The organism is Ramlibacter cellulosilyticus, from assembly GCF_014297465.1.
Lineage (GTDB): Bacteria > Pseudomonadota > Gammaproteobacteria > Burkholderiales > Burkholderiaceae_C > Ramlibacter > Ramlibacter cellulosilyticus.
In genome coordinates, this window is record NZ_JACORT010000001.1 from 773,162 (window position 1) to 826,136 (window position 52,975).

At 70.7% G+C, this 52,975-nt stretch carries 61 protein-coding genes (2 of these 61 cut by a window edge); 31 read left to right on the forward strand and 30 right to left on the reverse strand.

Features of this window, described 5'->3' with window-relative positions; all coding sequences use genetic code 11:
* Together kynB and H8N03_RS03805 are read right to left on the reverse strand one after the other, a co-directional pair.
* Positions 1–254 carry the start of an arylformamidase gene (gene kynB, locus H8N03_RS03800; protein WP_187074774.1) on the reverse strand. The gene continues 376 nt to the left of window position 1, outside the view, so the window shows 254 of its 630 coding nt (coding positions 1–254); its start codon is at positions 252–254; the stop codon falls past the left edge of the window.
* Between the two features lie 73 nt (positions 255–327).
* Entirely contained in the window at positions 328–663 is a 336-nt protein-coding gene (locus tag H8N03_RS03805; protein WP_187074775.1) for a YkgJ family cysteine cluster protein, read from the reverse strand.
* 84 nt (positions 664–747) lie between these two features.
* Between H8N03_RS03805 and H8N03_RS03810 the strand changes: the two genes are divergently transcribed.
* Positions 748–1,164 carry a hypothetical protein gene (locus H8N03_RS03810; protein ID WP_187074776.1) on the forward strand — a complete coding sequence of 139 codons (417 nt, stop codon included), beginning with the start codon at positions 748–750 and terminating at the stop codon, positions 1,162–1,164.
* Here H8N03_RS03810 and argF read toward each other — a convergent pair.
* Together argF and H8N03_RS03820 are read right to left on the reverse strand one after the other, a co-directional pair.
* A complete protein-coding gene (gene argF / locus H8N03_RS03815; protein ID WP_187075213.1) occupies positions 1,161–2,081 on the reverse strand; it encodes an ornithine carbamoyltransferase in 921 nt (306 codons plus the stop codon). The two genes, H8N03_RS03810 and argF, sit on opposite strands and share 4 nt — an antisense overlap.
* A 5-nt stretch (positions 2,082–2,086) precedes the next feature.
* Positions 2,087–3,280, reverse strand: a complete 1,194-nt coding sequence (locus H8N03_RS03820) for an aspartate aminotransferase family protein (RefSeq protein WP_187074777.1) — start codon at positions 3,278–3,280, stop codon at positions 2,087–2,089.
* A 239-nt stretch (positions 3,281–3,519) separates the two neighbouring features.
* On the opposite strand from H8N03_RS03820, the gene H8N03_RS03825 reads away from it, so the two are divergent.
* Positions 3,520–3,822, forward strand: a complete 303-nt coding sequence (locus tag H8N03_RS03825; RefSeq protein ID WP_187074778.1) for a DUF3579 domain-containing protein — start codon at positions 3,520–3,522, stop codon at positions 3,820–3,822.
* A 256-nt stretch (positions 3,823–4,078) separates the two neighbouring features.
* Here H8N03_RS03825 and rpsT read toward each other — a convergent pair whose 3' ends face one another.
* Complete coding sequence (gene rpsT, locus H8N03_RS03830; RefSeq protein WP_187074779.1) at positions 4,079–4,378, reverse strand: 30S ribosomal protein S20; 300 nt, start codon at positions 4,376–4,378, stop codon at positions 4,079–4,081.
* 387 nt (positions 4,379–4,765) lie between these two features.
* Here rpsT and murJ point away from each other — a divergent pair, with 387 nt between their 5' ends.
* Together murJ and H8N03_RS03840 are read left to right on the forward strand one after the other, a co-directional pair.
* Complete coding sequence (murJ, locus tag H8N03_RS03835) at positions 4,766–6,331, forward strand: murein biosynthesis integral membrane protein MurJ (RefSeq protein WP_187074780.1); 1,566 nt, start codon at positions 4,766–4,768, stop codon at positions 6,329–6,331.
* Between the two features lie 66 nt (positions 6,332–6,397).
* Entirely contained in the window at positions 6,398–7,252 is an 855-nt protein-coding gene (locus tag H8N03_RS03840; RefSeq protein ID WP_187074781.1) for a SirB1 family protein, read from the forward strand.
* Between the two features lie 91 nt (positions 7,253–7,343).
* Here the strand turns inward: H8N03_RS03840 and H8N03_RS03845 are convergent, their stop codons facing one another.
* The 3 genes from H8N03_RS03845 to purM form a co-directional block, all read right to left on the reverse strand.
* Positions 7,344–8,162 (reverse strand): ParA family protein, encoded by an 819-nt coding sequence (locus tag H8N03_RS03845; RefSeq protein WP_187074782.1) that lies wholly within the window; start codon positions 8,160–8,162, stop codon positions 7,344–7,346.
* 120 nt (positions 8,163–8,282) lie between these two features.
* The gene (locus tag H8N03_RS03850) at positions 8,283–9,449 is read right to left on the reverse strand and encodes an MFS transporter (protein WP_255428026.1); all 1,167 of its coding nucleotides are present in this window, start codon (positions 9,447–9,449) and stop codon (positions 8,283–8,285) included.
* A gap of 28 nt (positions 9,450–9,477) precedes the next feature.
* Positions 9,478–10,512, reverse strand: a complete 1,035-nt coding sequence (purM, locus tag H8N03_RS03855) for a phosphoribosylformylglycinamidine cyclo-ligase (protein WP_187074783.1) — start codon at positions 10,510–10,512, stop codon at positions 9,478–9,480.
* A 120-nt stretch (positions 10,513–10,632) separates the two neighbouring features.
* Between purM and hda the strand changes: the two genes are divergently transcribed.
* The 5 genes from hda to atpE are packed head-to-tail and all read left to right on the forward strand — an operon-like array spanning position 10,633 to position 14,348.
* Positions 10,633–11,307 (forward strand): DnaA regulatory inactivator Hda, encoded by a 675-nt coding sequence (hda, locus tag H8N03_RS03860; RefSeq protein WP_187074784.1) that lies wholly within the window; start codon positions 10,633–10,635, stop codon positions 11,305–11,307.
* A complete protein-coding gene (locus H8N03_RS03865; protein ID WP_354005072.1) occupies positions 11,304–11,984 on the forward strand; it encodes an HAD family hydrolase in 681 nt (226 codons plus the stop codon). Before hda ends, H8N03_RS03865 begins: the two co-directional genes overlap by 4 nt.
* Positions 11,981–13,564, forward strand: a complete 1,584-nt coding sequence (pcnB, locus tag H8N03_RS03870) for a polynucleotide adenylyltransferase PcnB (RefSeq protein ID WP_187074785.1) — start codon at positions 11,981–11,983, stop codon at positions 13,562–13,564. Before H8N03_RS03865 ends, pcnB begins: the two co-directional genes overlap by 4 nt.
* Before the next feature lie 9 nt (positions 13,565–13,573).
* On the forward strand, positions 13,574–14,059 hold the full coding sequence (folK, locus tag H8N03_RS03875) for a 2-amino-4-hydroxy-6-hydroxymethyldihydropteridine diphosphokinase (protein ID WP_187074786.1): 486 nt from the start codon (positions 13,574–13,576) through the stop codon (positions 14,057–14,059).
* Positions 14,060–14,105: 46 nt separating this feature from the next.
* Complete coding sequence (gene atpE / locus H8N03_RS03880; protein ID WP_187074787.1) at positions 14,106–14,348, forward strand: F0F1 ATP synthase subunit C; 243 nt, start codon at positions 14,106–14,108, stop codon at positions 14,346–14,348.
* A gap of 629 nt (positions 14,349–14,977) precedes the next feature.
* On the opposite strand, the gene H8N03_RS03885 is transcribed toward atpE, so the two are convergent.
* The 3 genes from H8N03_RS03885 to H8N03_RS03895 are packed head-to-tail and all read right to left on the reverse strand — an operon-like array spanning position 14,978 to position 17,524.
* Positions 14,978–15,454: a protein-tyrosine phosphatase family protein gene (locus tag H8N03_RS03885; RefSeq protein ID WP_187074788.1), complete on the reverse strand. Its 477-nt coding sequence runs from the start codon at positions 15,452–15,454 to the stop codon at positions 14,978–14,980.
* Positions 15,455–15,470: 16 nt separating this feature from the next.
* Positions 15,471–16,757 (reverse strand): c-type cytochrome, encoded by a 1,287-nt coding sequence (locus H8N03_RS03890; protein ID WP_187074789.1) that lies wholly within the window; start codon positions 16,755–16,757, stop codon positions 15,471–15,473.
* The gene (locus tag H8N03_RS03895) at positions 16,754–17,524 is read right to left on the reverse strand and encodes a c-type cytochrome (protein WP_187074790.1); all 771 of its coding nucleotides are present in this window, start codon (positions 17,522–17,524) and stop codon (positions 16,754–16,756) included. The genes H8N03_RS03890 and H8N03_RS03895 overlap by 4 nt, the downstream gene beginning before the upstream one ends.
* 116 nt (positions 17,525–17,640) lie before the next feature.
* On the opposite strand from H8N03_RS03895, the gene H8N03_RS03900 reads away from it, so the two are divergent.
* Positions 17,641–17,829 carry a hypothetical protein gene (locus H8N03_RS03900; protein WP_187074791.1) on the forward strand — a complete coding sequence of 63 codons (189 nt, stop codon included), beginning with the start codon at positions 17,641–17,643 and terminating at the stop codon, positions 17,827–17,829.
* A gap of 22 nt (positions 17,830–17,851) precedes the next feature.
* Here H8N03_RS03900 and H8N03_RS03905 read toward each other — a convergent pair whose 3' ends face one another.
* Positions 17,852–18,142, reverse strand: a complete 291-nt coding sequence (locus H8N03_RS03905; RefSeq protein WP_187074792.1) for a 2Fe-2S iron-sulfur cluster-binding protein — start codon at positions 18,140–18,142, stop codon at positions 17,852–17,854.
* Positions 18,143–18,183: 41 nt separating this feature from the next.
* Between H8N03_RS03905 and H8N03_RS03910 the strand changes: the two genes are divergently transcribed.
* From H8N03_RS03910 to H8N03_RS03930, 5 genes are all read left to right on the forward strand, one after another.
* The gene (locus tag H8N03_RS03910; protein WP_187074793.1) at positions 18,184–19,101 is read left to right on the forward strand and encodes a DUF808 domain-containing protein; all 918 of its coding nucleotides are present in this window, start codon (positions 18,184–18,186) and stop codon (positions 19,099–19,101) included.
* A 119-nt stretch (positions 19,102–19,220) separates the two neighbouring features.
* Entirely contained in the window at positions 19,221–19,388 is a 168-nt protein-coding gene (locus tag H8N03_RS03915; RefSeq protein ID WP_187074794.1) for a hypothetical protein, read from the forward strand.
* Positions 19,389–19,486: 98 nt separating this feature from the next.
* A complete protein-coding gene (locus H8N03_RS03920; protein ID WP_187074795.1) occupies positions 19,487–20,395 on the forward strand; it encodes a hypothetical protein in 909 nt (302 codons plus the stop codon).
* Between the two features lie 211 nt (positions 20,396–20,606).
* Positions 20,607–21,149, forward strand: a complete 543-nt coding sequence (locus H8N03_RS03925; RefSeq protein WP_222622797.1) for a L,D-transpeptidase — start codon at positions 20,607–20,609, stop codon at positions 21,147–21,149.
* A 129-nt stretch (positions 21,150–21,278) separates the two neighbouring features.
* Complete coding sequence (locus H8N03_RS03930) at positions 21,279–21,647, forward strand: hypothetical protein (protein ID WP_187074797.1); 369 nt, start codon at positions 21,279–21,281, stop codon at positions 21,645–21,647.
* Positions 21,648–21,710: 63 nt separating this feature from the next.
* Here the strand turns inward: H8N03_RS03930 and H8N03_RS03935 are convergent, their stop codons facing one another.
* The 3 genes from H8N03_RS03935 to H8N03_RS03945 all read right to left on the reverse strand — a co-directional run bounded on the left by H8N03_RS03935 (position 21,711) and on the right by H8N03_RS03945 (position 23,602).
* Complete coding sequence (locus H8N03_RS03935) at positions 21,711–22,217, reverse strand: DUF4864 domain-containing protein (protein WP_187074798.1); 507 nt, start codon at positions 22,215–22,217, stop codon at positions 21,711–21,713.
* An 8-nt stretch (positions 22,218–22,225) separates the two neighbouring features.
* On the reverse strand, positions 22,226–22,372 hold the full coding sequence (locus tag H8N03_RS03940; protein ID WP_187074799.1) for a hypothetical protein: 147 nt from the start codon (positions 22,370–22,372) through the stop codon (positions 22,226–22,228).
* Positions 22,373–22,732: 360 nt separating this feature from the next.
* Complete coding sequence (locus tag H8N03_RS03945) at positions 22,733–23,602, reverse strand: NUDIX hydrolase (RefSeq protein WP_187074800.1); 870 nt, start codon at positions 23,600–23,602, stop codon at positions 22,733–22,735.
* 43 nt (positions 23,603–23,645) lie between these two features.
* Between H8N03_RS03945 and H8N03_RS03950 the strand changes: the two genes are divergently transcribed.
* On the forward strand, positions 23,646–24,698 hold the full coding sequence (locus H8N03_RS03950; RefSeq protein WP_187074801.1) for a serine hydrolase domain-containing protein: 1,053 nt from the start codon (positions 23,646–23,648) through the stop codon (positions 24,696–24,698).
* Here the strand turns inward: H8N03_RS03950 and H8N03_RS03955 are convergent.
* Both H8N03_RS03955 and H8N03_RS03960 read right to left on the reverse strand, forming a co-directional pair.
* Positions 24,695–25,672, reverse strand: a complete 978-nt coding sequence (locus tag H8N03_RS03955; RefSeq protein WP_187074802.1) for a PA2778 family cysteine peptidase — start codon at positions 25,670–25,672, stop codon at positions 24,695–24,697. The two genes, H8N03_RS03950 and H8N03_RS03955, sit on opposite strands and share 4 nt — an antisense overlap.
* A gap of 6 nt (positions 25,673–25,678) precedes the next feature.
* Entirely contained in the window at positions 25,679–26,038 is a 360-nt protein-coding gene (locus tag H8N03_RS03960; protein WP_187074803.1) for a PA2779 family protein, read from the reverse strand.
* Positions 26,039–26,157: 119 nt separating this feature from the next.
* On the opposite strand from H8N03_RS03960, the gene H8N03_RS03965 reads away from it, so the two are divergent.
* The gene (locus H8N03_RS03965; protein WP_187074804.1) at positions 26,158–27,057 is read left to right on the forward strand and encodes an aminotransferase class IV; all 900 of its coding nucleotides are present in this window, start codon (positions 26,158–26,160) and stop codon (positions 27,055–27,057) included.
* A gap of 10 nt (positions 27,058–27,067) precedes the next feature.
* Here H8N03_RS03965 and H8N03_RS03970 read toward each other — a convergent pair whose 3' ends face one another.
* Positions 27,068–27,454, reverse strand: a complete 387-nt coding sequence (locus H8N03_RS03970) for an HPF/RaiA family ribosome-associated protein (protein ID WP_187074805.1) — start codon at positions 27,452–27,454, stop codon at positions 27,068–27,070.
* 192 nt (positions 27,455–27,646) lie between these two features.
* On the opposite strand from H8N03_RS03970, the gene H8N03_RS03975 reads away from it, so the two are divergent.
* A complete protein-coding gene (locus tag H8N03_RS03975) occupies positions 27,647–28,435 on the forward strand; it encodes a helix-turn-helix transcriptional regulator (protein ID WP_187074806.1) in 789 nt (262 codons plus the stop codon).
* A gap of 22 nt (positions 28,436–28,457) precedes the next feature.
* Here the strand turns inward: H8N03_RS03975 and H8N03_RS03980 are convergent, their stop codons facing one another.
* The gene (locus H8N03_RS03980) at positions 28,458–30,167 is read right to left on the reverse strand and encodes a tannase/feruloyl esterase family alpha/beta hydrolase (protein WP_187074807.1); all 1,710 of its coding nucleotides are present in this window, start codon (positions 30,165–30,167) and stop codon (positions 28,458–28,460) included.
* 136 nt (positions 30,168–30,303) lie between these two features.
* Between H8N03_RS03980 and H8N03_RS03985 the strand changes: the two genes are divergently transcribed.
* The 3 genes from H8N03_RS03985 (at position 30,304) to H8N03_RS03995 (ending at position 33,322) form a co-directional block, all read left to right on the forward strand.
* Positions 30,304–30,981, forward strand: coding sequence for an alpha/beta hydrolase (locus H8N03_RS03985; RefSeq protein ID WP_187074808.1), 678 nt, complete (start codon positions 30,304–30,306; stop codon positions 30,979–30,981).
* A gap of 75 nt (positions 30,982–31,056) precedes the next feature.
* The gene (locus H8N03_RS03990; RefSeq protein WP_187074809.1) at positions 31,057–31,665 is read left to right on the forward strand and encodes a YidB family protein; all 609 of its coding nucleotides are present in this window, start codon (positions 31,057–31,059) and stop codon (positions 31,663–31,665) included.
* Between the two features lie 58 nt (positions 31,666–31,723).
* A complete protein-coding gene (locus H8N03_RS03995) occupies positions 31,724–33,322 on the forward strand; it encodes a 4-hydroxyphenylacetate 3-hydroxylase family protein (RefSeq protein ID WP_187074810.1) in 1,599 nt (532 codons plus the stop codon).
* 3 nt (positions 33,323–33,325) lie between these two features.
* Here the strand turns inward: H8N03_RS03995 and H8N03_RS04000 are convergent, their stop codons facing one another.
* Both H8N03_RS04000 and H8N03_RS26505 read right to left on the reverse strand, forming a co-directional pair.
* A complete protein-coding gene (locus H8N03_RS04000) occupies positions 33,326–33,799 on the reverse strand; it encodes an SRPBCC family protein (RefSeq protein WP_187074811.1) in 474 nt (157 codons plus the stop codon).
* A gap of 35 nt (positions 33,800–33,834) precedes the next feature.
* Positions 33,835–34,149 (reverse strand): hypothetical protein, encoded by a 315-nt coding sequence (locus tag H8N03_RS26505; RefSeq protein WP_187074812.1) that lies wholly within the window; start codon positions 34,147–34,149, stop codon positions 33,835–33,837.
* 187 nt (positions 34,150–34,336) lie between these two features.
* Between H8N03_RS26505 and H8N03_RS04010 the strand changes: the two genes are divergently transcribed.
* On the forward strand, positions 34,337–35,890 hold the full coding sequence (locus H8N03_RS04010; protein WP_187074813.1) for a glutamate--cysteine ligase: 1,554 nt from the start codon (positions 34,337–34,339) through the stop codon (positions 35,888–35,890).
* Positions 35,891–35,978: 88 nt separating this feature from the next.
* The gene (locus tag H8N03_RS04015) at positions 35,979–36,443 is read left to right on the forward strand and encodes a hypothetical protein (RefSeq protein ID WP_187074814.1); all 465 of its coding nucleotides are present in this window, start codon (positions 35,979–35,981) and stop codon (positions 36,441–36,443) included.
* Positions 36,444–36,494: 51 nt separating this feature from the next.
* Here H8N03_RS04015 and H8N03_RS04020 read toward each other — a convergent pair whose 3' ends face one another.
* Both H8N03_RS04020 and H8N03_RS04025 read right to left on the reverse strand, forming a co-directional pair.
* Positions 36,495–37,997 carry a tripartite tricarboxylate transporter permease gene (locus H8N03_RS04020; RefSeq protein WP_187074815.1) on the reverse strand — a complete coding sequence of 501 codons (1,503 nt, stop codon included), beginning with the start codon at positions 37,995–37,997 and terminating at the stop codon, positions 36,495–36,497.
* 10 nt (positions 37,998–38,007) lie between these two features.
* Positions 38,008–38,472 (reverse strand): tripartite tricarboxylate transporter TctB family protein, encoded by a 465-nt coding sequence (locus H8N03_RS04025; protein WP_187074816.1) that lies wholly within the window; start codon positions 38,470–38,472, stop codon positions 38,008–38,010.
* 123 nt (positions 38,473–38,595) lie between these two features.
* Between H8N03_RS04025 and H8N03_RS04030 the strand changes: the two genes are divergently transcribed.
* Together H8N03_RS04030 and infA are read left to right on the forward strand one after the other, a co-directional pair.
* On the forward strand, positions 38,596–39,021 hold the full coding sequence (locus tag H8N03_RS04030; RefSeq protein ID WP_187074817.1) for a MarR family winged helix-turn-helix transcriptional regulator: 426 nt from the start codon (positions 38,596–38,598) through the stop codon (positions 39,019–39,021).
* A gap of 245 nt (positions 39,022–39,266) precedes the next feature.
* Positions 39,267–39,530, forward strand: a complete 264-nt coding sequence (gene infA / locus H8N03_RS04035) for a translation initiation factor IF-1 (protein WP_187074818.1) — start codon at positions 39,267–39,269, stop codon at positions 39,528–39,530.
* A gap of 51 nt (positions 39,531–39,581) precedes the next feature.
* Here the strand turns inward: infA and H8N03_RS04040 are convergent, their stop codons facing one another.
* Positions 39,582–42,671, reverse strand: coding sequence for a response regulator (locus tag H8N03_RS04040; RefSeq protein WP_187074819.1), 3,090 nt, complete (start codon positions 42,669–42,671; stop codon positions 39,582–39,584).
* 76 nt (positions 42,672–42,747) lie between these two features.
* Positions 42,748–43,389, reverse strand: coding sequence for a hypothetical protein (locus H8N03_RS04045; protein WP_187074820.1), 642 nt, complete (start codon positions 43,387–43,389; stop codon positions 42,748–42,750).
* Between the two features lie 197 nt (positions 43,390–43,586).
* Here H8N03_RS04045 and H8N03_RS04050 point away from each other — a divergent pair, with 197 nt between their 5' ends.
* Entirely contained in the window at positions 43,587–44,501 is a 915-nt protein-coding gene (locus H8N03_RS04050) for an SDR family NAD(P)-dependent oxidoreductase (RefSeq protein WP_187074821.1), read from the forward strand.
* Here the strand turns inward: H8N03_RS04050 and H8N03_RS04055 are convergent.
* Positions 44,495–45,070, reverse strand: a complete 576-nt coding sequence (locus H8N03_RS04055; protein ID WP_187074822.1) for an RcnB family protein — start codon at positions 45,068–45,070, stop codon at positions 44,495–44,497. The two genes, H8N03_RS04050 and H8N03_RS04055, sit on opposite strands and share 7 nt — an antisense overlap.
* A gap of 172 nt (positions 45,071–45,242) precedes the next feature.
* Between H8N03_RS04055 and H8N03_RS04060 the strand changes: the two genes are divergently transcribed.
* From H8N03_RS04060 to H8N03_RS04075, 4 genes are all read left to right on the forward strand, one after another.
* The gene (locus H8N03_RS04060; RefSeq protein WP_187074823.1) at positions 45,243–45,920 is read left to right on the forward strand and encodes a response regulator; all 678 of its coding nucleotides are present in this window, start codon (positions 45,243–45,245) and stop codon (positions 45,918–45,920) included.
* Positions 45,920–47,785, forward strand: a complete 1,866-nt coding sequence (locus H8N03_RS04065) for a sensor histidine kinase (RefSeq protein WP_187074824.1) — start codon at positions 45,920–45,922, stop codon at positions 47,783–47,785. The genes H8N03_RS04060 and H8N03_RS04065 overlap by 1 nt, the downstream gene beginning before the upstream one ends.
* A 120-nt stretch (positions 47,786–47,905) precedes the next feature.
* On the forward strand, positions 47,906–48,160 hold the full coding sequence (locus H8N03_RS04070; RefSeq protein WP_187074825.1) for a hypothetical protein: 255 nt from the start codon (positions 47,906–47,908) through the stop codon (positions 48,158–48,160).
* Complete coding sequence (locus tag H8N03_RS04075) at positions 48,144–48,521, forward strand: hypothetical protein (RefSeq protein ID WP_187074826.1); 378 nt, start codon at positions 48,144–48,146, stop codon at positions 48,519–48,521. Before H8N03_RS04070 ends, H8N03_RS04075 begins: the two co-directional genes overlap by 17 nt.
* 133 nt (positions 48,522–48,654) lie before the next feature.
* Here H8N03_RS04075 and H8N03_RS04080 read toward each other — a convergent pair whose 3' ends face one another.
* The 3 genes from H8N03_RS04080 to H8N03_RS04090 all read right to left on the reverse strand — a co-directional run bounded on the left by H8N03_RS04080 (position 48,655) and on the right by H8N03_RS04090 (position 51,819).
* Positions 48,655–50,073 carry a UdgX family uracil-DNA binding protein gene (locus H8N03_RS04080; protein WP_187074827.1) on the reverse strand — a complete coding sequence of 473 codons (1,419 nt, stop codon included), beginning with the start codon at positions 50,071–50,073 and terminating at the stop codon, positions 48,655–48,657.
* On the reverse strand, positions 50,073–51,374 hold the full coding sequence (locus H8N03_RS04085; RefSeq protein ID WP_187074828.1) for a putative DNA modification/repair radical SAM protein: 1,302 nt from the start codon (positions 51,372–51,374) through the stop codon (positions 50,073–50,075). The genes H8N03_RS04080 and H8N03_RS04085 overlap by 1 nt, the downstream gene beginning before the upstream one ends.
* 76 nt (positions 51,375–51,450) lie before the next feature.
* Positions 51,451–51,819, reverse strand: coding sequence for a DUF4148 domain-containing protein (locus tag H8N03_RS04090; RefSeq protein WP_187074829.1), 369 nt, complete (start codon positions 51,817–51,819; stop codon positions 51,451–51,453).
* A 114-nt stretch (positions 51,820–51,933) separates the two neighbouring features.
* On the opposite strand from H8N03_RS04090, the gene H8N03_RS04095 reads away from it, so the two are divergent.
* Complete coding sequence (locus H8N03_RS04095; RefSeq protein ID WP_187074830.1) at positions 51,934–52,857, forward strand: LysR family transcriptional regulator; 924 nt, start codon at positions 51,934–51,936, stop codon at positions 52,855–52,857.
* A 7-nt stretch (positions 52,858–52,864) separates the two neighbouring features.
* On the opposite strand, the gene H8N03_RS04100 is transcribed toward H8N03_RS04095, so the two are convergent.
* On the reverse strand, positions 52,865–52,975 hold the end of the coding sequence (locus tag H8N03_RS04100; RefSeq protein WP_187074831.1) for a hypothetical protein. 204 nt of this gene lie beyond the right edge of the window; only the last 111 of its 315 coding nucleotides appear in the window; its start codon lies beyond the right edge, outside the window — the gene reads right to left on this strand; the stop codon is at positions 52,865–52,867.

Here is a 52,975-nt window from a genome sequence, read left to right on the forward strand (position 1 = left end):
CCGATCGCGTGGATCACGCGGCAGCGTCCCAGGTAGGGCTCCAGGTCGAGCGCGCCCACCGGCACGCCCTGCGGGTCGTAGTGCAGCGGGGCGTCGGCGTGAGCGCCCACGTGGGGCGAGAGGGTCAGCGTGCTGACGTTGACGGGGCAGCCGGGCGCGATCTGCGCGGCCCACTGCTGGCGGTACGGCGTGTCGCCGGGGAAGACGGGCGCGCCTTCCTGCACCGGCGGAGAGATGTCCCAGAGGCGTGGCATGCGGCGCAGTGTGCGCTGCTGCCGGAGGGCGTGGTGTCGGTTGCTTCCAACAGCCTGCAAAAATTCTTCAGGCTTAAAGCATCCCCGTTTCGACCGGCGCCAGGCCGTGCCGTGCCCGTGCCTGCTCGCACGCGTCGCTGCCGGGCTCGAGCTCGCGGCAGGGGTTGGGTCGCCACTCGTAGATGCCGCAGGAGGCGCGCTCGCCGACCTTGCCGACGAGGGCCGCGCAGCGGACGGGCTGGTGGTCGGTGCCGCGCATGCGCCAGGTGCTGCCCGTCACCTCGACGGCGAGGCCCATGGGAACGGTGCCGCCTTCGTCCAGCAGTTCGCAGGCGGAGAAATCGACGCGGTAGGCGGCGCAGCAGGCGCCGCAGCGCAGGCAAGGGTGCTCGGGATTTTCTTGTGACATTTCAACGTCAACGCGAGAAGCGGCGCGGGCGTTGGGGCAGGGCTGTATGGAGATACAGATCGCCGCACGCCACAGGAGGCCACCATGGAACTGCAGATCGCGCGCCAGATTATCGACACCCTGGCGCAGGGCATCCACCCGGTCACCGGGGAAGCCATGCCGGAAGACAGCCCTTACAACGCCCCGCCGGTCATCCGCGCGCTGCACGCGGTGTCGCGGGCGCTGGAATGCGCGCTCGCGCCGCCCGGGGAGGCGCCGGAGGGCGGCAAGTCGCGCGGCAGTCCGCCGCCCAATGCCGGCAAGAAGTGGACGGAGCAGGAAGACGCCGCGCTGGAAACCGCCTACGACGCGGGCATCCCGCTGAAGCAGGTCGCGCAGGAGCTCGGTCGCACCGCGTTCGCGGTGGAGCAGCGGCTGGTGAAGCTCGGCAAGGTCGAGGCGCCCGCGGGCGGTGGCCGCTACGGCAGCACGGCCCGCGAGCCGCTCGCGGCCTATGCCTAGTCGGTGACGCGCCCGAGCAGGAGGTACTCCATCAGTGCCTTCTGCACGTGCATGCGGTTCTCCGCCTCGTCCCACACCGCGGACTGCGGGCCGTCGATGACCTCGGCTTCCACTTCCTCGCCGCGGTGCGCGGGCAGGCAGTGCATGAAGAGGGCGTCGGGCTTGGCGACCTTCATCATCTCGGTGTCGACGCACCAGTCCGCGAAGGCCTTGCGGCGCTCCTCGTTCTCCGCCTCGAAGCCCATGCTGGTCCACACGTCGGTGGTCACGAGGTCGGCGCCGCGGCAGGCTTCCATCGGGTCCTTGAACACCTTGTAGCTGTTCGGACTGCGGATGCCGGCGATGTCCTGGTCCACCTCGTAGCCGGTGGGCGTGCTCACGTGCACCGTGAAGCCCAGGAGCTCCGCCGCCTGCAGCCAGGTGTTGGCCATGTTGTTGCCGTCGCCGACCCACGCGACCACGCGGCCCCGGATCGAGCCGCGGTGCTCGATGTAGGTGAAGATGTCCGCCAGGATCTGGCAGGGGTGGAACTCGTTGGTCAGGCCGTTGATGACGGGCACGCGCGAGTGCGCGGCGAAGCGCTCGATCTTGTCCTGCCCGAAGGTGCGGATCATCACCAGGTCCACCATGCGGCTGATCACCTTGGCGCTGTCCTCGATGGGCTCGGCGCGACCGAGCTGGCTGTCGCCCGTGGTGAGGTGCACCACCGAGCCGCCCAGCTGGTACATGCCCGCCTCGAAGCTCACGCGCGTGCGCGTCGAGGCCTTCTCGAAGATCATGGCCAGGGTGCGGTCCGCCAGCGGGTGGTACTTCTCGTAGGCCTTGAACTTGCGCTTGATCTCCGCCGCGCGGCGGAACAGCCACTCGTGCTCCTCGGTGCTGAAGTCGCTGAACTGCAGGAAGTGCTGGATCGGCATGGTGCTCACTGCGCGAGGAAGTCCTTCACCAGCGGGGCCAGGATGGAGACCACCTCGTCCGCCTGGCGCTCGGTCATGATCAGCGGCGGCAGCAGGCGGATCACGGTGTCCGCGGTGACGCTGATCAGCAGGCCGGCGTCCGCGGCGCGCTGCGTGAGCACGCCGCAGTTGCGATCGAGCTCGACGCCGAGCATGAGGCCCTGGCCGCGGATCTCGACCACGCCCTTGAGGCCGCCGAGTTCGCGGGCGAGGGCGCCCTTGAGGTGGGCGCCGACGCGCGAGGCGTTCTCCAGCAGGCCGTCCTCTTCCATGATGCGCAGCGTCTCCACGCCGGCCCGCATGGCCAGCGGGTTGCCGCCGAAGGTCGTGCCGTGGTTGCCCGGCTGGAAGATGTTGGCCGCGCGGGGGCCGGCCACCACGGCCGCGATCGGCACGCCGGAGCCCAGGCCCTTGGCGAGCGGCATCACGTCGGGCTGGATGCCCGCCCACTGGTGGGCGAACCACTTGCCCGTGCGGCCCATGCCGCACTGCACCTCGTCGATGACCAGCAGCCAGTCCTTCTGGTCGCAGAGTTCGCGCACCTTCTGCAGGTAGTCGATGCGCATCTGGTTGATGCCGCCTTCGCCCTGGATGGTCTCGAACATCACGGCCACGACGTTGGGGTTGCCCTGCGTGGCCTTCTTCAGCGCGTCGATGTCGTTCATCGGCACGCGGATGAAGCCTTCCACCAGCGGGCCGAAGCCCTGCTGGACCTTCTCGTTGCCGGTGGCCGAGAGCGTGGCGATGCTGCGGCCGTGGAAGGCCTTCTCGTAGACGACGATCTCGGGGCGGGCGATGCCCTTGTCGTGGCCGAACTTGCGCGCGAGCTTGATCGCCGCCTCGTTGGCTTCCAGGCCGGTCGAGCCGAAAAACACGTTGGTGAGGCCCGACAGCTGCACCAGCTTGGCCGCCAGCTTCTCCTGGTTGGGCACGTGGTAGTAGTTGCAGCTGTGGATGATCTTCGCCACCTGGTCCTGCAGGGCGGGGACCAGCTTGGGGTGGTTGTGCCCGAGCGTGTTGACCGCGATGCCGGCCAGCGCGTCGAGGTAGCGCTTCCCGTTCACGTCCCACACGTAGCAGCCGTCGCCGCGCTCCAGCGCGATCGGCAGCCGGCCGTAGGTGTTCATGGTGTGGGGCGACGACGCCTCGATCTGGGCCATGGGTGCGTTTCCTCGAATCACAAATGAAAGCGGCTCAACGTGTGAAGTGAGCCGTTGAGGGCCGATTGTAGGCACACGGCCCGCGCGCCTTGTTTGAGAATTCCGCATCACAGCGATGCCCGCGACAGCCCCCTGACAGGCCCGCGGGCGACCATGGCGGCTGCCAACTCTTATATAAGATAGAATACTTGTGCGCCGCAGCAAGGGCCTTCCCTGCGCGCCCGGCGCCAGGCCACGACATGGATTCCAAGCTCCCCCGCGAAGTGTTCATCCAGGGCGTCACCCGGGACGGACGCACCTTCCGCCCCAGCGACTGGGCGGAACGGCTGGCCGGGGTCATGAGTTCCTTCCGCCCCGGCGGCGCCCAGCCCGGGAGCCACCTCAATTACTCGCCCTGGTGCATCCCCACGGTGATCGAAGGCGTGAAGTGCGTCATCGTGAACCGCGAACTGCGCGACTACGAGCCCATGGCCTGGGACTTCGTCATCAACTTCGCCAGGGACAACAACCTGAAGGTGTCCGAGGGGAAGTTCGAGAGGTAGCTGCGTATCGGGCAGGAGAACGCAGAGGTCGCAGAGATCACGCAGAGGTCGCGGAGAACAGCCTCCAGAAGGGCTTCTCTGCGACCTCTGCGAACCCTCTGCGACCTCTGCGTTCAGGAATGCCTTCCTCCCGCGCCCGCTGAATGGACGCGCCCATGAAAAAACCGCCCGAAGGCGGTTTCTCACTTTGCTGGCAGCGCACCCGGTTCAAACGGCGCGAACCTTGCGGTTCACGGGCTGACCCGACGCTGTGACGTCAGGCGGCGGCCTGGAGGCCCTTGACCTTCGCGGACAGGCGGGACTTGTCGCGAGCGGCCTTGTTCTTGTGGAAGATGCCCTTGTCGGCCACCGTGTCCACGATCGCTTGCGCCTTGGCGAAGAGTTCGGTCGCCTTGGCCTTGTCACCGGCGGCGACGGCCTTCTCGACGTTCTTCACCGCGGTGCGGTACTTGGAGCGCAGCGAGGTGTTCGCTGCGTTGAGCTTGACGTCCTGGCGGGCGCGCTTGCGGCCCGACGCCAGGCGGGGGTTCTTCTTCTTGGGTTTGGCAGAAGCCATGGGAGATCCTTTACGTGTCTGAGGATGTTGCCAGCAAAGCCGACCATTATAGCCCGCGCCCCAGGAGCCTGCGCGGCAGAGAAACGGGCCTGCGTTGGGCCGAGAAGGGGCCGCAGGCTAGGCGCGGGCGCGGGTCAAGGCTCGACGCCTTGACCCGTGACCGTAACGACGCCTGCGGCCCCTTATCGGCCCAACCCGAAGGGCAGGTGCCTGCAAGCCCGCGATGCGTCGTTGCGACCGCCTTGTGTACGGCAAGTACACGGCGTCGGCCGCGCCTAGCCTCGCGGGCTTGCAGGCACCTGCGCAGGCCCGTTTCTCTGCCGCGCAGGCTCCTGTCCTACGCTCCCGCGGGGCGACCGCCCGAACCGCAGGGCTACACTCGCGGCGGTGAGCCTGTTCAAAGCCGCCTCCACCGTCTCCCTCCTCACCCTCGCGTCCCGCGTCACCGGCCTGGTCCGGGACGTCCTGTTCGCCTCCTTCTTCGGCGTCTCGGCGCTCACCGACGCCTTCTACGTCGCCTTCCGCATCCCCAACCTGTTCCGCCGCATCTTCGGCGAAGGGGCCTTCAGCCAGGCGTTCGTTCCGGTGCTGGCCAGCGTCCGCACGACCGAAGGGGACGCCGGCGCGAAGAACCTCGTGGACCACGTGTCCACCGTGCTGCTCTGGACGCTGGTGGTCCTGTGCATCCTGGGCGTGGTCGGCGCGCCGCTGATGGTGTGGGCGCTGGCGAGCGGCCTGCAGAAGGACCCGCACGCCTACGACGCCGCCGTGCTCATGACCCGCTGGATGTTCCCCTACATCGGCTTCATGTCGCTGGTGGCGCTGGCGGGCGGCATCCTCAACACCTGGAAGAAGTTCGCCGTGCCCGCGGCCTCGCCGGTGCTGCTGAACCTCTGCATGATCGCCTCCATCGCGCTCGCGGCGCCCTGGTTCCGCAGCATCGGCATCGAACCGATCTACTCGCAAGCCATCGGCGTGATGGCGGGCGGGGTGCTGCAGCTGGCGATCCAGGTGCCGGCGCTGCGCCGCATCGGCATGTGGCCGCGCATCGGCGTGGCGTTCTCCGGCCTGCGCGCGGCGTGGAACGACCCGTCGACGCGCAAGATCCTCGGCCTGATGCTGCCGGCGCTGCTCGGGGTCAGCGTCGCGCAGATTTCCTTGCTCATCAACACGCAGATCGCCTCCTGGCTGCCCGCGGGCAGCGTGAGCTGGCTGAACAATGCCGACCGCCTGATGGAATTCCCGACGGCGCTGCTCGGAGTCGCGCTCGGGGTCGTGCTCATGCCGCAGCTCGCGGCGGCGCGCGCCAGCCAGGACGAGGAGCGCTACTCCGGCATGCTGGACTGGGGCCTGCGCCTCGTGGTGCTGCTCGCGATCCCGAGCTCGGTGGCGCTGCTGGTCTTCGCCGCGCCGCTGGTGGCGACGCTGTTCCACTACGGCGCCTTCAAGGACAGCGACGTGGGCCAGGTCGCCTTCGCGCTCGCCGGCTACGGCACGGGGCTGCTGGGGCTGGTCGCGATCAAGGTGCTGGCGCCCGGCTACTACGCCAACCACGACATGAAGACGCCGATGAAGATCGCGATCGCGGCGCTCGTCGTCACGCAGCTGCTGAATGCGGTGCTGGTGCCTTTCCTCCAGCACGCGGGGCTCGCCCTGTCGATCGGCATCGGCGCGCTGGTCAACGCGGGCGCGCTGCTCGTGGGGCTGCTGCGCCGGGGCAGCTACAAGCCGCGGCCGGGATGGCTCGTCTTCGCGCTGCAGGTGCTCGCGGCCTCCGCGCTGCTCGCGGTGTTCCTCACCTGGGCCGCGCATGCCTTCCCCTGGACGGCATGGCGCGTGGAGCCGTGGAGGCGCGCCGGCATGATGGCCGCGATGCTCGCCGGCGCGATGGTCCTCTACTTCGGCGCATTGCTCGCGGCGGGCGTGAAGCTGCGCCAGTTTGTCACGCGCTGAGCCGCCTCGTTGCCCCTCACCCGCAGGGCGCTTGACGCTCGCTGGCCCGTCCATTACAAACATCGCATGTCGTCGCTCCAGTTCACTGCGCCCACGCCCCTGGAATATTTCCGGATGCTGGTGCAGAGCGACGAACAGTTCCCGCTGCTGGAGGCCGCCGCCAGCATCGCGCAGGACGAATACCCGGACCTCGACCTGCAGGTCGTGCTGGGCGACGTCGACCAGCTGCTCGCGCGGCTCAAGCGCCGCATCCCCGCGGATGCCGCGGCGCTGCAGCGCCTGCGCACGCTCAACCAGTTCTTCTTCCGCGACCTGAGCTTCGGCGGCAACGTCAACGACTACTGCGACCCGGACAACAGCTACCTCAACGTGGTGCTGCGCACGCGGCGCGGCATCCAGATCTCGCTGGCCGTGCTGTGGATCGAGCTCGCGCAGGGCATCGGCCTGCACGCGCGCGGCGTCTGCTTCCCCGGGCACTTCATGGTGAAGGTCAACCTGCCGAAAGGGCAGGTGGTGATCGACCCCTTCACCGGCCAGTCGCTGTCGCGCGAGGAACTCTCCGAACGCCTGGAGCCGTACAAGCGGCGCAGCGGACTGGTCGACGAGTTCGAGGTGCCGCTGGGCCTGTACCTGCAGGCCGCGCCGCCGCGCGACATCCTCGCGCGCATGCTGCGCAACCTGAAGGAGATCCACCGCGCGCAGGAGGACTGGCAGCGGCTCATCGCCGTGCAGAACCGCCTGCTCGTGCTGCTGCCCGACGCCTGGGCCGAGTACCGCGACCGCGGCCTCGCGCACGCGGAGCAGGGCCACACGGCGCTCGCGGTGGAGGACCTCGAGACCTACCTGGTCCACGCGCAGGACGCGCTGGACATCGACGCGATCGCCGATCGCGTCGCGGACCTTCGCCGTGCCATCCCGTAGGCTGGCTTGCGCGCCAGCGCGCTGCAGGCTGGGTTGCCGCGCCAGCGCACCGTAGGCTGGGTTGCGCGGCAGCGCACCCCAGCGTTCGCGCCTAGCGCTGCGTCCCGCCGACCACCGCGAGGCGCCCCGCCTCGTTGAGCGGCTTCCCCCCGAGGATCGTCGAGCGCGACTCCGTCAGCACCGAATTGCGGTGCGTCTCGTGCAGGGGCCGTGCGCCCAGCACCGAGGGCTTGCGCACCGGCAGGATGGGCTCGCGCTTCACCTCCGGTGCCGGCGCCGGATTCATCACCGGCTGCAGCCACTGCAGGATGGACTCCCACTGGCCCAGGTCGATGGTCGCCTTGTCCTTCGGCACGTCGAACAGGGTCAGCCCGCGTTCGAGGCAGCGCACGTAGTTCTGCGTCTCGCGCAGCACGCCGATCATCTCCACGTTCGCTTCCTTCGCCCAGGCGCGCAGCGTGTCGGCGCCGCTGGTGCGGTTGTCCACGCGCATGCCCACCGCGGCCACCTTGCACTGGCCCTTGGCCACGCGCGGCAGCGTGTGCAGTTCGGCGAGGCAGGCGGCGGCCGATTCGCGGTCGAAGACGGAGGGGCACACCGGCATGACGATCGCGTCGGCGAACATCACGATGCGCGAGAGCTCGAAGCCGTGCAGGCCGCCCGGCGTGTCCAGCACCACGTGGGTGATGCCCGTGGGCACGCGCAGCACGTTCTTCTGGTCGATCACCCAGGGGGCGATGGCGGGGAGGGATGCGTCGCGCCGTCGCAGCCAGCCGCGGCTTGATTGCTGGCGGTCGATGTCGCCCAGCATCACGGCGAGCCCCTGGTGCGCGCACCAGGAAGCCACGTGGGCGGCGAAGGTGCTCTTCCCGCTGCCCCCCTTCCGGTTGACGACTGCGATGACCGGCATGGTTCCTCTCCCGACGGTGAGGGGCCAGTGTCGGGGACGGTCCCGCGGCTGTCCAGCGCCCGCGGGCATTTTCCCGCTCCTCGTTTTGTAGCGGCGCAACGCGCCGCCGCCTGTCCGGCGCTAGCTGCCGTTCGCCGCCGCCGGGGCCTTCCAGGCCAGGACGGCGAGGGCCAGGGCGCTGGTCACGGCCCCCGCCACGAAGGTGCTCGCGCCTCCCAGCCTGTCCCACAGCAGGCCGGCGAGGGCGCTCGCGACCAGCATCGCGATGCCGCTCGCGAGGTTGAACATGCCGAAGGCGGTGCCGCGCAGCGGCGCGGGCGAGGTGTCCGCCACCATCGCGGCGAGCAGGCCCTGCGTGAGCGCCATGTGCAGTCCCCACAGCACGATGCCGGCCCACAGCAGCGGCCCGTGGTCGGCGAGCGCGAGGGCCACGTCGGCGGCGATCAGCACCGCCAGGCCGGCGGCGAGCAGCTTGCGGTGCGACATGGTGTCGGCGAGGCGCCCGAAGGGATACGCGCCCAGGGCATACACGACGTTCATCGCGATCAGCACCAGCGGCGCCCACGCGATCGGCAACCCGCCCTGCTGCGCCCGCAGCACGAGGAAGGCCTCGCTGAAGCGCGCCAGCGTGAACAGCGCGCCTATGCCCACGACCCACCAGTAGGGCGCTGCGAGCCGCCGGAGGTTCTCGCGGCGGATCGGGTTGACGCGCTTCGCTCCCGGCGGCGCATCGGGCTCCTGCACGCCGAAGGCGAGCAGCGCCACCGAGAGCGCCGCAGGGATCACGGCCACCCAGAAGATCGCGTGGAAGTCGTTCGCCCACAGCAGCATGAGGCCGATGGCGAGCAGGGGGCCGGTGAACGCCCCCACCGTGTCGAGCGACTGCCGCAGCCCGTACGCGGCGCCGCGTTGCTCGGGCAGCACGAGGTCGGCGACCAGCGCATCGCGCGGCGCGCCGCGCAGTCCCTTGCCGACGCGGTCGATGAGCCGCGCGCCGAGCACCATGCCGGACGTGGTCGCCAGCGCGAACAGCGGCTTGGCGACGGCGCCGAGCCCGTAGCCGAGCACCGCGAGCGGCTTGCGGCGGCCCAGCCAGTCGCTCCATGCGCCGGAGAAGACCTTGACGATCAGGGCGGTGGCTTCGGCAGCCCCCTCGATCAGCCCGATGGCCAGCATGCTGGCGCCCAGGCCGGTGGCGAGGAAGACGGGCAGCAGGCTGTGGATCATCTCCGAGGAGACGTCCATCAGCAGGCTGACGAAGCCCAGCGCCCAGATGCTCGCGGGCAAGCGCGAGCGCGCGGCGGACGCGCCGCCTTCAGGCGACGGTGACGCTGGCACCGTCCCCGCGCGGCGCGATGCGGCCGATCTCGTGCACGGCCTCGCCCTGCTGGCGCAGCGTGGCGGCGACGGCCGCGGCTTCGGCGGCAGCCACCACGACGACCATGCCGATGCCGTTGTTGAACGTGCGGTTCATCTCGTGGTCGTCGATCGCCGCCGTGGCCTGCAGCCACTGGAACAGCTCCGAGCGCGGCCAGCTGCCCTTGCGCAGGTGCGCGGCCAGGCCGTCCGGCAGCACGCGCGGGATGTTCTCCAGCAGGCCGCCGCCCGTGATGTGCGCCAGCGCCTTGATGCCCGCGTGCTGCTGCAGGGCCGCGAGCACCGGCTTCACGTAGAGCCGCGTCGGCTCCATCACCGCGTTGCGGAACGGCTTGCCGTCCAGGGTGGCGGGCAGCTGGCCACCGGCGCGCTCGAGGCACTTGCGCACCAGCGAGAAGCCGTTGGAATGCACGCCGCTGGAGGACAGGCCCAGCACCACGTCGCCGGCCTGCACGTTGCGGCCGGTGAGGATCTTCGATTTCTCCACGGCGCCGACCGCGAAGCCCGCCAGGTCGTATTCGCCGGCGGGATACATGCCGGGCATTTCCGCGGTCTCGCCGCCGATCAGGGCGCAGCCGGAGAGCTCGCAGCCGCGGGCGATGCCGCCCACGACGGCCGCCGCCGTGTCCACGTCCAGCTTGCCGCAGGCGAAGTAGTCGAGGAAGAACAGGGGCTCGGCACCTTGCACCAGCACGTCGTTGACGCTCATCGCCACCAGGTCGATGCCCACCGTGTCGTGCATGTTCCACTCGAACGCCAGCTTGAGCTTGGTGCCCACGCCGTCGGTGCCGCTCACGAGCACCGGCTCCTGGTAGCGCTTGGGCACCTCGAACAGCGCGCCGAAGCCGCCGATGCCCGCCAGCACGCCTTCGCGCATCGTCTTCTTCGCGAGCGGCTTGATGCGCTCGACCAGCGCGTCGCCGGCGTCGATGTCGACGCCGGCATCCTTGTACGAGAGGGGGGAAGCGTTCATGCAGGTGCTGGCCGGGCCCCTGGAGCGCCGGCCGATAGAATTTGCGCCTGATTTTAGTGTCTCCGGGCCCATCGCCCGGTTCCATCCACCCGTGCAACCCCTCCCCACCGCGAAGCGGGCATGAAGCAGCTGCCCCTGGACATCGGCCTGGCGCGCGCCCCCACGCTGGCGACTTTCCTGGCCGGGCCCAACGAGGCCGCCTGGAAGCACCTGCAGCTGTGGGTGGGCAGCCCCACGCGCTCGCCGGTGCCTACCTACCTCTGGGGCGCGGCGGGCAGCGGCAAGACCCACCTGCTGAAGGCCGTGCAGGAGAGCCTGCGCGAGCAGGGCGCCACCGTCGGCTGGCTCGACCCCTCCATGGTGGAACCGCCTGCCTACGACGAGCGCTGGGCGGCGGTGCTGATGGACGACGTGCAGGCGTACAGCGCCGTGCAGCAGCACGCTGCCTTCAGCTGGTTCGTGCAGGCGCAGGCGCTGCAGCGCGGCGTGCTGGCCGCCGGCCTGGCCGCTCCCGCGCACCTGGAGCTGCGCGAGGACCTGCGCACGCGGCTCGGCTGGGGCCACATCTTCGAGCTGCACGTCCTGTCGGAGCCGGAGCGCCGCGCGGTGCTGCGCCAGGCGGCCGACGCCCGCGGCGTCTTCCTCGGCGACGACGTGATGGACTTCATCCTGCACCGCTTCTCGCGCGACCTCGGCAGCCTCATGCAGCTGCTCGACCACCTCGACGCCTACGCCCTGCAGACGCAGCGCGCCATCACCATCCCGCTCATCAAGTCCATGCTGGAGAACGCGTGAGCAAACCCAAGGTCGCGCTGTTCGACCTCGACCACACCCTGCTGCCCATCGACTCGGATTATTCCTGGGGCAAGTTCACCCAGCAGATCGGCTGGACGGACCCGGTCGACTTCAAGCGCCGCAACGACGAGTTCTACGCCCATTACGTGGCCGGGACGCTGGACGTGCACGACTACGTGCGCTTCGCCGTCGAGGCCTTGCGCCTGCGCGGCGCCGGCGCGTACGAGGAGGCGCACGCGCGCTTCATGCGCGAGTGGATCACGCCCGTGCTGATGCCGCAGGCCATCGACCTCGTGCGCTCGCACCAGCAGCAGGGCGACCAGGTGGCCATCGTGACCGCCACGAACGAGCTCGTCACCCGCCCCATCGCGGCCGCGCTCGGCGTGCCCGATCTGATCGCGGTCGAGCTGGAGCGCGACGCCTCCGGCTGGATCACCGGCGAGATCGCCGGCGTGCCGTCCATGCGCGAAGGCAAGGTCGTGCGCGTCACGGACTGGCTGGCCGCCCGCGGGCTGGACTGGCTGGACGTGGAGACCACCTTCTACTCGGACTCGATGAACGACCTGCCGCTGCTGGAGCGGGTGGAGCATCCGGTCGCCACCAATCCGGATCCCCGCCTGCGCACCCTCGCCCTCGAGCGCGGCTGGCGTATCCTCGACCTCTTCCCAAGACAATGATCAAGAAGTTCATCGACAACCTCATCGCGGGCGCCACCGGCCGCAAGCCCCGGTTCGGCAAGCGCAAGGAGGTCGGCCCGCAGGAGCACGCGATCGACCCCACGCTGGTCGACGAGCGGGCCCTGTCCGTGGTGCACACGCTCAAGGAAGCGGGGCACGAGGCCTACATCGTCGGCGGTGCCGTGCGCGACCTGCTGCTGGGCCTGCGCCCCAAGGACTTCGACGTGGCGACCAACGCGACGCCGGAGCAGGTGAAGTCGCTGTTCCGGCGCGCCTTCATCATCGGCCGGCGCTTCCGCATCGTGCACGTCGTGTTCGGCCGCGGCCGCGAGCACGAGGTCATCGAGGTGTCCACCTTCCGCGCCTACCTCGACGCCGCCAGCGCGGAAGCCGTGAGCGGCAACGAGCGCACGAGCAAGAGCGAACTCGCGGGCATGCACCACGCGGTGGACGCGTCCGGCCGCGTGCTGCGCGACAACGTGTGGGGCCCGCAGGAGGAAGACGCGGCCCGGCGCGACTTCACGATCAACGCCATGTACTACGACCCGGAGACGCGGATCGTGGTGGACTACCACGGCGGCATCACCGACGCCAAGAAGCGCCTGCTGCGCATGATCGGCGACCCGGCGACCCGCTATCGCGAGGACCCGGTGCGCGTGATCCGCGCCGTGCGCTTCGCCGCCAAGCTCGCGGGGCTCGGCTTCAAGTTCGATCCCAAGACCAAGTCGCCGCTGCTGCACGCGCTGCCGCTGCTGCAGGAAGTGCCGCAGAGCCGCCTGTTCGACGAGATGCTCAAGCTGCTGCAGACGGGCCATTCGCTGGCGACCATCGAGCAGCTCAAGGCGCTGGGCATGGCGCGCGGCATCTACCCGCTGCTGGACCTGGTCGTCGAGCGCGCCGAGCAGCCCTTCGTGCGTGCGGCGCTGCAGGACACGGACCGGCGCGTCAACGAAGGCAAGCCGGTGGCGCCCAGCTTCCTGCTCGCGTGCGTGCTGTGGTCGGACGTGCGCGAAGGCTGGCAGGACCGCACGGCGCGCCGCCTGCATCCTTTCCCCGCGCTGCAGGAATCGATCGACGAGGTGTTCGATGCGCGCATCGGCGACATCTCCGGCCGCGGCAAGCTCGGCGCCGACATGCGCGAGATCTGGATGATGCAGCCGCGCTTCGAGAAGCGCAGCGGGCAGACGCCGTTCACGCTGGTGGAGCAGCCGCGCTTCCGCGCCGCCTTCGACTTCATGCGCCTGCGCGCCGACATCGGCGAGGTGGACGTGATGCTGGCCGACTGGTGGCAGGAGTTCAGCCAGGCGAGCGACCTGGTGCGCGAGGACCTGGTCGCCGCCCTGCGCGACGAGCAGCGCAAGCAGCAGCAGCCGCGCGTGCGCCGCGTGAAGCCGCAGGCGAGCGCCGAGGGTGAAGCGCCGGCACCCGAGCGCCGCGCGGCGGAAGGCGAAGCGGCCGAGGGCGAAGGCGCCACCGGCGACGCCCCGCGCAAGCGCCGCCGCCGTCGGCGCAAGCCGGCGGGCCAGGGCGGCGGCGAGCACGCGCCGCATGCGCCGTCCGCGGGCGAATCGGCCGAATAGGAAGCCGCCGTGCGCGAGCCGGTGACCGCCTTCGTCGGCCTCGGCGCGAACCTCGGGGACGCGCAGGGCACGGTGCGGCAGGCGATCCTGGACCTGGGGCACTTGCCGGCGACGCAACTCGTGCAGTCCTCGCGTCTCTACCGCAGCGCGCCGGTGGATGCGGGCGGGCCCGATTTCATCAATGCCGTCGCCGAGGTGCGGACCGGGCTCACGGCGCCCGCGCTGCTGGCCGCCTTGCAGCAGCTGGAACAGGGCGCCGGCCGCGAGCGTCCGTACCGCCATGCGCCGCGCACGCTCGACCTGGACCTGCTGCTCTATGGCGACGCGCGCATCGCCAGCCCGTCGCTCACCGTGCCGCATCCGCGCCTGCGTGAACGGGCGTTCGTCCTTCTCCCCCTGCACGAACTCGCTTCCGAACGCGTGTCCGCGGACGAACTGGCGGCCGTCGTGGACCAGCGCATCGCTCCATTACCTCCCACGTCATCGCCGGCATGACGGCGGACCGGCACCATGCGTGCAGGTTCAACGAAGGAGAGAAGACATGAGCGACACGGGTCTCATCGCCGTTGCATGCGGCTTGATCATCGGCCTCGGCGCCATCGGCGCCTGCCTCGGCATCGGCACCATGGGCGGCCGCTTCATCGACGGCGCGGTCCGCCAGCCCGAGATGATGGAACCGCTGCAGACCAAGATGTTCCTGCTGGCCGGCCTGATCGACGCGAACTTCCTGATCGGCGTGGGCGTCGCGATGATGTTCGTGTTCGCGAATCCGTTCGCGAAGTAGAAGGCGGACAGCCGAACGCAGAGGTCGCAGAGGAACTTCCGAGGATTTTCTCTGCGATCTCTGCGTTCGGCTGCCCGTTTCCGGAGCCTCAGGGCACGTAGGCTGGGTTGCCCGAAGGGCACCCCAGCTTTTCGCACCGGCGCGGGTTGCTGGGGTGCGCTCCGCGCAACCCAGCCTACCGGTGCTGATCGGGGTGGGTGGCCATGATGTTCGTCTTCGCGAATCCGTTCGCGAAGGAGAAGGCGGACATCCGAACGCAGAGGTCGCAGAGGTTGCGCAGAGGTCGCAGAGGAACTTCCGAGGATTTTCTTTGCGGGTCCTCTGCGATCTCTGCGTTCGGCTGCCCGTTTCCGGAGCCTCAGGGTACGTAGGCTGGGTTGCCCGAAGGGCACCCCAGCTTTTCGCAATGGCGCTGGTTGCTGGGGTGCGCTCCGCGCAACCCAGCCTACCGGTGCTGATCGGGGTGGGGGTGGCCCATGATGTTCGTCGTCGCGAATCCGTTCGCGAAGGAGAAGGCGGACATCCGAACGCAGAGGTCGCAGAGGAAATCCTCAAGAATTCCTCTGCGACCTCTGTGCAATCTCTGCGACCTCTGCGATCTCTGCGTTCGGCTGCCCGTTTCCGGAGCCTCAGAACCAGTGCACCAGCCCCGACTGCTCCGCATTCTGCGGATTCGACCCCGCGTCGCGCACGCGCTGCAACGCGTCCTCCGCCGGCAGGCCGAGGGCCTTCAGCAGGCACGCGGCTGCGGTGCCCGTGCGGCCCAGGCCAGCGGCGCAGTGCAGCAGCACGATGTCGCCGCCGCGCAGGTCGTGGGACAGCGTCGCGATGTCGCGGCGGAAGCCGGCGGGGTCTTCGGGGAGGCCGAAGTTGCGCATGGGGACGTGCAGCCAGCGGAACGGCAGGCCGCCGCGCGCGAGGGCCGCGTGGTAGTCCGGGGCGAGCTCCGCGACCTCGCTGCGCGGCGCGAGGCAGACCACCGTGCGCAAGGACGTGCGCCGGGCTTCCTCCCGGAAACTGTTCCAGGAATCGAAGCGGCCCGGCATCGGCCCCAGCCACACCTGGCCGGGGACCTCGGGCGGCAGATGCAGTCGTCGCAGCGCCATGCAGCGATTGTGACCGCTACTCGCGCGTGCTGCTGCGCTGCTGGCTGACGGACAGTTCGCTGACCGGCGCCGCGCGGTTGTTCCAGGAAGAGCGGACGTACGTGATGACGGCCGCCACGTCCGCATCCGACATCACGGTCGCGAAGGGCGGCATGCCGAAGGGCCTCGGCTGTCCGCGCGTGGCGGGCGGGAAGCCGCCATGCAGGATCACCTGCACGAGGTTCGAGGTGTTCGCGAGCATCACGGCGCGGTTGCCGGCGAGCGGGGGATACGCGCCGGGCACGCCCTGGCCCTGGTCGCCGTGGCAGGCGGCGCAGTGCCGCTCGTACAGCTTGCCGCCGCGCTCCAGCACGGACGCTGCAGCCCGCGGAACCTCGCGCGGGTCGGTGTCGGTGGGCGTCTGCGGCAGCCCCTTGAGGAACACCGCCATCGCGCGCAGGTCGGCGGGCTCGAGGTACTGCGTGCTGTGCAGCACCACTTCGGCCATGGGGCCGAGCACCGTGCCGCGCGGGGACGCGCCCGTCGCCAGCAGCTGCACGATCGCGTCGATCGACCAGTCGGCGACGCCCGCCTCGGTGGGCGATGCAAGCGATGGCGCGTACCAGTTCTGCATCGGGATCAGGCCGCCCGAGAGGTCCATGCTGTCCCGCTGGCCGCCGAAGGCGTCGCGCGCCGCATGGCAGGCGCCGCAGTGGCCCAGTCCCTGCACGAGGTAGGCGCCGCGGTTCCACTCCGCCGGGCGCGAGGGGTTCTCCTCCTGCTGCTCGGGGCGGAAGTAGAGCGTGCGCCACACCGCAAGCGCCGCCTGCGTCGAGTAGGGCCAGCGCAGGCGGTGCTGCCGGTTCGGGCGCGACACGGCGGGCAGGCTGCGCAGGTAGTCGAACAGCGCGTCGGCGTCGGGCTCCGTCACGCGCGTCATGTGCGTGTACGGGAACACCGGGTACAGCAGGCGCCCGTCGCGCGAGCGGCCCTCGTGCAGCGCACGGCGGAAGTGCGCGGCCGACCAGGTGCCGATGCCCGTTTCCGCGTCGGGCGTGATGTTGCTCGCGTACACGGTGCCGAACGGCGTTTCCAGCGGGCGTCCGCCTGCATACGCTGCGCCGCCGCGCTCCGTGTGGCACAGCATGCAGTTGCCCGCGCGCGCGAGGTAGGCGCCGCGCGCGACCTGTTCGCGCGCGGGCGGCGTGCGCGGCGCGCCGTCGCGGATGCGTTCGCCGCCGAAGTTCATCGACCAGACGAGGGCGCCGAGGGCCGCGGCGGCGAGGAGGACGAGGACGCCCACGACGAGGAGCAGGCGTTTCATCGCGTGCTCCCCGCCACCGGGGGCAGTGCCGCGCCGCACCGCATCGGCGGCGGTTCGGGCGCGGGGGCCGGCGCCGCGGCCTTGCGCCCCTTGCGGCGCGCGGGCGCGGGCGCTTCGAGCGACACCGGGTGCGCGTTGGCGGGCACCGCTTCGGACGACAGCCAGGCCGTCACCGCGGACAGGTCTTCCGGCGAGAGCCGGCGCGCGATCTCCGCCATGCAGTCCGGCGCCACCGCGCGGCGCTGGCCGGTACGCCAGGCACCGAGCTGCGCGTTCAGGTAATCGCGCGGGAGGCCCAGGAGGCCGGGCGTGTTGGGCAGCACGCCGGCCAGCGCCTTGCCGTGGCAGCTCGCGCAGGCGGGCAGCCGCCGCTCGGCGTCGCCCTGCGTCGCCAGGCGTTCGCCGCGCGCCAGCACCTCGGGCGGCACGTTCGCGCGCTGCGGCGGGGGGTAGGGCACGTCGAGGCTCGCGAAGTGCAGCGCGATGTCGTAGAGGTACGCGTCGGAGAGCGGTGCCAGCAGCCCGGCCATCAGCCCGTAGTGGCGCCGTCCGTCGCGGAAGTTCAGCAGCTGGTTGTACAGGTAGCCCGCGGGCTTGCCCGCGAGGCGCGGGTAGTAGCCGTCCGGGCCGGCGCGGCCTTCGCGGCCGTGGCAGGAGGTGCAGGCGAGCGTGCGCTGGCCCATCGTGTCCTGGAATGCGATCGGTGCTGCGGGCGCGGCGGCGGCACCGCACAGCAGGGAGAGGAGAAGGAGAAGCTTGCCGCGCATGGCACGCGACTATGCCACTCCTCGCGATCCGCGTTTCGCAACGTCGGTTCGCAGCGGACATGTGCATGGCCCGCGTCCTACAACGCGCGGAGGCGGCGAAACCTAACGTGGCCGCCATGAACCTGTACCGACGTTCGAGCAGGCCCAAGCCGCAGGCGGAGACGCCGCGAGGCCGCCGTCGCCAGCCGCCGGGCGGCGATGGCAGCAACGCGGTCCAGCACCGCCCGGACCCGAAGGCGGAGCCCATCCCCGACGGCGAGCACAAGTACGTGCCTCGCAGCCCGTACCGCACGGGCAACTACTGACCTGCGCGTGCCGCGCAGGCGCCTAGTCACCCATCACGACGTCCGATTCCGGGTAGGCCACGCAGGGCAGGACCCAGCGGCCGTCCCTTTCCTCGGGCAGCAGCCCCGGCCAGGGGATGCGGTACGCGACGCGTCCCGCATGCAGCGGACGCAGGCACGCGCGGCAGGTGCCGTTGCGGCAGGAGCTCGCTAGCACGATCCTGGCCTCCTGCGCCGCCAGCAGCAGCGGCCGGCCGGCCGGTGCCGTGAAGCGGCGGCCCGAGGGCTGCAGCGTCGCCTGGAACTGCGTTGTCGGCGCCCCCTCTTGCGTCATCCCTTGATGATAATGAGCAGAGAACAACGATCCTCCCCCGCATGGCCACCAGCCTCCTCGCGCTCCTCGACGACATCACCACCCTGCTCGACGACGTCTCGGTCCTGACCAAGGTCGCGGCGCGCAAGACCGCGGGCGTGCTCGGCGACGACCTCGCGCTGAACGCGCAGCAGGTCACCGGCGTGCGCACCGAGCGCGAGCTGCCCGTCGTGTGGGCGGTGGCCAAGGGCTCGCTGGTGAACAAGGCGATCCTCGTGCCGGCCGCGCTCGCGATCAGCGCGATCGTGCCGTGGGCGGTCACGCCGCTGCTCATGCTGGGCGGCGCCTTCCTCTGCTTCGAAGGCGCGGAGAAGGTCCTGCACCGCCTGCTGCACAGCCGCGACGAGGACGCGGCGCACGAGAAGGAACTGAAGGAAGCCTTCCTGGACGACCAGGTCGACATGCGCGCCTTCGAGAAGGACAAGATCAAGGGCGCCATCCGCACCGACTTCATCCTGTCGGCGGAGATCATCGTGATCTCGCTCGGCACCGTGAGCGGCGAGGATTTCCTCACCCGCGTGACCGTGATGGTGGCCATCGCGCTCGCCATGACCGTGGGCGTGTACGGCCTCGTCGCCGGCATCGTGAAGCTGGACGACCTCGGCATCTACCTGCACCAGCGCACCTCCGCTGCCGCCCGGGCGATCGGCCGCGGCATCCTGCGGGCGGCGCCCTGGCTGATGAAGGCGCTTTCCATCGGCGGCACGATCGCCATGTTCCTCGTGGGCGGCAGCATCCTCGAGCACGGCGTGCCGCAGCTCCACCACGCCTTCGAGGAGGCGACCGCCGATGCCGGCGCATGGCACGTTCCCCTCGGCATGCTGTTCAACATGGCGGTGGGGGCGATCGCCGGCAGCATCCTGGTCGGCATCTACGCCGCCGTGCGCCGCGCTCGGGGGAAACCCGCACTTCCGGCCTGACGAACAGGCCACCCAAGCTCATGCGTAGGCGGGCTCCTACGCTGCCTTGGGTGCGCGGCGGATAAACCTTTTCCGACGCGGGCCGAACAATGGCCCTTCCAATCGAGAGGGAGTCCGACATGCCCGAGATGCAGCCGTCCATGCAGCCCGCCAACCCGATGCCCTTGTCCGTCGACGCGATGCCGGTCGACGACGATTTCGGCTACGCCCTCGGCTGCGAATGCGCCGACCCCTCGCTGCAGATCGAGCGCTGGCAGGAAGTGCGCGCCGGCGGCGAGGCGAACTGAGGCAGGCGCCGTCGCGCTCCTACAAGCGCAACGGCACTCGCCCCACGCGGGTCTCCCGGTCGGCTGCCTAAGCTGCGGTTTCCCCAGCGAGACCGTCCATGCAAGAACACCGCAACGACAAGAAGACGAAGCCCGCTGAGCGCCCGGTGCGGCGCTCGGAATTCGTCTCCTCCGCGCGCCTCGGCGCGCTCATCGCCGCCGGCGTGATGCTGGTCGCGATCCCTCCCCTGAAGATGCTGAAGTCGCGCGACGCGCAGCAGGAGCCGCCGGTCGCGATGGCGCCGGACGCGAGCGCGCCGGCTCCCTCCGCCCCTTCGATCGCGCACCCCCCGGCGCCCGTGGCTCCCTCCACCGGCGTGCGGCTCGCGGACTTCCGCGGCGAGGACCCCTCCGCGGATGCGCGGCTGGTGGCGAACTGGGTCGTCGCCACCGGCGACGCGAAGAAGCATGCGTTCGTGGTGGTGGACAAGAAGGATGCACGCGTCTACGTCTTCGGGCGTGACGGCCGCCTGCGCGACAGCGCGCCCGCGCTGCTCGGTTCCGCGCACGGCGACGACTCCTTCCCCGGCATCGGCGACAAGCCGCTGGAGCTGGTGCGCCCCGAGGAGAAGACCACGCCCGCCGGCCGTTTCGTCGCCGAACCGGGCCTCAACGCCAGCCACGAGGACGTGGTCTGGGTCGACTACGACGCCGCCGTCTCCATGCACCGCATCCGCCCGACGGTGGCCAGCGAACGCCGCCTGGAACGCCTCGCATCCCTCACCGTCGACGACAACCGCATCTCCTTCGGCTGCATCAACCTGCCGGTGCGCTTCTACGAGGACGTCGTGAGCCCCACGGTGCGCAAGGAAGGCGCCGTGATCTACGTGCTGCCGGACACGAAGACGGTGCAGCAGGTGTTCGGTGCCTTCGACGTGACCGACCCCGCGCAGGCCGCCGCGATCCAGGCGCGCACGCAACAGCCCGCTTCCCGCGCCGGCGTGCAGAAGGTCGCGCTGAAGCCCTGAGACCCCGGCGCGCGCCCGGCGTTTACAACTCCCCTGTTGCGCGGCCACGGCCGCGCTTGCTAGCATCCGCCCCTGCTGAGCCATCGTGGCTCGGCAAAGAGGGGACGCGAGGATGTCAGCTTGGCGCCGGTGGCTGCGGAATGCAGCCGGCAGTACGGCATGGACGGTGGTGGCGTGGGTACAGCCCGCGCAGGCGGCACCGCAGGAATTCATGGCCACCCGGCCGACGCCCGAGGCGGCGCGGCTCGTCGACTGGGTGACGCAGACCAGCGATGCGCGCGGCAAGCCCTTCGCCATCGTCGACAAGCGGGCCGCGCGCCTGTACGTCTTCCACGCCGACGGCCGCCTGGCCGGGCACACGCCGGCGCTGCTGGGGAGCGCCCCCGGCGACCACACGCTCCCCGGCACCGGCGAACGCACGCAGAACGGCACGCTCCGACCCGAAGACCGCACCACGCCCGCAGGCCGCTTCGACTCGGAGGCCGGCGTGAACGCCACGGGCGAGCACGTGGTGTGGGTGGATTACGCGAGCGCCTTCGCGATCCACCGGCTGCGGCCCGGCTTCGCGTACCAGGCGCGTGCTTCGCGCCTCGCCAGCACGCAGTCCGCCGGCAGGCGCGTGTCCTGGGGGTGCGTGGTGGTGCCCGTGCCGTTCTACACGCAGGTGGTCCAGCGCGTGCTGGGCCAGGGGCGCAGCGTCGTGTACGTCATGCCCGAGAACATGCCGGTGCAGCAGGTGTTCAACGCGCTCTAGCGCGGTTCCTAGGAACTTTCCGACAACGTCGTGCGCGCGGCACTGACGTTGCCTCATCGGGGTCTCCTTATCTTGGTCAGGCCGGCGTGACGCCGGACACACGAAAGTCCAACCAAGGAGATCCCTGAAATGTCCTCGCTCAAGATCCTTGCTGCCGCGGTTGCCGCGGCTACCGTCAGCTTCGCCATGGCCCAGGGCACGCCGCCGCGTCCCGCCGCCGACCCCGCCACGGGCGCCGGCCAGCGCAGCACGCAGAACACCCCGATGGGCACCACCGGCACGCCGGGCGGCGCGGGCGCAGGCGCGGCAGCGCAGGGCTCCACCGCGGGCAGCGCCGCGGCCAGCACGGCGGGCAGCACCGGTGCGTCCGGCTCCATGAACTCCGGCGCGTCCATGAACAACTCCGGCTCGACCGGCAGCGGCGCCATGGCCGCCGACACGGGCACCCACAAGAAGGCCAAGAAGTCGCACAAGGCCGCCAAGGCCGACCGCAACTGAAACGGGCTCTCGCAAGGACGAAGGCCGCCCCCGGGCGGCCTTTTTCCTGGCGCGCCGATGCGATCAGGTGAGGATCTGCCGGCCCTCGGGCGTCACCACGCAGCCGCTGATGCGCCACTGCCGGCCGCCTTCGCGATTGAGCAGGTAGGTCAGCGTCCACGACGAGCCTTCCTCGTCGGCAACGCGCACGCGCTGCAGCGCGATGCGGCCGTCGGTCTCCGGCTTCAGGAACAGCACGCTGGTGGGATGCATCAGCATCGGGTACTGCTCGCGCACGGTCGCCAGGAAGGCCTCGGCCGTGCCGAATTGCGTGCGCAGGTCGGTGTCGGCCAGCGCGAAGGCCTGCAGCGCGTCCTCGTTGGCGAAGGCAGCCAGCTGCTGCTGCACCACCGTGCGGACGACCTGCACGTTGTCCGCTTCGCCGGGCACGCGCAGGTGCGCCGGGTCGGACGCGAACACCGCGCCGCCCAGGACGGCGGAGAACAGGAGCGACCAGGCGAGCGCGACGCCGGCACGGGGGCGGCGATGGCGCGGCCGCAAGGCGAAATCGGAGGGGGAGGGCGTGTGCAAGGGGAACCTCAGGGGCGTGCGGCCGGGACCACGATGGCGGAGAGGGGCTGGAAGCCAGGCTCCGGCGCGCCATCCGCCCGCGCCTTCAGCTGCATGCTGGTGGCGGCCAGCGCGATGCCGACCAGGGTGAAGATGCGCATCATCAGCGGGCTCATTGGTGGTCTCCCGGAACAACGTGTTGTGCTTGGACGAGAGCGTACGGCCGGCCCCTGCTGCGCCGCTGTAGGTGGAGTGCGCTGGCCCGCGTGGGAGCCGCAAGGGCGCCGGTGCCGGTGCGTGCGTGGCCGCGCCACAAATGGAAACAGCGCCCGGAGGCGCTGTCCCGATCCGCGGGGGAAGCCACCGGACCACTGGACAATGTTCTCGCTCATCGCCTGCGGCGGCGGAAGAGTCCGATCCCTGTCGTCGTAGCGCGGAATCCGGTGGGCTTTGATGGATTGGAGTGCGGCGGCCGCGCGGCGATCGCAGGCGCCGGGCCCTTGCCGCTGTAGGCGTGCCCCCCCGCGGCCCGTGCGTCAATCGCCGAGGAGGATGTCCAGCCCCGCGTCGGGTTCGAACCGCTTGTTGCGCCACGACAGGCGCGTCGGCCCCGGCAGCAGCTGCTCGCGCTCGCTGTGCCACGGGTCGCCCGGATAGCACAGCACGCGCGTGCCGTCCACGTCGCGCGGCTCCGGCCGGATGCAGGGCGGCCTCCGCGCGCCCGCCGCGGCCCGCACGCTCGCGACGCTGCGGTGCCGCGCCAGGTGCGTGAGGCTCATGATCTGCGGCGGCGCCATCTCGATCTGCCGGTCCCAGTACTGGCGCAGCGCCGCGCGCGGCGAGAGCCACAGGCTTTCGGTCGCCTCGTGCGTGTCGTGGCGCGGCTCCTGGCCGGGCGGCACCGTGGCGACGAAGAAGCGCGTGTCGAAGCGCTTGCGGCCCACGCTGCTCAGGGCGGGCGTGATCCAGCGGGACCAGGGGAGCAGGGCGCCGGCGTGCAGCCGCAGGCCGGTGTTTTCGAAGAGCTCGTCGAAGCGCGGCCCCTGGCGCAGCGCGGCCCACGCCTCTGCGGCCTGTCCGGGCGTGATGTCGGCGAAGAGGACGCCGGTCTCCTCGAACACTTCGCGGATGGCTGTGACGAACAGCGCCGCCGCCTGTCCTTCCGAGAGTTCCGGTTCGCCGAGCGCGGCATGCAGCGCCGCCGGTGGGCGGTCGAGGCGCTGCACCCAGCCGAGGTCCTCGGGATCCGCCTTGCCGCCGGGAAAGACGTAGGCGCCGCCGAGCACGTCGGACTGCGCGTGCCGCCGCAGCAGGAACACCTCCAGGTCCTCGTGCGCGTCGCGCAGCAGCACCACCGTGGCGGAAGGCGCGGCGGGCCCCTCGATGCGCGTCGTGTTCAACTCCATGGCTGTGAGGCTAACAGAGCCCGCCACCCCTTATGCTTGGGTGATGCCCGACTTCAGCGAAGCCATTGCCCACGCACAGGCGCACGAAGTGCCCTGGCCCCGCGACCCCGCCGCCGACCCCGACCGCTGGGGCGTGCACCAGGCCGACCCGCCGCCGTGGAACCGGCTGCGCGGCCCCGTGCATCCGCGCGGGCCCGTGTCCGGCGTGATCCGCATCGGCGGGCGCGAGGTGGCGGCCTGGGGCGAGCCGGACCGGGCCGACCTGACCTACAGCGTGGCGAAGACCTATCTCGCGCTGCTCGCCGGCCTGGCGCACGCGCGCGGCCTGCTGCCCGATCCGCAGCAGCCCATCGCGCAGTTGCTCCCGGGCATCGGCTTCGACGACGCGCACAACCGCACCATCACGTGGGCGCACATGCTGGAGCAGACCAGCGAGTGGCAAGGCACCTGCCTCGGCATGCCGGACACCGTGGAACACAACCGCCGCGTGTCGCACGATCCCAAGCCGCCGCAAGGCGCCAAGGGCGAGCCGCGCCGGCTGCAGGCGCCCGGCAGCTACTGGGAATACAACGACGTGCGCATCAACCAGCTCTCGCTGGCGCTGCTGCACCTGTACCGCCGGCCGCTGCCGGAGGTCTTCGAGGAGGCGGTGCTGCGGCCGCTGGGCGGCGGCGAGGGCTTCCGCTGGGAAGGCTACGACGATGCGTGGGTCGAAGTCGGCGGCCTGCGCGTGCAGTCCGTGCCGGGTGGCTCGCACTGGGGCGGCGGCGTCTCGATCAGTGCACGCGACCAGGCGCGCATCGGGCAGTTGCTGCTCGATGGCGGCATGCATGCGGGGCAGCGCCTGCTGCCGGCGGAATGGATCGCGCGCATGCAGCAGCCTTGCGCGATCGCGCCCTTCTACGGCTGGCTCGCCTGGCTGAACCGCGACGGCGCGATGTTCGCGGACGCGTCGCGCGAGAGCTGGTTCCTGGTCGGCGCGGGTGGCCACTACACCTGGATAGACCCCGCGCACCAGGCGGTGGTCGTCGTGCGCTGGCTCGATCCGGCGCACAGCCCCGGCTTCGTGAGCCGCGTCGCGCGCGCGCTGCGCTAGGAACCTGCGGCCCGCAGGCGCTCCTCGATCAGCTCGCGCGTCGCGCGCACCTCGCTGCCGAAGGGGCTCTGCGCCGCATCGGCGCGGTGGATCAGGGCCAGCGCTTCGCCATTGCGGCCCTGGTCGGACAGCGTCTGGGCCAGGTTGTTCATCAGGATCACGGAATCGGGATGGCGCTGCAGCGCCATGCGCAGCACGGCCGCTGCCTCGTCGAGGGCGTTCTGCGCATGCAGGTGGTTCGCGAGCCCCACGGCCGCCGGCAGGCTGTCGGGCCAGCGCGCCAGCGCCGCGCGGTAGCCACGCACGCTGGCATCCGCGTCGCGCCCGCGGGCGAGTCCGAGCAGGGCGTCCAGCCAGCGCTCCTCGGTCGCGGTGGCGGCGATGCGCCCGGGCGGCAGCACCACCATCGCCCAGTAGCGGCCGGCGAGCCACGTGCGCTCGAAATACGAGAACGGCATCGCCTGCCGCATCTGCAGGCCCGAGCGCAGGTACACGGTGCCGGTGGCGTAGTCGTAGCCGTTCACGACGGCGTAGTGCCACTCGGGCAGGAACATGCCCACGTCCTGCAGCACGATGACGGGGTTGCCGGCGGCGACTTCGCGCAGCAGGTCGGCATAGTGCGGCGCGAGCCTGTAGCTCACGAGGCCGTGGCGGCGCGGCGCCGCGAGCATCTCGACCTGCAGGCTGCCGTGGCGCGACGGCACCCAGACTTCCTCCACCAGCGTCTCCGGCCGCACCGGCGCGCCGGCGTGCACCATCGCCATTGCCAGCGCGGCGGGGCCGCACTGGTAGTCGTCCTGGGGGAAGAAGGGCACGCGCGCCAGCTCCGCCTGGCGCGGCACGCTCTCGGGCCAGGCGGTGCGCAGGTCCACCGTCTGCGGGATCAGCATGCCGCAGCCGGCGAGCAGCAGCGCGGCGGCGCAGGCCGCGAGCCACTGCGCGCAGCGCAAGGAAGAGCGAAGCGATGCCTGCATGCTTCCTTACTTGCGGATCGCGTAGTACCAGATCAGCGCCGCGATCAGGACGACGGCGACCCAGCCCCAGTCGCTCATGCCGCCGGCGGGAGCGGCCTGGATGTCCCGTGCCAGCGCCTGCACTTCCTGGTCGCTCATGGTCTGCACGCGTTCGCGCGCCGCGCGCGGGTCGATGCCCGCCGCCTGCAGCTGCGCGGCGACTTCGGCGCGGTCCAGCGTCCCCAGCACCAGGGCACGCTCGGGGGAGGGCGCCGGGCCGGCGGCCTGGTCGGCGCCGATGAGGCCGGCGTTGGCGGTCTGGAAGGACAGGGCGAGCAGGGAGACCACGAGCACGCGGCACGTGGTCTTCTTCAGGGCGAGGTTCACGGAGGGCTCCTTGTTGTGCATCCCGCGGTCGGAAACGCGGCGCGACATTTACGCACGCCTGGCTCTGCAGGGGGTGCGCGCGCTTCCGTTCCGATACAGCTTGCTACGAAAATCCGCCCATGACCCTGCCCGACTATTCGCAAGGCGCCGCATGGCAGCGCGGCAGCTACGTGCCCATTGCGCAGGCGAGCGTGCCGCTCACCGACTGGGGCTTCCTGCGATCGGATGCCGCGTACGACGTGGTGACGGTCTGGGACGGCGCGTTCTTCCGCCTGGATGCGCACCTCGAGCGCTTCCTGCGCAGCTGCAGCCGCTTCCGGCTCGACCCCGGCCGCTCACCGGAGGAGATCGTCGCGATCCTGGAGCAATGCGTGCGGCTCGCGGGCCTGCGCAGCGCGTACGTGGAGATGCTGTGCACCCGCGGCCAGCCGCCCTGGGGCTCGCGCGACCCGCGCCAGGCGGCCAACCAGTTCTACGCGTTCGCGGTGCCCTACGTGTGGATCGCCAACGAGGAACAGCGGCGCCGCGGGCTCGACGTGCGCATCAGCGGCGTGCAGCGCATCCCGCCCGCGAGCGTGGATCCCACGGCGAAGAACTACCACTGGAACGACATGACCATGGGGCTGCTGGAAGCGCTCGATGCCGGTGCCGACACGGTGCTGCTCACCGATGCGCAGGGCAACGTGGTGGAAGGACCGGGCTTCAACGTGTTCGCCGTCCGCGCAGGCCGGCTCGTGACGCCGCGCGAAGGCGTGCTGGAAGGCATCACGCGGCGCACGGTGATGGAGATCGCGCAGTCGCAAGGCATCGCCGTGGAGGCGAGGGCCTTGCCTGCGGACGAATTGCGCGGCGCGGACGAGGCCTTCCTGAGCACGTCGGGCGGCGGGGTACTGCCCGTGACGCGCATCGACGGCGAGACCGTCGGTTCCGGCGAGGTGGGCGCGATGACGCAGCGGCTCGCCGAAACGTACTGGGCGTGGCACCGCGACCCGCGGTACGCCACGCCGGTCAGGTACTAGGAGCCTGCGCCTACGACTGGGGCGGCACCAGCTGCTCGATCACCTCCGGGTCGCGCCGGATGGTGTCGCGGACGCGGTGCTCGCGCCGGTCCAGCTTGCCGAAGGTGTGGTCCAGCGCGTGCATCAGCTTGTCGGTGGCCCCGCGGATCGCGAGGTCCTGGTTGGGTGCGTAATTGGTCACCGCGACCGGTGCGCGTCCGTTGACGCGTGCCTCCAGCGTGCAGCGCTTGTCGACGCCGCCGCCCTTGGCGGCATGGTTCTCGTCGCTCAGCTGCACTTCGATGCTCGTGAGGTCCTGGTCGAAGCGCGCGAGCTGCTCGTTCAGGTAGTCGCTGGCCCAGCGCTCCAGGGCGTCCTGGTTGTCGATGTCGTTGGAGGTGTTGACTTGCACTTTCATGCGGTTTCCTTTCGCGTCTGACACCATGCTGCGGACGGCCGGGCTGCAAGGCAAGTCGGACGGCTTGCTTTCGCCTGTCGGACGGAGCTTGCGAGCCGCTCGCTGCCCCATCCTGCGCGCGCGCGGCGCGCTTGGCAAACGTACGGGAAAGCGACGGGGCCGCGCAGCGCGGGATGAGGCGATGATGGCCGCATGAGGAAATGGACCACGGCCCCTGCCACGTCGGGAGCGCCCGGGCAGGCGCTGGCCCCCATGATCGACGCGCTGGGCCAGCCGGGCTTCCCCGGTGCCTTGCTGGCGCACGTGCATCCCCTGGTGCCGGCAGCCTCCTTCTCCGTCTACCAGATCGGCAGCACGCGCGCGCCGCGGCTGTTCATGTCGGCCACCCGCGGGGTGCCGGACCGCACCCGGGACTGCTGGCGTGCCTACATCTCGGGCCCGCATCGCGAGGACCGCAGCCTGGAGAGCACGGAGGGCACCCAGGCCATCGTGCTGTGCCACGTCGACGCAGGCGAAGTGCCGAGGGAACACCGCGTGCTGGTGTACGAGGCGCACGGCATGGCGGAGCGCATCTCCGCAGTGCAGCGGGAGCCCGACGGGGCGCTGTTCGCGCTGAACCTGTACCGGCACCTGCACCAGCAGGCCTTCACCGACGCGCAGGTCGCCGCGTTCGAACAAATGGCGCCCGCGCTCGTCGCGCTGGCCCGCAAGCACGTCGCGCTGATGCCGGCACCGCCCGACGAGCGCAAGGCCGCGGGCTGGCGCCGGCAGCTGCGCCTGCTCGCGCCGGACCTCACCGACCGCGAGCTGGACGTCTGCGAGCGCCTGCTGCGCGGCATGACGCACGAAGGCGTGGCGGCCGACCTGCGCCTGGGCCTCGCCACGGTGAAGACCTACCGCAACCGCGCCTTCGGCCGGCTGGGCATCCATTTCCGCAGCGAGCTGTTCGCGCTGCTCGCCGCGCGCGCGGAGCTGCATTGAGCCCGCGCGCCGGCGCGCGGTTTCACGAGTCCGAGCAGGTGAAGTTCCCGGCGTCCTCCACGCTGCCCGTGCCCTTGTACTTCGCGAACTGCGGGTAGGGGCACAGCGGCCGCGAGCGGTTGGGGAAGAAGGCGTTGGTGGGCAGCGCACGGGCGGCGATGCGGTCGGGCGCGCTGCCTTTCTCCACCCAGTCCACCATGGCCTGGATCGCGTCGAAGTTGTCGGTGGCGGGGCCGCCCGAGCAGTGGTTCATGCCGGGCACGTAGAACGCGCGCGCGAACTGCTTCGTGGCCGCCAGGCCGCCGTTGTTGACGACGAGCTGGTCGTAGTAGCGCTGCGACTCGGTGGCGGAGAAGATGGGGTCGGCCATGCCGTGCACGATCATCAGCTTGCCGCCGTGCGCCCGGTACGCGGCCAGCGTCGTGTCGCGGAAGGTGTCGTACACCTGCGAGAACGCTTCCATGCGCAGCGGGTCGCGGTCGAAGTCGAAGGCGAGCACGTTGAAGGCGGGGTCCGGCGGCGTGAAGAACTCGTTGCGCAGCGCGTCGGACATGAGGGTGTTGTACGCGGAGTTCGGCGTCGCGGTCGTGGAGCTGCCCAGGGTCCAGGCACGCCAGCCGGGCGCGCGGATGCCGGCGTCCCAGGGTTGGCCGAAGTACAGCGCGGTGCCGAAGGAGTTGCGCGGACCGGCGAACACTTCCTTCACCGCGTTCACCTGTTGCGCGCTCAGGCACGTGTCCGTCTTGGCGCCCGCGCACTGCAGCACGGCGGGGTCGAAAGTGCAGCTGTTGGTCCTGCTGACCATGCCGTCCGCTGCCCCGTCGGCGGCGTCGCACTTCTGCAGGATGGCGTCGGCGAGCAGGTCGAGGTCGGTGATCGACAGCGCCTGCGACAGGATGGGCGCGCCGGAGCCGTCCGTGGGCGCGGCCGCCGTGAACTTGACGTTGTTCCACATCGCGGCGATGGTCGCGCCGCTCGACACACGCATCGCCGGGGCGCCGGCGATGATGCCGTCGAAGTAGTCCGGGAAGCGCTGCGAGAACATCATGCCCTGGCGCCCGCCGCCGGAGCAGCCGGCGAAGTACGAATGCGCCGCGGGCTTGCCGTAGCGGCTGGCGATGAGGGACCTGGCGGCCTGCGCCGTCTTGTCGTGCGCGGCATAGGCGTGGTCGATGCGGGCCTGCGCCTCGGCGCCGAAGGAGGCGGCCGTCCCGCCCTGGTGGCCCGCGTCGGTGGAGACCACGGCGAAGCCCTGGCCCAGGGGCGAGGGCGTGCCGCCGGAGATGCTCGCCGTGCGCGAGGTGTCGGCCAGGGAGCCGTCGTTGCCGCCGCCGCCCAGGTAGAGGAAGCGGCCATTGAAGTTGTCCGGCAGGCTCAGCCGGAACCCCGTGTAGTAGTTCTTGCCGTCCGTGCCCACGCGCGGGTCGATCCTGCCCTCGACGACGCAGTGGCCCGGCAGGAAATCGCCCGTGGCCGCATTGCCCGGCCGGCGCGTTCCTTCGGCGTGGTAGACCGTGGTGACCGTCGTGTTCGCCAGGCCCGGTGCCGCCGGCAGCCCTTCGCACCAGGCGCGCGACTGCGCCGCGGTCAGCGGCGGCGCCTCGGGTGCGGCAGGGGGCGGCGCTTCGGGAGGGGCGGTGGCCACGCCACCGTCGCCATCGCCGCCGCAGGCGGTGAGCAGGGCGGCCAGGAGGACCGCGCCGGTCTGCGCGGTGAAGGGGAAGGGGCGCATGCGTTTTCCTGTCGTGGCATCGGGCAGCAGTCCACTGTAGTGCGCGCCGCGCGCGCCGCTGTCATCCCAGAGGAGGACAGCGGCTGCGGCATGCAGCGGGTCCAGCCGCTATGCTCCCGGGCCAAAGGAGCAACGCATGCTGGACGTCATCGAAGCCGAATCGGGCGACAACCCGGTCGCCACCATCCTGATCCTCCACGGGCTCGGCGCCGACGGGAACGACTTCGTGCCCGTCGCCGAGGAACTGCAACTGGACAGCGTCGGGCCCGTGCGCTTCATCTTCCCCCACGCGCCCGTGATGCCGGTGACCATCAACAACGGCTACCGCATGCGCGCCTGGTACGACATCGTGGGGTTCGACGCGGACGCACCGCAGGACGAGGCGGGGCTGCGCCGGTCGCAGCAGCTGGTGGAGGCGCTGATCGCGCGCGAGAAGCAGCGCGGCATCCCCGCGGAGCGCATCGTGCTCGCGGGCTTTTCGCAGGGCTGCGCGATGGCACTGCTCACGGGCCTGCGCCACCCCGAGCGGCTCGCCGGCATCGTGGGACTTTCGGGTTACCTGCCGCTGGCGGACACGACCGCCGCCGAACGGCACGCGGCCAACCAGCAGACGCCCATCTTCCTCGCGCACGGCACGCACGACGAGGTGGTGCACCTCGATCGCGCGGAGGCTTCGCGCGACGCGCTGCAGGCCCTGGGCTACCCCGTCGAATGGCACGAATACCTGATGGGCCACGCGGTCCATCCGATGGAGATCGAGGAGCTGAACGCGTTCATCGTGCGGGTGCTGTCCGCCGGGCAGGAAGCACGCTAGCGCCAGGCGCCTACACCGCGGCCGCGCTGCGGCCCCCACCCTCGAAGGCATCCGACGAACCCGAAGGAGCTTTCGATGAACTACAACAATCCCCTGCTGGGCCAGGTGCTCGGCGGACTCTTCGGCCAGGCGCTGGGGCGTCGTCGCGTGGGCGGCGGGCTGGGTGGCGGCGGCCTCGGCGGCGCGCTGGGCGGGATCGCGCTGGGCAGCGTGCTCGCCGGCGCGATGCGCAATCGCGGCCGCGCCGCCGGCGTGCCGGTGGGTGTCCCCGGCGGCGCGAACCCCTACGGCAACCGCACGGCACTGCTGGTGATGCTGCTGCCCCTGGCCATGCGCTGGGTGCAGAAGAACGGCGGCATGGGCGCGGTGCTCGACCGGTTCAAGCAGCAGGGCTTCGGCCGCCAGGCGCAGTCCTGGGTCGACACCGGCGACAACGACGGCATCGACGAGCGCGCGGTCGAACAGGTGGTGGGGCAGGGCGAGCTGCAGCAGATGGCGCAGCGCCTGGGCGTCCCCGAGCACGAGGTGGCGCAGGCCTTCGCGGAGATCATGCCGCAGATGGTCGACAAGCTGACCCCGGACGGCCAGGTGCCGCGCGAGGCGGACGAGGTGCTGGACGAGAGCCGGAACGCGCTGGAAAAGGAAATCCAGGACGTGGAGTACCGCGAGAAGTCGGTCTCCTGAGTCTCCCGGATGGCGGCGGCCGCCGCCGCGCGCAGAATGGGCTGTCCTTCGCGAGGAGATGCCCTTGAACGCACCGGCCGCCACCGCCTCCCTCATGACCGGCGACGACTACCGCGAGTCGCTGCGGCGCTTGAAGCCGCGGGTGTTCGTGGACGGTCGGCGCGTGGAGTCGGTCGCCGACGAACCGGCGCTGCGCCCCGGCATCAACGCCATCGCGCTCACCTACGACTACGCGCACAGGCCGGAGCTGGCGCCGCTGATGACGGCGGTGCAGCACACGAGCGGCAGGCGCGTGAACCGGCTGGCGCACATCGACACGAGTGCCGGCGACCTGCTGAACAAGCTCGAGGCCGTGCGCCTCGTCTGCCAGGAGACGGGCTGCGCGCAGCGCTACCTGACGCACGATGCGCTGAACGCGATCGGCCAGGTCGCGGCGCGCCTGGACGATGCGAAGGGTTCGCGCGAACACACGGCGCGCTTCCTCGAGTACCTGCACCGCGTGCAGGACCAGGACCTGACGCTGGGCGTCGCCATGACGGACGCCAAGGGCGATCGCAGCCGCCGCCCGCACGAGCAGGCCAACCCCGACACCTACGTGCACATCGTGGAGCGCAACGCGCGCGGCATCGTGATCAGCGGCACCAAGGCCATCGTCACGGGCGCGCCCTACATGCACGAACTGCTGGTCATGCCCTGCCGCAACATGGGCGAGGCGGATGCGGACTTCGCGGTGTGCTGCGCGGTGCCGATCGACGCGCCTGGCCTCACCATCGCGGCACGTCCGGCGGGCCGCCCCGGCGAGAAGGTGGAGCACGGCGAGGCACTGTTCTCGCGCCGCTACGGCCAGAGCACCGGCGTGTGCATGTTCGACCGCGTGTTCGTGCCCTGGGAGCACGTCTTCTACGCCGGCGAGTGGGAGCACAGCGGCCACCTCACCTACAGCTACGCGACCCACCACCGCCACACCTGCATCGCCGCGCGCGCCGGGTTCGGCGACCTGCTGATCGGCGCGGGCGCCCTCATGTGCGAGGCGAACGGCTTCGATCCCGGGCAGGAGTCCCACCTGCGCGAGCAGATGGTGGAGCTGATCAAGATCACCGAGGGCTTCTACGCCTGCGGTGTCGCGGCGAGCGTGTACGCGAAGGTGGACGAGCACAGCGGAACGTTCATGCCCGACCCGCTGTTCTCCAACGTGGGCAAGCTGCTGCTGGCCACGCAGATCTACGACATGCACCGCATCGCGCACTACGTGAGCGGCGGCCTGGTGGTGACGCTGCCCGGTCCGGACGAGGACCACAATCCGGAAACGGGCGCGAAGCTCGCCGACGTGCTGCGCGCGAGCCCGGACGTGCCTTACGACAAGCGCATCGAGGTGGCGCGCTTCCTCGAGGACCTGAGCGCGGGCTACCAGGGCGGGTGGTACAGCCTCATCAGCCTGCACGGCGGCGGCTCGCCCGCGGCGATGAAGCAGGAGATCTGGCGGCACTACCCCGTGGGATCCAAGGTGGAACTCGTGGAGCGCCTGCTGGAACGCGGCGTGCTGCACGACCCGCAACGCGCGATCACGCGCAACCGCCAGCCGGGAAAATGCTGCGACATGGGCTGCAGCGCGCCGGGACAAGCGGTGATGGTGGACCTGCCCGCCAAGCGCGGGTAGCTTTCAGACTTCGCCGCCGAACGCCTTCACCAGGTTGGCGATGTACTTCTCCACCAGCTTCTCGAATTCCGCGGCGACGATCGGCTCCACCACCATCTTCATGAGGCCCGGCACCGGCACGTCGACGCTGCCGGCCGTCTCGAAGACGATCTTCGTGGACTTGCCCTTGTTGTCGGTGATCTTCCAGTGGCCGCCGACCTGGGCGTTGCCCACCCCTTTCACGGGCGTCCACTTCACCAGGCCCTTCGCCTTGTCGGCCGTGTACTTGCAGGCATACACGGTCTGGATGTTCACCTGCGCGGTGCCCACCTTCTGCATCTCCCACTGGTACACGCCGTCGCCGAGGTCGGTGAGCTTCTGCACCTTGGGAAAATGGGAAACGGACTTCGGCACGTCCGAGAGGAGGGCGAAGACCTCGTCGAACTTCGCCTTGACCTCGAATTCGTAGCCCAGGTCGATGTGCACGCTGACCGTCATGGCGCCTCCTCTGTGGGTGGGGCGAGCCCGGTGGCTCAGCGGGCCATTCTGCCAGCCGCCGCCTGCGCCGCCTCCACCAGGGTGCCGACGGCCCGCTCGGCGCCCGTGGCGGACACCGCCACGCCCTTGCCGTAGTAGCCGGCAACCACGTCGCGGAAGTGGCTCGCATTGCGGCGGGTCTCCGCCGACAGCTTGGGGCTGGACTCGGCGAAGGCGCGGTCCCAGCGGGCGCGGGCGACGCTGCCCAGGCGGCCGGCACCGGAGCGGTAACCGGCGATGGCGCGGTGCGCGCCGCGGTCGAAGCCGGCGATCCATTGCCGGGCCGTGGCCTGCATGGTGGTCTTGTCCATGGAAAGGTTCTCCTGTGTCGTTGCGTTCCATTGTCCGCACGGCCCCTAGGGCGGGCGACCTAATACCCTAGGGCGCAGCCCCTAGCACAGGGGGCCTGTCCCTGCTTGATCCCCGGCAAGCAGGTTTTCGGCAAAGGTGTTAACTTCGCACGCGCAAAGACACCCGGGCGAAGAGACAAGAATTCCCATGAGCAAACTGCAAGCCGCCTTGAGCACGCTCGCGCCCGCGCGGCTGCAAGGCATCCGGCGCGGCATCGAGAAGGAGAGCCTGCGCGCCACCCCGGCCGGCGCCCTCGCACTCACCCCGCATCCCACCGCGCTGGGCTCCGCCCTCACGCACCCCAACATCACCACCGACTACAGCGAGTCGCAGCTGGAGCTGATCACGGGCGTCCACGCCAGCGTGGAACAGTGCCTGGAGGAACTCACGCAGGTCCACCAGTTCACCTACCGCGCGCTCGGCGACGAGATGCTGTGGGTCAGCAGCATGCCCTGCTCGCTGCCGGCGGACGAGAACATCCCGATCGGGCGCTACGGTGCGTCCAACGTCGGCCGCGCGAAGAGCGTCTACCGCATGGGCCTGGCCCACCGCTACGGGCGGCGCATGCAGACGATCTCCGGCATCCACTACAACTGGTCGCTGCCCGGCGTGAGCGACCCGGAATACTTCGGGCTGATCCGCAACTTCCGGCGGCATGCCTTCCTGCTGCTGTACCTGTTCGGCGCGTCGCCGGCGGCGTGTTCCACCTTCGTCGCGGGCCGCAAGCACGAGCTGCAGACGCTGTCGCCCGGCACGGTGTACATGCCGTACGGCACCTCGCTGCGCATGGGGCGCCTGGGCTACCAGAGCGAGGCGCAGGCGAGCCTGGCCGTCAGCTACAACAGCCTCGAGGGCTACGCCGCGTCGCTCCACGAGGCGCTCACCAAGCCTTACCCCGCCTACGAGAAGGTCGGCATCACGAACCCGGGCGGCGAGTACAACCAGCTCGCCACCACGCTGCTGCAGATCGAGAACGAGTTCTACGGCACGATCCGGCCGAAGCGGGTGATCCGTCCCGGCGAGCGGCCGCTGCACGCCCTGCGCGAGCGCGGCGTCGAGTACGTCGAGGTGCGGCTCATGGACCTCGACCCATTCGTGCCGGTCGGCATCAAGGCGCAGACCATGCGCTTCCTGGACATCTTCCTGCTGCACTGCCTGCTGGCCGACAGCCCGCAGGACACGCCGCAGGAGATCGCCGCGCTCGGACGCAACCAGCACCGCACCGCGGCCTACGGCCGCGACCCCGCCGCGATGCTGGAACGCCAGGGCCGCGAGGTGAAGCTGACCGACTGGGGCGGCGAGATCGTCGCGGAATGCGCGCCGATCGCCGCGCTGCTGGACGAGGTGCACGGCACCACCGACTACGGCGACGCGCTGCGCGCCGCCGAGGCGCTGCTGCACAACCCGGACATGCTGCCTTCCGCGCGCGTCCTCGCCGCGATGGCCCGCGAGCACGACAACAGCTTCGCGCAGTTCACGCGCGCGCAGTCGGAGCTCGCCAAGGCCAAGCTGCTCAGGCTGCCCTGGACGGGCGGCCTGCAGGCGAAGATGGAAGCGCTGGCCAGCCAGTCCATCCAGGACCAGGCGGAGGTCGAGGCCGCGGACACGATGCCTTTCGAGCAGTACCGCCAGCAGTACGTCTCCCCCGAACGCCTCGGCCTCACGCAGGCCGCCGTGGCGCCGGCGCTCGCCGCCGTCTGACCGCCGGGCGCGACCGTCCGGCCGCGCGGTGTGGCGGATCGCGCCATTGTCGGCAGCACGGCGGCGCGCGATGCGCGAAAGTGCGGGCATGAACACGACCACCTCTCCCGCCCGCCTGCTGGCCATCGTCCTCGCCTGCGCCTTCGCGGCCGCGCCCGTGCTTGCGAAGAACGACAAGCACGAGGACAAGCACGAACACAAGCATGGCAGGAAGCAGGCGGACGAGCGCGGCCACGGACCGCGGCAGGGCGCCTTCTTCACGGGTCGCCATCGCGATTCGGTGCACACGTACTACGCGTCGGGCAAGCACTGCCCGCCCGGCCTCGCGAAGAAGAACAACGGCTGCATGCCCCCCGGCCAGGCGAAGAAGCAGTGGAACGTGGGCCAGCCGCTGCCCACCACGGTGGTGATCGCCCCGGTGCCGCAGCAGATCATCGTCACGCTGCCGCCGGTGCCCGTCGGCCACAAGTACGTGCAGGTCGCCGGCGACATCCTGCTGGTCGCCGCCGGCTCGATGATGGTCGTCGACGGCATCAACGGCCTGATGCGTTGACGCACGAAAAAAAGCGGCGCACTGCGCCGCTTTTCCTTTTCTCGAGGAGGTTCACGCCTCCTGGAACGCATCCTCCCGCGTCTTCCGGATCGCCGGCAGCGCCACGATCACCAGCAGCACCAGCGTAGCCACCAGCAGCGTGGCGGACAGCGGCCGCGTGACCAGCGTCGAGAAGTCCCCGCGCGACAGCAGCAGCGCGCGGCGCAGGTTCTCCTCCATCATCGGCCCGAGCACGAAACCGAGCAGCAGCGGCGCCGGCTCCATGCCGCAGCGGGCGAACACGTAGCCGGCGATGCCGAAGCCCGCCGTCACGAAGACGTCGAAGGTGTTGTTGTTGATCGAGTAGACCCCGATGCAGCAGAACACGAGGATGGCGGGGTACAGGTACTTGTAGGGAACCTTCAGCAGCTTCACCCACAGGCCGATCAGCGGCAGGTTGAGGATGATCAGCATCGCGTTGCCGATCCACATCGAGGCGATCAGGCCCCAGAACAGCTCGGGGTTGCTGGTCATGACCTGCGGCCCGGGCTGGATGTTGTGGATGGTCATCGCGCCCACCATCAGCGCCATCACCACGTTGGACGGGATGCCCAGCGTGAGCAGCGGCACGAAGGAGGTCTGCGCGCCGGCGTTGTTGGCGGCCTCGGGCCCGGCGACGCCTTCGATCGCGCCCTGGCCGAACTCGCCGGGCCGCTTCGACAGCTTCTTCTCCAGCGTGTAGGAGGCGAAGGAAGACAGGGTCGCGCCGCCGCCGGGCAGCATGCCCAGCGCGGAGCCCAGCGCCGTGCCGCGCACGGCGGCCGGCAGCATGCGCTTGAAGTCCTCCATCGTCGGGAACAGGTTCGTCACCTTGTTCGTGAAGGTCTCGCGGTGCTCCCGCTGCTCCACGTTGGCGATGATCTCGGCGAAACCGAACAGGCCCATGGCCACGGCGACGAAGTTGATGCCGTCGGTGAGCTCGGGGATGTCGAAGGAATAGCGCGCGACCCCGGAGTTCACGTCGGTGCCCACCAGGCCCAGCACGAGGCCCAGGAGGATCATGCCGATCGCCTTGACCAGCGACCCCGACGCCAGCACCACGGCGCCCACCAGCCCCAGCACCATCAGCGAGAAGTATTCCGCCGGGCCGAAGTTGAAGGCGAGTTCCGCCATCGGGGTGGCGAAGGCCGCGAGCAGCAGCGTGGCCACGCAGCCCGCGATGAACGAGCTGATGCCGGCGGTGGCGAGCGCCGCGCCCGCGCGGCCCTTGCGCGCCATCTGGTAGCCGTCCAGCGCCGTCACCACGGAGGAAGACTCGCCCGGCAGGTTGACCAGGATGGCCGTCGTGGAGCCGCCGTACTGCGCGCCGTAGTAGATGCCGGCCAGCATGATCAGCGCCGACACGGGCGGCAGGGTGTACGTGATTGGCAGCAGCATCGCGATCGTCGTCGACGGGCCGAGGCCGGGCAGCACCCCGATCAGCGTGCCCAGCAGGCAGCCGACGAAGGCGTAGAGGAGGTTGTGCAGGCTCAGGGCCGTGTCGAAGCCGAGCGCCAGGTGGGAAATCAGTTCCATGGCAGGGTCCTCACTGCAGGAAGGTGGGCCACAGCGGGATCTGCAGGTGGATGCCGCGGATGAACACGCCCACGCTGAACGCGATGAGCACGGCTGCGTTGACCAGCGTGGCGCGCCACTTGAACTCGTGGCTGCCCAGGCTGGAGACGATGACGAGCACCGCCAGCGACAGCACGAGCCCGGCGTGCTGCAGCAGCACCCCGAACAGCACCACGGCGCCGAGGATCCAGGCGATCGTGCCGAATTCCGGGCGCTTGACGTGCTCCTCCGCCGCGTGGACGCGCACGCCGGCGGCGGCGGTGGCGATGCCCACGAGGACCAGGAGGATGCCGACCCAGAACGGGAACCAGCCGGGGCCCATGCGCGCCGCGTCGCCGAGCTTGTAGTTGAGGGCACCGAGGCTGAACCCGGCGCCTGCGAGGACGTACACCACTCCTGCGGCCACGTCCTTCTGGTTGCGGATGCGTAACTTCATCGCACCTTGTCTCCTTGCGTTTGAAGAGCGGTTTATATCATGGCATGATCTAAATACATCGCGCCGTGATGTAACTTGACTCGGCCGGCGGGTGTACATTGGCAGGCTGAGGGGACCGGTACCATGGACATGAGGACGAAGGTGCAGCCGCTGGACAAGGCGGGGCTCGAGCGGCAGTCGCAGTTCCGCTACGAGCTGCGCAGGTTCCTGCGCTTCGGCGAGGACGCGGCGAAGGCGGCCGGCGTCACCGCCGTGCAGTACCACCTGATGCTGCACACCCAGGGTTTTCCCGGGCGCGACTGGGCGAGTATCGGCGAGCTGGCCGAGCGGCTGCAGACGGCGCCGCATGGCGTCGTCGCGCTGGTCACCCGCGGCGAGGAAGCCGGCCTCGTCCGCCGGCAGCCCAACGAGCAGGACGGCCGCCTGGTCGAGGTGCACCTGACCGCGAAGGGGCGGCGCCTGGTCGGCGCGCTCGCGGCACAGCACCGCGCGCAGCTCGGCGCGCTGGCTGCGGTGATCGAAGCCGCGCGCGCGAGCGCGGAGGGTTAGCCGCGGCCGCCGGGCCGCCGGGCCGTCGCGAGCAGCCGGCTCGCCAAACGCTTACAATTCGAAGATTGGGGGTTGGTGTGCGCCCAGCGCAGCGCCGGCCCGTATTCGCGGACCCGCCCCTGCGTTTCGCAGGTACCCGTGGCACAAAGGTCTGCCTGCTCCGGCCGCTGGGCCGGCCCATCCAACCACCAGCCGGCGCTGCCCTCCGCGAGAAGGGCCCGCCTGGCTGTGCCAGAGGAGCCTGCATGGCGAAGGAAGAACTGATCGAAATGAACGGCCGCGTGGCCGAAATCCTGCCGGACTCGCGCTACCGCGTGATCCTGGACAACGGCCACGAACTGGTGGCCTACACGGGCGGCAAGATGCGCAAGAACCACATCCGCATCATCGCCGGCGACCTGGTGAGCCTGGAGCTCTCCCCGTACGACCTGAGCAAGGGGCGCATCATGTTCCGCCACCTGCCGAACCGCAACACGGGCGGCCCGCCGCCGCAGCACCGCCGTCGCTGACCCGGCGACGTCCCGCAAGCGGCCCATCGGGCCGCTTTTCTTTTGCCCGCCTCACTGCACCTCGACTTCGTCCAGGTGCCTGCGCAACCGCTCGATGTCGCCGCGCAGCGCGTCCTCCGACCCGTCGGCCGCGTGCGCCGAGATGGCGCGGCTTTGCCACGCCGCCCACTGGAACCCGAACAGCGCCAGGCCGCCGGCCGCGCGGTGCGCCACGGTGCGCAGCTGCGTGCGGTCGCCCGCGGCCAGCGCGTCGGCCATGTGGTCCACCAGCCGGCGGCGGGAATCGAGGAAGGCGCCCACTTCGCCGAGCAGCTCGCGATCGACGTGCACCGCCGCGTCCGGCAGGACCGGGGCTTCCGCGTTCGATGCGCGCGGCGCGGCCGTTTCCAGCGGCGCGGGTTCCGAGACCGGCACGTCGGTGCGCCCCAGCTCGTGCAGCAGCGTGAGCAGCGCCTCGCGCGTGAAGGGCTTGGCGAGGTAGCGGTTGCTGCCCGCTTCCAGCCCGCGCCGGATGGAGGCCGCGTCGTCGTTCGAGGACATCATGACGATGGCGGTCGGTCGCCGCGCCTCCCCGTGCTCGAGGCGCCGGATCCAGGCCACGGCCTCGAGTCCGTCCATGACCGGCATCTCCATGTCGATCAGCACGATGTCCGGCCACTGGCGCGCCACCGCGTCGATGGCGCCGACGCCGTTGGCCGCGGTCTCCACGGTGAACGGCGGCGACGGCAGGTAGCGCAGCAGCAGCAGCCGGTTGTATTCGTCGTCGTCCACCACCAGCACCCGCCGCGGCGGGAAGTCCGCCGCGGTGACCTGCGGCGCGGCGGCGACGGGTTGCGCACTCGGCGCCGCGGCCAATGCCTCGGCCTCCAGCGCCTGCAGGCACAGCGTGAGCACGGTGCCGCTGTAGCCCGTCTGCATCTCCAGTTCGCCGTTCTGCACCCGTGCCATGAGGCGCGCGGAGTAGGTGCCCAGGCCGGTGCCGCCGCTCTTGCCCGCGGTGACGTACTTGTCGAAGAAGCGGCTGACGATCGCCTCCGGCACGCGCGACGGGTTGTGGACGCGCACGCGCAGCGGGTCGCCTGCTTCCAGGCGCACCGTCACCGTGCCGCCGCGCGGCGTCGCCTCGATGGCATTCTTCAGCACGTTGGCCAGGATGGAGTAGCAAAGCAGCTCCTCCGCCCGCGCGTACACGGGCTGCGGAGGCGCTTCCTCCACCCGCACCTGCACCTGCGCCGCCTGCGCGAGGGGCAGCAGGTCCAGCTTCACGCGCGCGATGACGTCGGCCACGTTCACGGCCTGCGGCCGGAAGGGGTAGGTGCCCAGTTCCATGCGGGAGAGGTCCAGCGACAGGTTGACCATCTCCAGCATGCGGAAGCCCGCGCGCTCCGCGATGGCCAGCAGCTCGCGCTGGTCCTCCGGCACGTTGGCGTCCTCGCGCAGCAGGCGGGCGACGCCGATGATGCTGTTCAGCGGCGTCTTCAGGTCGTGGCGCGACATGCGCTCGACGTCCTCGCGCAGCCGTGCGTTCTCGGCGAGCGCCGCGTTCTGCCGCTTCAGGCCTTCGGCGACGGCGCGCTGGTCGGTGATGTCGTGGAAGGAGCAGATGTAGCGCAGCGTGCGGCCGTCCGCGCCGCGCAGGCTGATCGCCTCCGCGTGCACCCACACCGCGCCGCCGTCGGCGCGCAGCAGGCGGTATTCGTGCGGCTCGTGCTTCATCTCGCCGCCGCGCACCGAGCGGTCGCGCAGCTGGTTCATGAACACGTCCTGGACCAGCGAGCGGTCGTCCGGATGGACGCGCTCGAAGAAGAGGGGCCACTCGCGGGTGTCGGTGTCCGGCGGATAGCCCATGATCTCCAGCAGCCGCGCCGAGTAGCGGGTGAGGTTGCGCGTGTAGTCCCAGTCCAGGATGCCGGCATGCGTGGCGCGCACGAGCAGGTCCACCTTCTCGCGTTCCTCGGCGCTGCGCAGTTCCTCGACGTTCAGCGCGCGGCCGAGCCGGCGCAGCAGCACGACGCCCGGCGAGAGCACGAACGCGAGCAGGCCGAAGGCCGTGATGCCGCGCTGCGCGAGGTCGGAAGGCACCTGCGACAGGTTGACCGCCAGCACGGCGGCCAGGCAGCCCATGCCGGTCAGGATCACGCCCGCGTCGGGCCGTCCCTGGCGCGCCGCGCGGGCGAGCTGCCACAGGACGTACAGGCCGATGGCGAAGCCCAGCACCTGACCGTACAGGACGTACCGGCTGTAGACGCGGGCGGGGGTGAAGTCGATCACCAGGATGCCGACGGCCCACGCGACCAGCAGCACGCGCACGGCGAGCGGACGCAGGGTGCGCGGGAACAGGCGGTCCACGAGCAGCAGGAACAGGCCCATGGCGAGGAACCAGGAGGTGTATTCCGTGCGCAGGAACACCTCCCATGGGGTCTCGGCCCCTTTCCAGAGCTGCAGCAGCAGCCGTTCGCCGGTCATGTCCGCATAGACGGTCTGCGCCAGCGCGAACAGCCCGAACAGCAGCGGCGCCTTCTCCTTCGGCCGCACCAGGAAGAAGAACAGCGGCGAGATGCTCAGCACGAGGTAGGCGCCCACCAGCAGCGTGTCGAGCGCAAAGCGCTGCTGCGACTCCACCGCGAGCTGCTCGATCGGGCCGGCCACCGGCGCGCGGATCACGCCGCCGGCGCGGTGCGACCAGTTGGACAGGTGCATCGTCACCCGCAGCGGGCAGGGATAGGAGTCGGTCAGCTGCGCGCGGCGGCCGATGGCGGGCTGCGCCTCGTCCTCGCTCGTGCCCGGCATGCCTTGCGCCGCGACCAGCCGCCCGTTGATGTAGGTGCGCATGGCCGTGCGCTGCGGCGGCACGGACAGGGCGAGCTGCTGGCCTTCCGGGCAGCGCACGACCAGCGAGTAGCTCGCAAAACCGTCGGGACCGGGCGGCTTGCCGTCGACGCGGAGCTCGTTCCAGATGCCGGGCACGGGGGCGATGCCGGGGAGGGACGCGTCGTCCGCGGGATCGACAAAGTGGCCCCAGTCGAAGGCCCAGTCGCCGCGCAGCGCATGGCTGCGCTCCGTGGCGCCGGGGGCCATGAGGTCGATGACGCCGTCGCGCGCCACCGGGGCCGCGGCCGCAGCCCAGGCGGACGGCAGCACGCAGGCGAGCACGCAGGCCCACGCGGCGCGCCACAGGGCGCGCGCCCAGCGAGGCGACGGGAAGGAGGAGGTGGGCTTACAGCGTCGCAGGACGGGTGGCAGCGAAGTTGTCGCCCCCCTGCGCGTGGCGCTTCATGTCGTCGTCGCGCGCGGCGAGCAGTCGTTCGAGGTCGGCGCGCACGTCTTCGGCCGGGCGCGGGATGACCACCGGGCCTTCGATGATATCGCCGGGCTTGGTCTCGGGCGCCATCAGCGGCGCGGCGGCTTCGCGCGGCGCCGTCCAGGAGCCGGGATGCGGCATCGGGCCGGGCACGTGGTTGTCCGGCAGGGCGAACTGCCACGAGAACCCCATCAACCAGTTCGCGGCCTGCGGGTCGAGCAGCAGGAGGCGCTGCAGGAATTCCTTCTCCAGCGCCGGGCCGTGCGCCATGAGGCGGGGCTCCCACACGCGCACGACGAAGCGCATGTGGATGCCCTGTTCGCGCTTGGGGCTGGTGGTGCGGAGCATGTCCGCGGCCACCCAGACCTGCGGGATGCCGTTGCGCGTCAGCGTCTCGCGCAGGACGAGCTTCAGCAGGTCCTTGCGCACGTTGTGCGGGGACGACGCGTTCGACGACGCCTGCGACGACACGAACTGCGTGCTGTTCGGCGCGCTGCGGGAATTGCGCGGTTTGACCGGGGATTGCTTCTTTCCCAGCAGGATGTCCAGCATGCCCATGGTGGCTCCGTGAGTTCTGGGCGCGCGGCTCGCGCGCCGGTGGCCCGACCAGGAACCGCCGAGCTGCCTTCATCTTACAGATTGATGCAAATTCTGGAAGTGTCCGTGGCGAGCCGTCAGCCAAGCCCAACGAAACAGGCGACAGGCGGCAGCGCGGGGCTGCGCTACATTCGCCCGTTTGCCACACAGGAGTCAGGATGGCAGTGGATTTCACCGGGCGGGTCGCGATCGTCACCGGGGCGGGCGGAGGGCTGGGGCGCCAGCACGCGCTGGCCCTGGCCGCCCGAGGCGCGAAAGTGCTGGTCAACGACCTCGGCGGGTCGGTGGACGGCAGCGGCGGCTCCACCGCCGCGGCGCAGAAGGTGGTGGACGAGATCCGGGCGGCCGGCGGCGTGGCCTTGGCCAACGGCGCGTCCGTGACGGATTTCGCGGCCGTGCAGGCCATGGCGGACCAGGCGCTGGAAGCCTGGGGCCGCGTCGACGTGCTCGTGAGCAACGCCGGCATCCTGCGGGACAAGAGCTTCGCCAAGATGGACCTGGCGGACTTCCGCCAGGTGCTGGACGTGCACCTGATGGGTGCCGTGCATTGCTGCAAGGTGCTGTGGCCCGCGATGACGCGGCAGAAATACGGCCGCATCGTGCTCACGACCTCTTCGTCGGGCCTGTACGGCAACTTCGGCCAGACGAACTATGGCGCCGCCAAGATGGCGCTCGTGGGTCTCATGCAGACCCTCGCGCTGGAGGGCATGAAGCACGACATCCGGGTGAACTGCCTCGCGCCGACGGCCGTGACCCGCATGACGGAGGAGCTCTTTCCGGCCGACATGCTGGAGGCGTTCGGGCCGGAGGCCGTCGTGCCGGCGATGCTGGTGCTGGCCGCGCAGGATGCGCCGACGCGCACCACGCTGTGCGCGGGCGCGGGCGGCTTCGAGGCTGCGCACGTGACCCTGACCCCGGGTGCCTACATCGGCCTGGACGCGGATGCGCCCGAGCGGCTGCAGGCCCGGCTGGACGAGGTCCGCGACCGGCGCGGCGAGACGGTGCCCGCCAGCGGCGCGGACCAGGGCGCCAACGAGATGCGGCTGGCGCGTGCCGGCCTTCAGCGTCAGTAGCTGGTCAAAAGGGCGTTGGCGATCAACCCGGTCGCCAGCGCGACCAGCAGGAACTCGCCGTCGACGTTCATCCACTGGTGGCCGTACGGCGGCGAGTACAGGCCGGGGTAGGCGTTCCAGTTGTTCACGTAGTAGACCGGCTGGCGGTACTGGTACGGCAGGTAGCCACCGCGGTAGAAGCGGTGCGAAGCCCGGTAGCTGGGCTGCTGGACCCCATAGCGGGGCTGCTGGTAGACGTGGCGCGGCTGCTGGTAGACCGGCCGCGACGCTTCGTAGCGCGGCTGCTGGTACACGGCGCGCGGCTGGCTGTACTGGTGCTGGCCCTGCCAGCCCTGGCGCTGGCCCTGCCAGCCCTGGCGCTGGCCCTGCCAGCCCTGGCGCTGGCGGTCGTCGCGGTCGCCGCGGCGCTGGTCGTGGCGGTCATCGCGGCGGTCGTCGTGCCGCTGCTCGGCGCGGTCGCCCCGGTCGCCGCGACCGCCGCGGTCGCCGTGCATGCCTTGCGCGGAAGCCAGGCTGCCGAAGCCGAGGCTGCCGGCCAGCAGGGTGCACACGATGGCGGAAGTTTTCATGGGTACTGCTCCTATCTGAATGCCTCGATGGTGCGCCCCGGCCGTGTCGCCCTCGCGAAGCGCGGGCGCCCCGCGTGCAAAACCTCGTAAGGGGATGTGCGCCGCTCACTCCATTGGCAGAGGCGCGGAGGCGCCGCACCGACCAGAATGGCTTCCGTTTCCGGGAGCTGAGATGTCAACCAAGGTGCTCATCGTCGAAGACGAACCGGAATTCCTGCGCCGGTTCACCAATGCCGTGCTCATGGATCCGGACCTGGCCCTCGCCGGCAGCGCCGGCACTGGGCGCGCCGCCATTGCCATGCTGGAAGCGGCCCAGCCCGACGTCGTGCTGCTCGACCTCGGCCTGCCCGACATCGACGGCGTGGAGGTCATCCGCCAGGCGATGCGCCAGCCGCGCCCCTGCGACGTGCTGGTGGTCTCCATGTTCGACGACGACCAGCACGTGCTGGACTCGATCGAGGCGGGCGCGGCGGGCTACCTGCTGAAGGATGCGGTGCCGGAAAGCATCGTCTCCAGCATCCGCGACCTGCGCCACGGCGGGTCCCCCATCAGCCCGGGCATCGCGCGCCGCATCCTCACCCGCTTCCGCGTCGCGCTTGGCCCGGCGCGCCCGGCCACGTCGCACTCCCAGGGCAAGCAGGTCAACGGCTGCGGCGCCTCGCCGCTCACCGAGCGCGAGACCGAGCTGCTGCGCCTGACCGCCAAGGGCCTCAGCTTCGACACCATCAGCGAACTCATGGGGATCTCGCCGCACACGGTGGTGGCCCACGTGCGCAAGATCTACCGCAAGCTCGCGGTGCACTCGCGCGGCGAGGCGGTGTACGAGGCCACCCAGCTGGGGCTGCTGTAATGCGCGCGGCGGCCTGGCTGCGGGCGGTGCTGCTCGCCGCGGCGGGCTGCCTCGCACTGCCTTCGCATGCCGCGGTGCACGAGGCGCAGGCGGCCCGCCTGCTCGCCGATGCGGCGCAGGCGCCGCCTGCGGCGGATGCGCGCTGGCAGGACGTCACCCTCCCGGACCTCTGGCGCAAGTCGCGGCCGGGCGCCCCCCGCACCGCGGCCTGGTACCAGGTGCGCTTCGAGGCGCCGGCCGCGTCGCCGCAGGCCTGGGCCGTGTTCTTCCCCTTCCTCGACGAGGGCGGCCAGGTCTGGCTCAACGGCGCCCTGCTACAGCAGATCCCGGAGAACACGCCCGAGCTGCACGTGCGCTGGATGCGGCCGCACCTCGTCGCCTTGCCGCCGGCCCTGCTGCGCCCCGGGGCGAACGAGCTGCTGGTGCGCGTCGGACAGCCGCCCGCGGGTGGCGCGACGCACTTTCCCCGCGTCAGCGTGGGGCCGCTGGCCGAAGTCGCGCGCATGCACGACCGCCGCTACTTCTGGGTGAGCATCACGCCCCAGATCACCGCCGCGGTGTGCCTGCTCGTTTCCTTGTCCGTGCTGTTCATCTGGTGGCGCCGCCCGGCCGAGACCATGTACGGGCTCTTCGGGGTGGCCGTGGCGCTCTGGGGCTTGCGTACGCTCACCTTCGTCGTCGAGGCGCTGCCCGTCGACACCTGGTTCTGGTGGCGCGTGGTCTTCCACTCCGCCACGGGTGGCTTCATCGTCGCGATGACCGCGCTCGCGTGGCGGCTCGCCGGCATCCACAAGCCCTGGTTCGAGCGCGCCCTGTTCGCCTACTGGCTGGTGGGGCCCCTGTGGCTGCTGGCGCAAGGGCCGGCGGCGGAGCCGATCGTGAACCGCTGGTGGGTGGGCGGCTTCCTGCCGATCGGCGCCACCATCGTCGGCGTGTCCGCCTGGTTCCTGGTGCGGCGGCGCACGCTCGAAGCCGCAGCGCTGCCGGTCACCATGGCGATCGCGGCGCTCGCGGGCATGCACGACTACCTGATCACCTGGGACCTGCAGCCCACGATTCCGTGGCTCGCGTCGTGGACGGCGCAGCGCTTCCAGCTGATGCACCTGTGCGCGAACTTCGTGCTGCTCGCGATGGGGGGCCTGCTCACCGCGCGCTTCGTGCGGGCGCTGCACTCGCTGGAAGACGTCAACAAGACGCTGGAGCAGCGCGTCGCCGACCGCGAGGAGGAGCTCGCCGGCAACTACGTGCGCGTGTTCGCGCTCGAGCGCGAGAACGCCGCCGCGCAGGAGCGACAGCGCATCATGCGCGACCTGCACGACGGGCTCGGCTCGGGGCTGTTCGTCCTGCTGTCGCGCGTGGAGCGATCCGACCTCGCCAACCGTGAAGTGGCCGACGCGCTGCGCGGCTGCATCGCGGACATGCGCCTCGCGCTCGACACGCTGGCGCCGCAGGAGCACGACTTCCGCTCGATGCTCGGCAACTTCCTCTTCCGCTGGCGCAACGAGCTGGTCGCCTGCGGCATCCATCCGCGCTGGGAGATCGCGGTGCCCGACGAGGCGCTGCAGCTCTCGCCGCACGCCGCGCTGCAGCTGCTGCGCGTCGCGCAGGAGGCGCTGACCAACGTGGTGAAGCACGCGGGCGCCTCGGAGGTCCACGTGCAGCTGCGCCTCGTGGAGGGCCAGCTCGAACTCGAAGTGCGCGACAACGGCATCGGCGCCGCCGGCGTGAGCGAAGAGTCGAGCGGCCGGGGGCTCACCAACATGCGCACGCGCGCGACGCAGCTCGGGGGGCGCGTGGACGTGCGCGGCGGCTCCGGCGGCACGCGCGTCACGGTGCAGGTGCCGCTCGCGGCCGTCTGCGGCTGATCCCCCGTTCGGGTTCGCGCCGTCACGCCACGTTTTCACGATGCTTGCTATTTCGCGATGCGCCTGCGCTTCCTAGATTGAACCGGACACGCCGCCTTGGCGTGCAGACCGGAGGAAGCCATGAGAGAGCACATTCGCCGGGAAGCCGGGCAGTTCACCGAATCGGCCTGGTGGCTCGTTCCCATCGCCTTCGCCATCGCCGCGCTCGCGGCCGTGGCCATGGGCACCGCCGATGCCGACGACGTGCAGCCGCGGGTGCATGCCGCCGTCGCGACGCCGGATGCCGCACCTGCGCCCGCGATGGTCCTCCCGGCTGTCGTCACGAAGCCGGCCGAGGAGTCCGTCATCGAGGTGGAGCATGTCCAGGCCTTCTGACGCCGCACGGGCACTGCTCGCGGCCGGCGCGCTGGCCAGCAGTGGCGCCGTGTTCGCGCTCGCCGGCGAGCGGTTCGATGCGGGCGTGCACGTCGACGTGGCCGTCCACGATGGCGAGCCGCTGGAGGCGCTGCGCGTCGCGGCGGCGCTGGACGCCGATGCGCGCAACCTGCTGTCGCGCCGGCTCCTGGACCGCTTCGAGTCCGGCGGCGACAAGGCGGACCTGCGCGAGGCGCTGCACTGGATCGCGCGCGACTGGGACCAGCAGGCCTTCCTGCGGAGCGGTCCGGTGAACCGCAAGGTCGTCAGCGATTGCGAGCGGCCGGTGTTGCGGTGGTATTGGGTTTGCGGGGCGGAGTGAGGGCTGCACGGTGGGGTTCGCGTTCGCTCACCGTCGGCGGCATTCGCCGCCCCACCCTACGCCGAGGGCAGTGTAGGGTGGCGCGGCGCCAGCCGCGGAAGGTGAGCGAAGCGAACCCCACCGGCGCGCAGCGCTACCCCGCCCAAACCCGCCCCAGGTCCCGCACGAACCCCTCGAACCCCTGTTCCTGCCGCGACTCCTCCATCCGCAGCAACGCCGACGGATGCAGCGTCACCAGCACCCGCAATCCATCCGGCCGCTCGAACCACTCCCCGCGTTCGGTGAGCACCGCCACCGGCCTTCCCAGCAGCGCCCGCGCCGCAGTCGCTCCCAGCGCCACCAGCTTCTTCGGCTGTACGAGCGCGATCTCCTCGTCCAGCCAGTGCCTGCAAGCGAGCGCCTCCTGCTGCGTCGGCGTCTTGTGGATGCGCCGCTTGCCGCGCAGCTCGAACTTGAAGTGCCGCACCGCGTTCGTCACGTAGACCGTCTCGCGCGCCACGCCCAGCTGCTGCAGCGCGCGATCGAACAACTGCCCCGCCGGCCCGACGAAGGGCCGCCCGCGCAGGTCTTCCTGTTCCCCGGGCTGCTCGCCCACGAACATCACCGCGGGCTGCAGCGGCCCTTCGCCGGGCACGGCCTGGGTGGCCGCTGCGCCGATCGGGCATTCGCGGCAGCGCTCGAGGCGGCCGTTCAGCGCGACGAGGCCGCCGGGGTCGACGATGGGCAGCGGCTTCTCGGGGAAGCGCGGGATGCGCCGCGTGCTCACCGTGGCCGGCTGCTCGATCATGAGCGCGCTGCGCTCCTGCGCGGTCGCCGCGAGCGGCGCGATCAGCTGCGCTTCCGGCAGGTTGCGCCAGTAGCGGCGCGGCATCTCCTTCTGCATCATCTTCAGCTTCAGGCGCGCCGGGTTGAAGATGCTCTGGTAGTACGTGAGCCACAGCGCCTCGCCCGCATCGGGCGGGGGCGCCTCGTCGCGCGATGCGCCCCCGCGGAAGTGCAGCTGCCGCCGGTCCCATTCGACGCAGCGGCGCGGCGTGAGGATCGCCCAGCGCATGTTGGCGAAGCGCCGGCGGAACCACGGTGCGTTCGCCTCCACGATGTGGTGCTCGGGCTCGAACCACGCGACGTGCAGCGGGTCGAGTGCGTCGTCGCCGTCCTGCACCTGCCGGAAGCGGACGAAGGCGTGCATCTTGTGGATGTCGCGGCGCACCGCCTTGGCCATGTCGCGCGCGTGCAGCATGTCCGGATCGAGCGGGTCGTGGCGCAGGGAGGGCTCGTGCACGAGCCGCCAGAGCAGGCGATAGAGCAGGGCGAAGCGCTGCGGCTCGCTGTGCAGCACGACGTCGTGGCACAGCTCGAGGAAGCCGGTGGGGACGGTGACGCCGCCTTCGGGGACGGGTTCCTCCGGCGCGGGCTCGCCGGCGAAGAGATCGTCGTGGCAAGGGCCGGTGGACCAGAACACGTCCTCGGGCCGCACGCGGCGGGCGAGCAGCGCGCGCGCTTCGCGACGGAAGCCGGCGAGGTCCGTGTCGTGGGCGAGGCGGACGAGCATCAGAAGAGGGAGGCTTGTTGCGCGATGCTGGGGTTCGCATTCGCGAAACCCAGCCTACGGTTCCCGTCCGCGAAACCCAGCGCACCCGGCGCATCCGCGGCAGGGCGGTGGTCCGGCAGGACCACGAAGGGCAGCACCTTGCGCAGCGGCACGTGCAGGCGCTGCAGGTCGTCGCTGCGCACGCGGCGCACGCGGCGCGCGAGCAGCAGGCGGTCCACCGCCTTCACGCCCAGGCCCGGCACGCGCAGCAGCAGCTCGCGCGGCGCGCGGTTCAGGTCGACGGGGAAGCGCTCGGGATGCGCGAGCGCCCAGGCGAGCTTGGGGTCGACTTCCAGCCGCAGCATGCCGCCCGTGCGCGCGGAGGCGATCTCGTCGGCGGCGAAGCCGTAGAAGCGCATCAGCCAGTCGGCCTGGTACAGCCGGTGCTCGCGCACGAGCGGCGGTGCGGCCAGCGGCAGCGACGACGACGCATCGGGAATGGGGCTGAACGCGGAGTAGTAGACGCGCTTGAGGCGGTAGGCGCCATACAGCTGCGCGCTGGTGGACAGGATCGTGGCGTCATCGGTCGCGTCGGCGCCGACGATCATCTGCGTGCTCTGGCCCGCTGCCGCGAAGGCTGCCGGCTGCGCCCGCGCGGGCTTCGCCCGCGGCAGCGACACCACCGGCGCCGCCGTCGCCTCCCGCACCTGCGCCTTCGCGTCGTCGATGTGCACGCGCAGGCGCGCCATCGAGCGCCGGATGGCGGCGACGTCCTTCTCGGGCGCGAGCCGCGTGAGGCTGTGCTCCGTGGGAAGCTCGATGTTGATGGAGAGGCGGTCCGCATAGCGGCCCGCGCGCTGCAGCAGTTCCGGCGCGGCGTCGGGGATCGTCTTGAGGTGGATGTAGCCGCGGAAGTCGTGCTCCTCGCGCAGGCGCCGCGCGACTTCCACGACCTGCTCCATCGTGTAGTCGGGGCTGCGAATGATGCCGCTGGAGAGGAACAGCCCCTCGACGCAGTTGCGCCGGTAGAAGTCCAGCGTGAGCTGCACGACCTCGTCGACGGCGAAGCGCGCGCGCGGCACGTTGCTGCTCACGCGGTTGACGCAGTACAGGCAGTCGTAGAGGCAGAAGTTGGTGAGGAGGATCTTCAGCAGGGAGATGCAGCGGCCGTCGGGGGCGTAGCTGTGGCAGATGCCCATGCCCTCGTTGGAGCCCACGCCGCGACCCTGCGTGGAGTCGCGCCTGACGCCGCCCGACGACGCGCAGGAGGCGTCGTACTTGGCGGCGTCGGCGAGGATGGCGAGCTTGGCTTGGAGGTCCACTGTATGAGCATACAGTGTCCTGTGCCGGCCGGAGCCGACCGCCCCGCATTGCACGGGGCGCCCGCCAACAATTTCCTTACTGGGCGCTGCGGGCCGGCTGGCCGGCGAGCTGGCGGGAGGCGTCGAAGGCCTGCTTGGTGGACGCGAGGTAGGCGGAGCCGCTGTCTTCGCTCGTGAAGGCGGCGACGGCGTTGCGGCTGGCCAGGTACTCGTTGGTCACCTGCGCGCGGGTCTTCTCGCCGCGGAAGGACTTCAGCGGGTTGTACGAGGTGGACCACGGGTTCACGCCCGCGTTCCGGTACTCGACGAGCTGGGCCTGCACGGCGGTGCGGGTGGCCGGGGCGGCCACGCGGGCGGCGAACTGGCCGGAAGCGTCCATGTCGTCCGCGAAGGCGGTCAGGGCGGACAGGGACAGGGCGGCGAGGACGATCTTGGAGACTTTCATGGTGTTTCCCTCTGGGTTGGCGTTGGCGATGGAGAGACTGTATTCCTCCGTACTGCTGCAAAAAACAGCCTTCAACGCAATCCGTCATTGCGATTACTGAAATAATCAGCCCCCATGGACCGACTGCAATCGATGAGGGTGTTCCAGGAAGTGGTCGACGAAGGCGGCTTCGCCGCCGCCGCCCGCAAGCTCGAACTCACGCCGGCGGCCGTCACCCGGCTCGTGAGCGACCTGGAGAAGCACCTCGGGGTGCGGCTGCTGCAGCGGACCACCCGGCGCCTGTCGCTCACCCCTGCCGGCGAGGCCTACCTCGGGCGCCTGCGCGGCATCCTCACGGACATCGACGAAGCCGATGCCGTGGTGCAGGCGCAGAGCCGCGAGATGAGCGGCACCGTGCGGGTGCTGGCGCAGCCCGTCGTGGCCACGCACATCATCGCGCCCGCGATCGCCGACTTCCAGCGCCTGCATCCCGACGTGCACCTGGAACTGCACGTGCACGACGTGGTGGACCCCAACGTGGAGGACTACGACCTCACGATCGTGAACGGCGCGGTCCCGCTGGTGGCGAGCGCGATCGTGCGCACCGTGATCGAGAGCCAGGCGGTGTTCTGCGCCTCGCCCGCGTACCTGCAGCGCCACGGCGAACCGAAGCACCCGCAGGACCTGCGCGAACACCGCTGCCTGCGCCTGCGCGCCGAAGGCACGCGCCTGCGCGCGATGACGCTGATCGATCCGAGCAACGACGACAGGCGCATCGAGGTGGACGTGCCCGCCGTGGTGACGGCCAACCACACGGACTCGCTGATGCGTGCGACCATCTCCGGCGCGGGCATCGGCATCCAGCCGGCGGACCTGATCGCGCCCATGCTGAAGGCGGGCGTGCTGCAGCGGGTGCTCGCACCGTGGATCACGGGCCGCATCCGCCTCGTCGCGGCGCTCCCGAGCCGCAAGTTCATGCCGGCGCGCACGCGCGCCTTCCTGGACTTCCTCGTGGAGTACACCCGCAACGCGATGGCGGGACTGGAAGAGGGGCGCTGAGCGGCGCTCAGGCTTGCGCGGGTGCCACGCGCAGGCCGACCCAGGCCGCGCCGATCACGGCGTTCACCGGCACGGCGAGGGCGCAAGGCACGTAGAACACGACCGAGAACCCGGGCGC

Coding starts and splice junctions, on each gene's coding strand:
- H8N03_RS03805 (WP_187074775.1), bottom strand. CDS start 663: ATGTCACAAGAAAATCCCGAGCACCCTTGCCTGCGCTGCGGCGCCTGC.
- H8N03_RS03810 (WP_187074776.1), top strand. CDS start 748: ATGGAACTGCAGATCGCGCGCCAGATTATCGACACCCTGGCGCAGGGC.
- argF (WP_187075213.1), bottom strand. CDS start 2,081: ATGCCGATCCAGCACTTCCTGCAGTTCAGCGACTTCAGCACCGAGGAG.
- H8N03_RS03820 (WP_187074777.1), bottom strand. CDS start 3,280: ATGGCCCAGATCGAGGCGTCGTCGCCCCACACCATGAACACCTACGGC.
- H8N03_RS03825 (WP_187074778.1), top strand. CDS start 3,520: ATGGATTCCAAGCTCCCCCGCGAAGTGTTCATCCAGGGCGTCACCCGG.
- rpsT (WP_187074779.1), bottom strand. CDS start 4,378: ATGGCTTCTGCCAAACCCAAGAAGAAGAACCCCCGCCTGGCGTCGGGC.
- H8N03_RS03840 (WP_187074781.1), top strand. CDS start 6,398: ATGTCGTCGCTCCAGTTCACTGCGCCCACGCCCCTGGAATATTTCCGG.
- H8N03_RS03845 (WP_187074782.1), bottom strand. CDS start 8,162: ATGCCGGTCATCGCAGTCGTCAACCGGAAGGGGGGCAGCGGGAAGAGC.
- purM (WP_187074783.1), bottom strand. CDS start 10,512: ATGAACGCTTCCCCCCTCTCGTACAAGGATGCCGGCGTCGACATCGAC.
- hda (WP_187074784.1), top strand. CDS start 10,633: ATGAAGCAGCTGCCCCTGGACATCGGCCTGGCGCGCGCCCCCACGCTG.
- pcnB (WP_187074785.1), top strand. CDS start 11,981: ATGATCAAGAAGTTCATCGACAACCTCATCGCGGGCGCCACCGGCCGC.
- atpE (WP_187074787.1), top strand. CDS start 14,106: ATGAGCGACACGGGTCTCATCGCCGTTGCATGCGGCTTGATCATCGGC.
- H8N03_RS03885 (WP_187074788.1), bottom strand. CDS start 15,454: ATGGCGCTGCGACGACTGCATCTGCCGCCCGAGGTCCCCGGCCAGGTG.
- H8N03_RS03890 (WP_187074789.1), bottom strand. CDS start 16,757: ATGAAACGCCTGCTCCTCGTCGTGGGCGTCCTCGTCCTCCTCGCCGCC.
- H8N03_RS03895 (WP_187074790.1), bottom strand. CDS start 17,524: ATGCGCGGCAAGCTTCTCCTTCTCCTCTCCCTGCTGTGCGGTGCCGCC.
- H8N03_RS03900 (WP_187074791.1), top strand. CDS start 17,641: ATGAACCTGTACCGACGTTCGAGCAGGCCCAAGCCGCAGGCGGAGACG.
- H8N03_RS03905 (WP_187074792.1), bottom strand. CDS start 18,142: ATGACGCAAGAGGGGGCGCCGACAACGCAGTTCCAGGCGACGCTGCAG.
- H8N03_RS03910 (WP_187074793.1), top strand. CDS start 18,184: ATGGCCACCAGCCTCCTCGCGCTCCTCGACGACATCACCACCCTGCTC.
- H8N03_RS03915 (WP_187074794.1), top strand. CDS start 19,221: ATGCCCGAGATGCAGCCGTCCATGCAGCCCGCCAACCCGATGCCCTTG.
- H8N03_RS03920 (WP_187074795.1), top strand. CDS start 19,487: ATGCAAGAACACCGCAACGACAAGAAGACGAAGCCCGCTGAGCGCCCG.
- H8N03_RS03925 (WP_222622797.1), top strand. CDS start 20,607: ATGGCCACCCGGCCGACGCCCGAGGCGGCGCGGCTCGTCGACTGGGTG.
- H8N03_RS03930 (WP_187074797.1), top strand. CDS start 21,279: ATGTCCTCGCTCAAGATCCTTGCTGCCGCGGTTGCCGCGGCTACCGTC.
- H8N03_RS03940 (WP_187074799.1), bottom strand. CDS start 22,372: ATGAGCCCGCTGATGATGCGCATCTTCACCCTGGTCGGCATCGCGCTG.
- H8N03_RS03945 (WP_187074800.1), bottom strand. CDS start 23,602: ATGGAGTTGAACACGACGCGCATCGAGGGGCCCGCCGCGCCTTCCGCC.
- H8N03_RS03950 (WP_187074801.1), top strand. CDS start 23,646: ATGCCCGACTTCAGCGAAGCCATTGCCCACGCACAGGCGCACGAAGTG.
- H8N03_RS03955 (WP_187074802.1), bottom strand. CDS start 25,672: ATGCAGGCATCGCTTCGCTCTTCCTTGCGCTGCGCGCAGTGGCTCGCG.
- H8N03_RS03965 (WP_187074804.1), top strand. CDS start 26,158: ATGACCCTGCCCGACTATTCGCAAGGCGCCGCATGGCAGCGCGGCAGC.
- H8N03_RS03970 (WP_187074805.1), bottom strand. CDS start 27,454: ATGAAAGTGCAAGTCAACACCTCCAACGACATCGACAACCAGGACGCC.
- H8N03_RS03975 (WP_187074806.1), top strand. CDS start 27,647: ATGAGGAAATGGACCACGGCCCCTGCCACGTCGGGAGCGCCCGGGCAG.
- H8N03_RS03980 (WP_187074807.1), bottom strand. CDS start 30,167: ATGCGCCCCTTCCCCTTCACCGCGCAGACCGGCGCGGTCCTCCTGGCC.
- H8N03_RS03985 (WP_187074808.1), top strand. CDS start 30,304: ATGCTGGACGTCATCGAAGCCGAATCGGGCGACAACCCGGTCGCCACC.
- H8N03_RS03990 (WP_187074809.1), top strand. CDS start 31,057: ATGAACTACAACAATCCCCTGCTGGGCCAGGTGCTCGGCGGACTCTTC.
- H8N03_RS03995 (WP_187074810.1), top strand. CDS start 31,724: ATGCCCTTGAACGCACCGGCCGCCACCGCCTCCCTCATGACCGGCGAC.
- H8N03_RS04000 (WP_187074811.1), bottom strand. CDS start 33,799: ATGACGGTCAGCGTGCACATCGACCTGGGCTACGAATTCGAGGTCAAG.
- H8N03_RS26505 (WP_187074812.1), bottom strand. CDS start 34,149: ATGGACAAGACCACCATGCAGGCCACGGCCCGGCAATGGATCGCCGGC.
- H8N03_RS04010 (WP_187074813.1), top strand. CDS start 34,337: ATGAGCAAACTGCAAGCCGCCTTGAGCACGCTCGCGCCCGCGCGGCTG.
- H8N03_RS04015 (WP_187074814.1), top strand. CDS start 35,979: ATGAACACGACCACCTCTCCCGCCCGCCTGCTGGCCATCGTCCTCGCC.
- H8N03_RS04020 (WP_187074815.1), bottom strand. CDS start 37,997: ATGGAACTGATTTCCCACCTGGCGCTCGGCTTCGACACGGCCCTGAGC.
- H8N03_RS04025 (WP_187074816.1), bottom strand. CDS start 38,472: ATGAAGTTACGCATCCGCAACCAGAAGGACGTGGCCGCAGGAGTGGTG.
- H8N03_RS04030 (WP_187074817.1), top strand. CDS start 38,596: ATGGACATGAGGACGAAGGTGCAGCCGCTGGACAAGGCGGGGCTCGAG.
- infA (WP_187074818.1), top strand. CDS start 39,267: ATGGCGAAGGAAGAACTGATCGAAATGAACGGCCGCGTGGCCGAAATC.
- H8N03_RS04045 (WP_187074820.1), bottom strand. CDS start 43,389: ATGGGCATGCTGGACATCCTGCTGGGAAAGAAGCAATCCCCGGTCAAA.
- H8N03_RS04050 (WP_187074821.1), top strand. CDS start 43,587: ATGGCAGTGGATTTCACCGGGCGGGTCGCGATCGTCACCGGGGCGGGC.
- H8N03_RS04055 (WP_187074822.1), bottom strand. CDS start 45,070: ATGAAAACTTCCGCCATCGTGTGCACCCTGCTGGCCGGCAGCCTCGGC.
- H8N03_RS04060 (WP_187074823.1), top strand. CDS start 45,243: ATGTCAACCAAGGTGCTCATCGTCGAAGACGAACCGGAATTCCTGCGC.
- H8N03_RS04065 (WP_187074824.1), top strand. CDS start 45,920: ATGCGCGCGGCGGCCTGGCTGCGGGCGGTGCTGCTCGCCGCGGCGGGC.
- H8N03_RS04070 (WP_187074825.1), top strand. CDS start 47,906: ATGAGAGAGCACATTCGCCGGGAAGCCGGGCAGTTCACCGAATCGGCC.
- H8N03_RS04075 (WP_187074826.1), top strand. CDS start 48,144: ATGTCCAGGCCTTCTGACGCCGCACGGGCACTGCTCGCGGCCGGCGCG.
- H8N03_RS04080 (WP_187074827.1), bottom strand. CDS start 50,073: ATGCTCGTCCGCCTCGCCCACGACACGGACCTCGCCGGCTTCCGTCGC.
- H8N03_RS04090 (WP_187074829.1), bottom strand. CDS start 51,819: ATGAAAGTCTCCAAGATCGTCCTCGCCGCCCTGTCCCTGTCCGCCCTG.
- H8N03_RS04095 (WP_187074830.1), top strand. CDS start 51,934: ATGGACCGACTGCAATCGATGAGGGTGTTCCAGGAAGTGGTCGACGAA.